This is a genomic window from Pseudomonas saponiphila (genome assembly GCF_900105185.1).
GTDB classification, from domain to species: domain Bacteria; phylum Pseudomonadota; class Gammaproteobacteria; order Pseudomonadales; family Pseudomonadaceae; genus Aquipseudomonas; species Aquipseudomonas saponiphila.
In genome coordinates this window covers 4,531,647-4,586,152 of record NZ_FNTJ01000001.1, presented here as the reverse complement: position 1 = coordinate 4,586,152, position 54,506 = coordinate 4,531,647, and the positions used below count along the sequence as shown (strand labels likewise).

Here is a 54,506-nt window from a genome sequence, read left to right as displayed (position 1 = left end):
TGCGGATCAAGTGCAACTGACGACTCGGCGGTGGATCGCTCCAGAGCAGGCTGAGCCCAGGGTGGTGCAGGCCTTGCAGGTGCTGTTCGGCTTGCAGGCGGCTGATGCGCAGGACCAGGGTGGCCGGGCCCTGGGGATCTTGCAGGCGCCAGTCGAGGCTTTGCGGATCCAGCAGAATCAGGCGTGTGGCGCTGGGCAGTTGGCCCGGCGCCGGCAGTTGCTCCAGTGGTACGAAGCGCACCTGGTCCTGGGGGCGATGGGCGGCCAGTTCTGCGCTGAAGGTGCGTACTGCCGGGTTGTCCTCGCTGGCGGTCAGCAAGACTTCGGCGGCGCGCAGCGGTGCGCACAGCAGCAAGCTCAGCAGCAACAGGCCCCAGCCGAGTCGACGACGCAAGTCCAAGGCCCCCGAGGGCCGCTGCCGGGCCACGCTAGAACTCCAGCTCGGCGCTGAAATAGACCAGGTGCCGCGAGTCGTAGCGGTTGTCGGCGAAAGTGCTGGGCTGGTGATCGAGTCGTTGCTGCAGCGTGCCCGCCAGTTCCAGGTTGGCCTTGCCCAGGGCCAGGTGCTTGGCGATGCGCGTGTCGATGCGTTCGAAGCGGTAGCCGTTGAGGGCGCTGTCGCCGTAATAGAACAGCGCGCTGGACCAGCCCCGGCCCCAATTGCGCAGCCAGCCGGCGGAGCCGCTGTTGCTGGCGGTCAGGCGCTGGTCCAGGGGGTTGCTGGCTTGGGCGTGGACATAGGCGTAGGTCAGGCGCAGGCGGTCGGCGTGGCTCAATTGCCAGTCCAGCTGGCTTTCGGTGCCGGAGAAGCGTGAGGAATTGCTGTTGCTGGCGATGTATTGGTTGTTGCGCAGCGGCTCGCTGATCATGCCGCTGATTTCGTCGTAGAACAGCTTGATGTCGAGGTTCAGCGCCTGGTCGACGAAGTAGCCGTTGTAGCCCAGCTCGCGGGAGCGCATGTGTTCCTGATCGAGGTTGCCCGGGCCCCGGGTCTTGACGAAGTACTGGGCGCTGCTCTGGCCGTAGACCGGGCTGCTCAGGCCGGTGACCCGGTAGCTCCAGTTGACGTTGTTCTCGAACATGTCCGGGGAGCGGATGGCCTCCGAATACACCGCCCGCAGCCCGTGGCGCGGGTTGATCAGGTAGTTGACGGCGATCCGTGGCGTCAGTGAGTTGCCGGTCAGCTGGGTGTCTTCGTACATAGCCCCGCCCTGGATCAGCCAGTGTTCGCTGGCTCGCCATTCCAGCTGGCCGAACAGGCGCCAGGTGGTGTCGTCGAGGGTGCCGTTGAAATAGGTTTCGGAGTCGGCCCGGTCGTAACGATAGTTCATGCCACTGACCAGCCGCAGGTTATCGCTGAGGCTCAGGGTGTCCTGAAGTTCCAGGTCGTAGCGGGTTTCGCGGGTGCTCTGGTCGATGTTGCCGCAGACGGTTTGCTTGCCGCCGGCGTTCCATTGGGTGAGGACCTGCTGGGCTATGGCCTGCTCGGCGGGAGATCCCGGGGGTGGGGCTCCGGCATCGCTGAAACCTTTGATGCCACGCGCCAGGCGCTCGGCGTAATTCGGATTGATTTGCCACAGGCGGGTCAGCTCGGGGCTGAAGGAAATCGCCGCGTCACAGGCGCGCCAGGTCTGCTGGCGATCCCAGTGCTGGGCCGAGCCCTGGACATAAAGGCTGTGCTGCGGATTGAGTTCCAGGTTCCAGCGCAGTGACCCGGCGTAGTCCTTGGCGATCACATCGGAGTCCTTGCCTTGCTGGGATACGCCGTAGAACACCGGTTTATAGGTATAAGGCCGCTGGTTGGTGCCTTCCTTGGCATTCAATTGCCAATCGATGCTCTGCTGTTCGTTGAGCATCTGGCTCACCGACAGGCTGACGCGGTTCAAGCGCTTGCTGTCGCGGTAGTCGGCGCCCAGGCGATTCTTGTCGAAGCCGTCATCTTCCTGTCCGGACAGCGAAAGGCGCAGGTCGCCGGTTTCCCAGCCCGTGCCCTGGCTGGCGTACCAGTCGCTGATGCCGCGTTGGCCCCGGGTCACCTTGACGCGGGTACCGTGGCTGTTGGCCGGTGCGCGGGTAATGATGTTGACCACCGCCATCAGCGCATTGGCGCCGTAGCTGACGGTGTTGGGGCCGCGAAACACCTCGATGCGTTCGATGTCCTCCATGGCCACCGGAATGTCGCTCCAGTCCACCGTGGCCAGGCCCGCGCGATACACCGAGCGCCCGTCGATCAGCACCTGCATGCGCCGGGCTTCGCTGGCGTTGGTGCCGTGGTAGTTGACCGTGGCCTGGTTGCCGCTGATGGCGCCGACCATCATCCCGGGCACCAGGCGCAACAGTTCGCTGATGTCCCGGGCGCCGCTGGCCCTGATCAGTTCGGTGTCGAGCACGGTCATGCTGCCCGGTACGGCGGCGGGGGATTGTTTCAGGCGTGTGGCGGTCAACACCTCGGGCAGGGCGCTGCCGTCGAGAAACAGATCGTCGGCCAGCACCGGGAGGCCGATGAGCATGCCCAGCAGCAGTGACAGACGCAGAGGTGAGGGGCCCACGGACACGGCATAGCCTTGAATCTTGAAAGATGGCGCGCATGTTAACCGAGACAGTCGAGTTTTCCAGTCGATAAGCCCGACATTCCCCGAATGACCGCGCGTGTTCCCGACAGGTTGCCTGAATGGCCGGTGGGGCTGGTGGTGGGAAAAGCGCCCCGTATAATGCCGCCATCGCCACTGCTATGGATAAACGGATTGCATATGACACAACAGCGCCCTATTGCGGTCCTGGGAGGCGGAAGTTTTGGTACCGCCGTGGCCAATCTGCTGGCCGAAAACGGTCACCCGGTGCGGCAATGGATGCGCGATCCCGAGCAGGCCGAGGCCATTCGGGTCAATCGCGAGAATCCGCGCTATCTCAAGGGCATCAAGATTCATCCGGCGGTGGAACCGGTCACCGACCTGCTGGCCACCCTGAATGACTGTGACCTGTGCTTCGTCGCCTTGCCTTCCAGCGCGCTGCGCTCGGTCCTGGCGCCCCACGCGCAGTTGTTGAGCGGCAAGCTGCTGGTCAGCCTGACCAAGGGCATCGAGGCCCAGACCTTCAAGCTGATGAGCGAGATCCTCGAAGACATTGCCCCGCAGGCGCGTATTGGCGTGCTTTCGGGCCCCAACCTGGCCCGGGAAGTGGCCGAGCATGCGCTGACCGCCACCGTGGTCGCCAGCGAAGACGAAGAGCTCTGCCAGCGGGTCCAGGCGGCGTTGCACGGGCGGACGTTCCGCGTCTATGCCAGTGCCGACCGCTTTGGCGTCGAGCTGGGCGGGGCGTTGAAGAACGTCTACGCGATCATCGCCGGCATGGCGGTGGCCCTGGGCATGGGGGAAAACACCAAGAGCATGCTGATTACCCGTGCCCTGGCGGAGATGACCCGTTTTGCCGTCAGCCAGGGCGCCAATCCCATGACCTTCCTCGGTCTGGCCGGGGTCGGCGACCTGATCGTCACCTGTTCCTCGCCCAAGAGCCGCAACTACCAGGTGGGCTTTGCCCTGGGGCAGGGCCTGAGCCTGGAGGACGCGGTGACTCGCCTGGGCGAAGTGGCGGAGGGCGTCAACACCCTCAAGGTGCTCAAGGCCAAGGCCCAGGAACTGGGCGTCTATATGCCGCTGGTAGCCGGCCTGCATGCGATTCTTTTCGAAGGGCGGACGCTGAACCAGGTGATCGAGCTGTTGATGCGTGGCGAGCCGAAAACCGACGTCGACTTTATCTCCACCAGCGGGTTCAACTGAGTAGCACAGGAGCCAGACATGAACGATACGAATTCCGAAGCCAAATACGAATCCATCCTCCTGCGCGTGCTGTGGATGCTGGTGTTCCTGCTGGTGTGGCAGGTGGCGCAGTTTCTTCTTGGCGTTTTGGTCCTGGTGCAGTTGATCTATCGCCTGATCTACGGCGCGCCGAATGCCGGCCTGATGAACTTTGGCGACAGCCTGAGCCAGTTCCTGGCGCAGATTGGCCGGTTCGGCAGCTTCCACACCGAGCAGAAACCCTGGCCGTTCGCCGATTGGCCAACCCCGCGGGCCCCTGAAGGGGAAGCTCCCCACAGTGTGCCGCCGGCGCCCCACCCGGTGCGCGACGAGGAGCCCAAGCTGTGAAGTTGTGGGTACTGCGCCATGGCCAGGCCGAACCCCATGCGGCCAGCGATGACCAGCGCAACCTTACGGCCCACGGTCGCCAGGAAGTGCTCGGCAGCGCCGCGCAGCTGATTGGCCAGCCCATCAGCGCGATCATCGCCAGTCCCTATGTACGAGCCCAGCAAACGGCGCAACTGGTGCGTCAGGCCCTGGGCTTCGAGGGTGAGATCCGCACGGTGCCCTGGTTGACGCCGGAGGCCAACCCGTTGCAGGTGCTGGAGCATCTGGACAGTGCCGACAACCTGCTGCTGGTGAGCCACCAACCCTTGGTCGGCAAGCTGATCGGCTTGTTGCAGCACGGTCATCTGCGTGATCCCCAGCCCATGAATACCGCCAGCCTGGCGGAGCTGGAAGGCGACTGGCCGCTGGCGGGGCTGATGACCCTCAATAGCGTCAAGCATCCCTAGAGCGCCTCGGCGGCCAGACAGTTCCTGGCCGCCGCAGGTCCGTCAGGGTGACCGACACCCGGTGGTACGGCGCTACATTTCTTAACTTGCAGCCCTCCTTTGTGCGTGGAATAGTCGACCGAGCAAGTGCTTGGTTGGTGTCGCGAACAGAATAAAAACAAAGGAGCGAGTCATGGCTGCTGCTTTTCGTTTGCCGCTGCAAGTGTTCTACGAGCGCGAGGCTCGTCATCCCCAGCAACGCTTTCTGGTTCAGCCCAGCGCCGGAGGGCAGGTGCAGGAGCTGAGCTGGTTCGAGGTCGGCCAGCAGGCCCGTCGCGCCGCCCAATGGCTGCGAGAGCGCCAGTTGCCCCCGGGCAGTCACATCGCAATCATCGGCAAGAATTCCGCGCACTGGATCATCAGCGACCTGGCGATCTGGATGGCCGGGCATGTGTCGGTGCCGTTGTATCCCAACCTCACCGCCGATTCGGTGGCCCAGGTACTGGAGCATTCCGAATCGCTCCTGGTGTTCATCGGCAAGCTCGATGACTGGCCGGGCATGGCCCCGGGGATCAGGCCCGGTCTGCCCACCGTGCGCCTGCCGCTGGCCCCCGAAGGCACTTTCGATTGCACCTGGGACGATCTGCAAGGCTGTCAGCCGTTGGCTGACAGTCCGAGTCCGCCGGCCGATCAGCTGGCCACCATCATCTACACCTCCGGTACCACGGGCCTGCCCAAGGGGGTGATGCACAGCTTCGGCAATCTGGGGTTTGCCGCCACTCACGGGACACAACTCTTCGGCCTGGGCCCGGGGGATCGCCTGCTGTCCTATCTGCCGCTGTGCCATGTGGCCGAGCGCATGTTTGTCGAGATGGCGGCGATCTATACCGGGCAGACGGTGTTCTTCGCCGAGAGCCTCGATACCTTCCTGGACGACCTGCGGCGGGCCCGGCCCACGGCACTGTTCGGTGTGCCGCGAATCTGGACCAAGTTCCAGATGGGGGTCTACAGCAAGGTGCCGGCCAAGCGCCTGGACTTGCTCTTGAGCCTGCCGTTGATCGGCAAGCGCGTCGGCCACAAGGTGCTGACCGGGCTTGGGCTGGACGCCTTGCGCGTGGCCTTGTCCGGGGCGGCGCCAGTGCCCCAGGCGCTGCTGCACTGGTATCGCCGGCTGGGCCTGGACGTGCTAGAGGTTTACGGCATGACCGAGAGTTGCGGCTATTCCCACATAGGGCGTTCCGGGGAGCATTTGCCGGGCTGGATCGGCCGGCCTTGTCCCGGGGTTGAAGTGCGTATCGATGACGCGGGCGAGGTCCAGGTACGCAGCGGGGCCACCATGCTGGGCTATTACAAGGACCCGCAGAAGACCGCCGAGACCATCACCGAGGACGGCTTTCTGCGCACCGGCGACAAGGGCGAGCAGGACGGGGCCGGCAATCTGCGCCTGACCGGCCGGCTCAAGGAAATCTTCAAGACCAGCAAGGGCAAGTACGTGGCCCCGGCACCCATCGAAAATCGCCTGGCCGTGCATGCCCATATCGAGCAGGTGTGTGTAGTGGGAGACGGTTTGAGCGCGCCTCTGGGGTTGTGCGTGCTTTCGGCGGCGGGCTGGCAGGCGGCTGGCGGCAGTTCCCGCGAAGGGCTGCACAGCAGCCTGGAAAACCTGCTGGCCCAGGTCAATGGCGGCCTGGACAAGCACGAGCGCCTGCACCGGCTGGTGGTGGTCAAGGACAACTGGGCCGTGGAGAACGGCTTTCTGACCCCGACCCTGAAGATCAAGCGCAATGTGATCGAGGCCACCTATGGCGCCAGTTTTCAAAGCTGGAGCGAGCGCAGCGAAGCCGTGCTGTGGCAGGATTGAGCGACAAAAAAACCACCCAGAAGGGAAGCAGCGATGAGCCTATGGCGCACCACTCCGAACATCGAGCAACTGAATGCGGCACAGAAGAACACCATCGGCGAAGTGCTGGATATTCGCTTCGAGTCATTTGATGAGGAGTCGCTGACCGCCAGCATGGTCATCGACCATCGCACTCACCAGCCCTACGGGTTGCTGCATGGCGGAGCCTCGGTGGTGCTGGCGGAAACCGTCGGCTCCATGGCCAGCTACCTGTGTATCGATGCCAGCAAGTTCTATTGCGTGGGGCTGGAGATCAACGCCAACCACCTGCGGGGCTTGCGCAGCGGCCGGGTGACGGCGGTGGCCAGGGCCATTCATATCGGGCGCACCACCCATGTCTGGGATATTCGCCTGAGCAGCGACGAAGGCAAGGCCAGTTGCATCTCGCGTCTGACCATGGCCGTGGTGCCTCTGGGGCAAACGCCGCCGGCACAGTGAGCTAGCGCGCCATAGGCTGAGCCTGGGTGTCAGTATTCCTGTCCGTTACGGTCATTGCCCTGGGGCAAGGGCCTGCGGACAATCGGTGTTGGTTTGGTGGATGGATAGGTCGGTATGTCGCAACAGGTGTTTTTCGCTCACGCCAATGGGTTTCCCTCCGGCACATACGGCAAGTTGTTTGCCGCCCTGGCGCCGGAGTTCGAGGTGGCTCATTTGCAGCAGCACGCCCACGACCCGCGATTCCCGGTGGACGATAACTGGCGCAGCCTGGTGGATGAATTGATTCACCACCTGCAACAGCAGGCGCAGCCGGTGTGGGGCGTCGGGCATTCCCTGGGAGGCGTGCTGCACCTGCACGCCGCCCTGCGTTGTCCGCAGCTGTATCGAGGCGTGGTCATGCTCGATTCGCCGGTGCTGACCCGGGCCGATCAATGGGTGATCCGTGCGGCCAAGCGTTTTGGCTTCATCGACCGCCTGACTCCGGCCGGACGCACCCTGGGTCGTCGCGAGGAGTTTGCCGATATCGAATCGGCGCGCAGCTACTTTGCGCGCAAGAGCCTGTTCCGGGCCTTCGACCCGGATTGCCTGGATGCCTACCTGCAGCACGGCCTGCAACCCTTGGGCGACAGGTTGCGCCTGCGCTTCGACCCGGCGACCGAGATCAGCATCTATCGCGGCGTACCGCACACCAGCCCCGGCAGTGCTCGCCAGCTCAAGGTGCCCCTGGCCGTGGTGCGCGGCCAGCAGAGCCGGGTGGTGATGCGGCATCACACCAGCGCCGTGGGGCGCATGCCTCTGGGCGAGTCGCTGACCATGCCCGGCGGCCACATGTTTCCTCTTGAGCGGCCCGAAGCCACCGCCACCCTGCTCAAGGAACTCTTCACCCGCTGGGAACAGCGTCGGAGCTGTGCATGAGCCAGGTCGTCGAGGAAGTTCGCCTGAACCTGCCCCACATCGAGCTGGCGGCCCATCTGTTCGGGCCCGAGGACGGCCTGCCGGTGATCGCCCTGCATGGCTGGCTGGACAACGCCAACAGCTACGCCCGGCTGGCGCCCAAGCTCAAAGGCTTGCGCATCGTGGCCCTGGACATGGCCGGTCACGGGCATTCCGGGCACCGTCCGCCGGGTGCGGGCTATGCCCTGTGGGATTACGTCTACGACGTGCTGCAGGTGGCCGAACAGCTGGGCTGGAAACGCTTTGCCCTGATGGGACACTCGTTGGGAGCGATCGTGTCGCTGGTGCTGACGGCGGCGCTGCCGGAGCGGGTCAGCCATCTGGCCCTGATCGACGGTGTGATTCCTCCGACCGCCAGCGCCGCAGGTGCCGCCGAACGGCTAGGCATGGCCTTGCAGGCGCAACTGGACCTGCAGGACAAGCGCAAGCCGGTCTACAGCACGCTGGAACGGGCCATCGAAGCGCGGATGAAGGGGCTGGTGGCGGTCAGTCGCGAGGCCGCCGAGCTGCTGGCTGTGCGTGGGCTGATGCCGGTGCCCGGTGGCTATACCTGGCGCAGCGACAGTCGCCTGACCCTGGCGTCGCCGCTGCGTCTGACCGAGGAGCAGGCCATGTCCTTCGTCGAGCGGGTCAGTTGCCCGACGCAGCTGGTGGTGGCTGCCGACGGCATGCTGGCTCGGCACGAGTCCCTGCTGCAGCGTCTACCCTTTAGCCGGGAACAGCTGCCGGGCGGCCATCATCTGCACCTAAACGATGAGGTCGGCGCAACCTCTGTCGCAGACTGTTTCAATCGGTTTTTCGCCGTTCCTTGACTTGACGGGGTCAACTGTCGAGGCTGGGCGGGTTGAAATGGGAGACAACCATGATAGATCTGTACACCGCTGCGACCCCCAATGGCCACAAGGTTTCCATCCTGCTTGAAGAGCTCGGATTGCCCTACACGGTGCATGCCCTGAGTTTCGACAAGCGCGAGCAAAAGGCGCCGGCGTTTCTGAAGATCAATCCCAATGGGCGTATTCCGGCCATCGTCGATCGAGACAATGGCGATTTTCCCGTATTCGAATCCGGCGCGATCCTGGTGTATCTGGCCGAGCGCAGTGGCCAACTGCTGCCCTCCGATGCCAAGGGCCGCTCGATCGTCATGCAGTGGCTGATGTTCCAGATGGGCGGCATCGGGCCCATGCAGGGCCAGGCCAACGTGTTCTTCCGCTATTTCCCGGAAAAGCTCCAGGGCGCCATCGATCGTTATCAGCATGAAACCCGACGCCTGTATGAAGTCCTCGACACCCGCCTGCAACAGGTCGAGTACCTGGCCGGGGACTACAGCATTGCCGACATCGCCACCTTCCCCTGGGTGCGCGGTCATGAGTGGTCCGGTGTTTCGGTAGAGGGCTTGCCGGCCCTGCAACGCTGGATGGCGGCCCTGGAGGCCCGACCTGCGGTCCAGCGTGGCTTGCAGGTTCCGCAACGCAGTGACGACGCCAGCGTCGTCAAGGGTGCCCAGGCCATGCTTATCCGATGAGAGTTTCCATGCGTTCAATCAGTGTTCTGGGCTTGTCCTTGCTAAGCACCCTGGCCCTTGCCGCCGACCTGCCCGGCAGCCATGACCTGCCCCTGGTACCGCGTCTGACTGATGCACAAATCGTCGACTACCGCCCGCAAGTGGAGCAGGAGCGTGTCTACCCCTTGGGCTCGATCCGCAGAATCAGCGGCCAATTGCGCTTCGACGGCCAGGTCAATGCCCGGGGCAAGCTCACGGCCATCACCTACCAATTGCCCGCCGAACGCACTTCCAACGAAGCCTTCACCCTGGCTCGCGAAGCCCTGCAGAAACAGGGGGCAGAGCTGTTGTTCTGGTGCCAGGCCCGGGATTGCGGCGAGAGCAGCCTGTGGGCCAATGAAGTGTTCGGCAACGCCAAGCTGTTGGGCGCCGACGAGCAGCAAGCCTATCTGCTGTTGCGCCTGGCGGCGCCCCAGGACAACTCCCTGGTGGCCTTGTACAGCATTACCCGGGGTAACCGCCGGGCCTACCTGCACGTGGAACAGTTCGACGCCAGCGCGGCCCTGGGCGACTTGCTGCCCACGTCGGCGACCCTGCTGCGGCAATTGAAGGACACCGGCAAGCTGGATCTGCCCAAGCTGACCGATCCCCAGCCCGTGTGGCTCAACCTGCTTTCCCGCGGGCTGAACCTGGACACCACGCTGCGGGTCAGCCTGTCCGGTCAGCAGGCCGAAGCCTGGCGCCAGGCCCTGATTGGCCAGGGCGTGCTGGCGACGCGCATGGAAACCGGCGACACCCAAGCGGCCGGGCTGCACTTCGAACTGCTGCGTTAAGCTGTTTCAGGCGGCCTGCACTCGCGGGTTCGCCTACTCTTCTCCGTTTACCCTTGTGCGAGACATTTCATGCCCAATAACGATCGCCTGCTGGTGCAGATTCTGCTCCTGGTGTTGTTCGGTGCCAGCTTCTGGGTGATGGCGCCTTTCTGGTCGGCGCTGTTCTGGGGGGCAGTGCTGGCCTTTGCCAGTTGGCCGCTGATGCGTTTGCTGACCCGCTGGCTCAATGGCCGTGAATCCCTGGCGGCGGCCCTGTTGACCCTGGGCTGGATGGTTCTGGTGGCGGCGCCGTTGGTCTGGCTCGGGCTCAACCTGGCGGATCACGTGCGCGATGCCACGGCCTTCATCAAGGACGTGCAGGTGGACGGCCTGCCCGAGGCTCCCGCCTGGCTGGGCAGCCTGCCATTGGTGGGGGAGCGTCTGGTCGGGCTGTGGAACAGCATCGATCAGCAGGGCGCGGCGCTGATGCTGGCCGTCAAGCCGTATCTGGGGCAGGTGGGCAACTGGTTGCTGGCCCGCAGTGCGCAGATCGGCGGCGGCATTCTCGAACTGACCCTGAGCATCGTCTTCGTGTTTTTCTTCTACCGTGACGGTCCGCGCCTGGCGTTGTTCGTACACAAACTGCTGGAGCGGCTGATCGGCGATCGGGCCGGCTACTACATCGATCTGGTCGCCGGCACCGTGCAACGGGTGGTCAACGGGGTGATCGGCACCGCTGCGGCCCAGGGCCTGCTGGCGCTGATCGGTTTTCTGATTGCCGGTGTACCAGGGGCGCTGGTGCTGGGGATCGTCACCTTCCTGCTCAGCCTGATTCCCATGGGGCCGCCCCTGGTGTGGATTCCGGCTACGGCCTGGCTGGCCTGGAAGGGCGAATACGGCATGGCGGTGTTTCTGGGAATTTGGGGCACCTTCATCATCAGTGGCGTCGACAACGTGCTCAAACCCTACCTGATCAGTCGCGGAGGCAACCTGCCCCTGGTGATTGTGTTGCTGGGAGTGTTCGGCGGTCTGATTGCCTTCGGCTTTATCGGTCTGTTTATCGGTCCGACCCTGTTGGCGGTGGCCTACAGCCTGCTGCTGGACTGGAGCGCCAGCCAGGCCCGGACCCAGGAGCCGCGCTGAGCCGCGGCTTGCCATTGGGCAAAGCCGCGGCAAGCACTCATCAGGCGGCGACGTTGACGCTGTTGCCGACGCTGCTGGCAGGGTTCTGCTGATACTGCTTGCTGAGGTTGGCGATCATCTTGCCCAGGGCTTCGGCCAGGTTGGCCTGCTGGTTCCGAGTCTCGCCGTCCTGGTTGCGCCCGGCCTGCAGGGCGCTGCTCAGTTCGTCGGCACTGATGCTGCCGTTGCCGTCGCTGTCGAGCTGGCCGAACAGTTGCTCGCTGGAGAGCTGTTGTGGGGGTGGCGGAGGCGGCGTCAGGCTGGCGGCCAGTTCGTCTGCACTGACGTTGCCATCCTGGTTCTTGTCCAGGGCCGAGAAGAGTTGCTTGCTGTCGGCGCTGCTACCGGCACTGCTCAAGCCGCTGCTCAGTTCGTCGCTGTTGATGACGCCGTCGCCGTCGCTGTCCAGGGCGCTGAGCAGGGCGTCCGCCAGTTCGGTGCCGGGCGCTTGGCCGTGATGCGCCGGTGGCGCCATGGCGGCCATTTCATCGCTGCTCAGGCTGCCGCTGCCATCGCTGTCCAGTTTGCTGAAGTTCTTGCTCAGGCTGACCAGGACACCCTGGTCGCCTTGGTTCGACAGAGCGTTGTTCAACTCGTCCTGGTTCACCGCGCCGTCGCCATTGCTATCGAGCTTGGCGAACAGTTCCTTTTGCAACTGTTGGCCGCGGCTGGTGCTGGAGGTACTGCTGCTGGAGCTGTAATAGCTCGAATAGTTGCTGCTGACGCTACCTATCATTGGACTCGCTCCTTGGGGATGGATCCGGTGCGGGCACCGGCTCATGCAGCCTCTAGGCCGGAGTTGTCCTGGGTATGGGCGCTTTGTACCCGTGGCTACACAAGGTGCTCAGGGGCGTGGCAGGCGCAGCACAGCGGTCAGGCCGCCGCCGGGCGTTTCTTCCAGCAGCAACTGGCCGCCCATGCGCTCCGCCGCTTCGCGGGCGATGGTCATGCCCAGGCCGACGCCGCCGGAGTTGCGGTTGCGCGAGCCTTCGAGGCGGAAGAAGGGTTCGAACACGGCCTCGCGCTTGTCGGCGGCGATGCCGGGGCCATGATCGATGACTCGGATCAGCAACTGATGCCGATGGTCCTCCAGGGCCAGGGTGGCGTGGCCGGCGTAGCGCAGGGCGTTGTCCAGCAGGTTGTTGATGCATGACTGCAGGGCCATGGGCTGGACCAGCAGCGGGGCGCAATGGCCCAGGGCCTGGGCATCGGCACCCTGGTCCTGGGCGTTCTCGCACAGCGACTCCACCAGCGCCTGCACGTCCATCCATTGCTCGGCCTCGCTGGTGCGCTGTTCATGCAGATAACTGAGGGTGGCATCGAGCATCTTGATCATGTCGTCCAGGTCCTGGCGCATCTGCCCCTGCAGCTTGCTGTCCTCGATTTGCTCCAGGCGCAGCTTCAGGCGTGACAGTGGCGTGCGCAGATCATGGGACACGGCGCCGAGCATGCGCCCACGTTGTTGGACCTGTTCCCGTATGCGTTTCTGCATCTGGTTGAAGGCGCTGGCGGCCTGTCGTGCTTCCCGCGGACCGACCTCTTCCAGGGGCGGGCTGTCGAGGTTTTCGCTCAGGCGTTCGGCGGCGTCGCTCAGGCGTTGGATCGGCCGCGAGAGCAGCTTGGCGCCGTACCAGGCGGCAATCACCAAGGAGATCAGCTGGAAGGTCAGGGGCACCAGCGGCCCGCCGAACCAGGGGCGCGGCGGACGACGCGGGAAGTACGGCGGCGGTCCAGGGGGGGCATTGCCGAGGGCCACCGGCGGTGGTGGTGGAGGGGGCGGTGGCGGGTGTCCGTAATGGTGGAACCAGAAAAATGCCAGAAGGTGGGCGAGCACGATCGCGATCAGCAGGAGGCCAAACAGCCGGCCGAACAGCGTATCGAAGCGCCCACGCATCAGCCGATGTCTCGTGCGTCGAACAGGTAGCCTTCGCCGCGTACGGTCTTGATCAGTTGCGGCGATTTCGGGTCGTCCCCGAGCTTCTGCCGCAGGCGCGACACCAGCAGGTCGATGCTGCGATCGAAGGCCTCGATGGAGCGACCCCGGGCCGCGTCCAGCAGTTGTTCGCGACTCAGTACCCGGCGCGGGCGCTCAATGAATACCCAGAGCAGGCGAAACTCGGCGTTGGACAGCGGCACCACCAGCCCATCGGCGGAGATCAGTTGGCGCAGCACGCTGTTCAGGCGCCAGTTGTCGAAGCGGATGCTGGCCCGCTGTTCGCTGCGGTCGTCGCGGACCCGGCGCAGGATGGTCTGGATCCGCGCCACCAGTTCCCGCGGTTCGAAGGGCTTGGCCATGTAGTCGTCGGCCCCCAGCTCCAGGCCGATGATGCGGTCGGTGGGCTCGCAGCGGGCGGTGAGCATGAGAATCGGAATGTCCGATTCGCTACGCAGCCAGCGGCACAGTGACAGGCCGTCTTCACCAGGCAGCATCAGGTCGAGCACCACCACGTCGAAGTGCTCTGCCTGCAGGGCCTGGCGCATCGCCGCGCCGTCGGTGACACCGCTGGCGTGGATGTTGAAGCGTGCCAGGTAGTCGACCAGCAGTTCGCGGATCGGCACGTCGTCATCGACGATCAGGGCCCGGGTATTCCAGCGCTTGTCGTCGCCATTGGCCACGGCTTTGGAGTCGTCGTTCAGAGGGGCTGGAGTGTTATGCATGGGTGCGTTCATCTGCCAGGTAGGCTGCCGGCCATCAGGAGGCGACGGCGAGGTTGTGGCTTCAGCATAGGCGTCCGGCCCAGAGGCAGGAAGTGCTGTTCGAGGGTGTTGCGGCTGGCGAGGGTAGCGCCGGGTATTGTTGCTGGCGTGTCGTCAGTGTATCTGCGCCGATACAAATGCCGGGGCAGCCCGCGGATTTGCCGGTGGATCGAAGATCCCTGGCACCGTTGAGGAGGATTTACCGCTGATCGGGTCCCGGATCGTCCCGGCTTGCGCTACAATCCGCGCCGATTTCGACTTGCCTGAGAGCCCCTTCATGTCCGCCTGCCAGACTCCTATCATCGTCGCCCTGGATTTTCCCACCCGTGACGCCGCACTGAAACTGGCCGATCAACTGGACCCGAAACTGTGCCGGGTCAAAGTCGGCAAGGAGCTGTTCACCAGCTGCGCCGCCGAGATTGTCGGGACCCTGCGCGATAAGGGTTTCGAAGTGTTCCTGGACCTGAAGTTCCACGACATTCCCAACACCACCGCCATGGCGGTCAAGGCCGCCGCGGAAATGGGCGTGTGGATGGTCAATGTGCACTGCTCCGGCGGCCTGCGCATGATGGCTGCCTGCCGCGACGTGCTGGACCAGCGCACTGGCCCCAAGCCGCTGCTGATCGGCGTCACCGTGCTCACCAGCATGGAGCGTGAAGACCTGGCCGGCATCGGCCTGGACATCGAGCCTCAGGAGCAGGTGCTGCGCCTGGCCGCCCTGGCGCAGAAAGCCGGGATGGACGGCCTGGTGTGCTCGGCCCTGGAAGCCCAGGCCCTGAAGAGCGCCCATCCGACCCTGCAACTGGTGACTCCGGGGATTCGTCCGGCGGGCAGTGCCCAGGATGACCAGCGGCGGATCCTCACCCCGCGCCAGGCCCTGGATGCCGGTTCTGATTACCTGGTGATCGGTCGCCCCATCAGCCAGGCGGCCGATCCGGCCAAGGCCCTGGCCGACGTGGTCGCCGAACTGGCTCTGTAACACGCCTGCTCTTGTAGGAGCCGGCTTGCCGGCGATAGCGGTTTTGCGCTTGGCGGCCCTTTCCGGCCGCCGTTGCGGATCGCCGGCCGGCTCCTGCGGATTCAGACTTTCAGCACCAGCTTGCCGAAGTTCTCGCCGCTGAACAGCTTGCCCAGCGTCTCCGGGAAAGTCTCCAGTCCTTCGACGATATCCTCCTTGCTCTTGAGCTGCCCCTTGGCCATCCAGCCGGCCATTTCCTGCCCGGCGGCGGCGAACTGCGCGGCGTAGTCCATGACCACGAATCCTTCCATGCGCGCCCGGTTGACCAGCAGCGACAGGTAGTTGGCCGGTCCCTTGACCGCTTCCTTGTTGTTGTACTGGCTGATGGCGCCGCAGATCACCACTCGCGCCTTGAGGTTCAGGCGGCTGAGCACGGCATCGAGGATGTCGCCGCCGACGTTGTCGAAATACACATCGACGCCTTTCGGGCATTCACGCTTGAGCCCGGCGTTGACGTCTTCGCTCTTGTAGTCGATGGCGCCGTCAAAACCCAGTTCGTCGATGAGGAACTTGCACTTGTCCTGGCCGCCGGCAATGCCCACCACGCGGCAGCCCTTGAGCTTGGCGATCTGCCCGGCGATGCTGCCCACCGCGCCGGCGGCGCCGGACAGCACCACGGTGTCGCCGGCCTTGGGCGCGCCGACGTCCAGCAGGGCGAAGTAGGCGGTCATGCCGGTCATGCCCAGGGCTGACAGGTAGCGTGGCAGAGGGGCCAGCTTGGGGTCGACCTTGTAGAAGCCTCGGGGCTCGCCGAGGAAGTAGTCCTGCACCCCGAGGGCGCCATTGACGTAGTCGCCGACGGCGAATCCGGGGTTGTTGGAGGCAATCACCCGGCCCACGCCCAGGGCGCGCATGACTTCGCCGATGGCCACCGGCGCAATATAGGATTTGCCCTCGTTCATCCAGCCGCGCATGGCCGGGTCCAGGGACAGGTATTCATTCTTCACCAGAATCTGCCCGGCGGCGGGCTCGCCCACGGCTACCTGCTGGTAGGTGAAGGTGTCGCGGGTAGCCGGGCCGACGGGGCGTTTGGCGAGCAGAAACTGGCGATTGGTCAGGCTGGTCATGGCAGGCACTCAAGGGGTGGATGAAGTCCTAGTTGATAGACCCTCGGGTGGGTTGCTGCAAGGTTTGCCGATTCAGCGAATGAATGTCGATCCAGTGTGGTGATGAAAGCCCCGGTATTTTCATCACCAGGATGCATAAGGCCTCAACCGGCCTTCTGATAATGCTGACGCCGACCGGGACCGCTATGGCTAGATGGGCTTCACAGCTGACCCGTATCTGATCGAGGATCTTTGCAATGAGCATGACGTTTTCCGGCCAGGTGGCCCTGGTGACTGGCGCGGCCAATGGAATCGGCCGGGCGACGGCCCTGGCGTTTGCCGCAGAAGGCTTGCAGGTGGTGGTGGCGGATCTGGATGTGGCCGGGGGCGAAGGCACTGTGGCGCTGATCCGCGCGGCGGGAGGCGAGGCGGTGTTCGTGCCCTGCGACGTCACGCTGGAAGCGGATGTGCAGCAACTGATGGCCCGTACCCTCGAGGCGTATGGCCGTCTGGACTATGCCTTCAACAACGCTGGGATCGAGATCGAGAAGGGCCGGCTGGCAGAAGGTAGCCTGGACGAGTTCGACGCCATCATGGGGGTCAACGTCAAGGGCGTCTGGCTGTGCATGAAGTATCAGTTGCCGTTGCTGCTGGCCCAGGGCGGCGGGGCGATCGTCAATACCGCCTCGGTGGCGGGCCTGGGCGCGGCGCCGAAAATGAGCATTTATGCGGCGTCCAAGCATGCGGTGATCGGCCTGACCAAATCGGCGGCCATCGAGTACGCCAAGAAAAAGATCCGGGTTAACGCGGTATGCCCGGCGGTGATCGACACCGACATGTTCCGTCGGGCCTATGAAGCGGATCCGAAGAAGGCCGAGTTCGCCGCGGCGATGCACCCGGTGGGCCGTATCGGCACGGTCGAGGAAATCGCCAGCGCCGTGCTTTACCTGTGCAGCGATGGCGCGGCCTTCACCACCGGTCATGCGCTGGCGGTGGATGGTGGTGCCACCGCGATCTGAGCCTTCGACCGGCCCCCCGACGGCAGTTGTCGCGGGGGCTGGATGGAATCGACCTCCAGTGTCCTGAAAACGACCTCGGCGTAGCTTTTTGCCATTATTCCGACGTCAGAGACTTGTGCGTCGGTGCACGCCGTTGCGACCCTTCGCACAGACGGATGGCCCTATGGCCATTGGGGATTGGAAGGGGACAGCGCACCATGACTTCGGCCGCGAGTGGACGTTTTGCCAACCTGGGCATGGCAAAGAAACTGGGTATCGGGTTTGCTCTGGTGTTGCTCTTGACGGCCCTGGTGGCCGGCATTGGCGTCTGGTCGCTGCAGACCATCAGCCAGCGCTTCGACGGCCTCAAGCAAATGTCCCAGCTCAACAGCGGCGTGCTCAAGGTGCGGCTGCTGGAGCAGGACTATGCCCTGCATGGCGACAGCAAGACCGTTGACAGCTTGCACGAGAGCCTGGAGGGTTTGCAGGGGCTGGCCCGGCAGCTCAAGGGGCAGTCGGCGGCCAACCAGACGGCGATGGCTGATGTCGAGTTGGCGCTGGCGGACTATCGCAAGGCCTTCGACGAGTTCGTCGAGCTGACCCAGGCCAAGGACCTGGCCCTTGAAATGGCCAGTTGGTCGGTGTCCAGCGTGGCCAACAACCTCGACGTACTGCAGGCCGGGCTGGCGGATGACGGCGCCTACACCCTCAAGGATTCCCAGGGCAAGGAGGGTGCGGAGTTCATCGAGCAGGCCAACCAGATCAGCCAGGTTTCACGCCTGATGCTGCAGGCCATGAACGAAGCGCGGGTGCGCCTGGACCAGAATCGCAAGGGCGATGAGCAGGCTGGCGCCGAGCAGGGCAAGATCGAACAGGCCGAGCAGGCGCTGGCTCAGGCCGAACAGCTGAAGACCGCGGTCAAGGATGCGGGTTACCAGACGGTGCTCAACGAGGTGTCGGGACACATCGGCAACTTCAGCGAAAAACTCAACGAATACACCTGCCTGCTGACTCAGGAAAAACAGGTCTATCAGAAGCTGCATGAGCGTGCGGCCCAGGTGATGGCCCGGGTCGACCAGGCCTATGTCGCCCAGGACCTGGCGATGCAGGGCGAGCTGGACAAGAACTCCTTGCTGATCATCGGCTCCTCGGCCCTGGCCCTGCTGGTGGGGCTGTTGGCGGCCCTGAGCATCACGCGCCTGATCGTGCGGCCGCTGCGCAGCGTGATGCATGTGGCCCAGCAGATCGCCGCCGGGGACCTGACGGCCAGCGTGGCCGTGACCCGGCGGGACGAGATCGGCCAGTTGATGCAGGCGATGCAGCAGATGGGCAGCGGCCTGAGCGGTATCGTCAGCGGCTTGCAGGCCGGGATCGAGCAACTGGCCAGTTCGGCCCAGTCGCTGTCCTCGGTGACCGAGCAGACCAACCTGGAAGTCAGCAGCCAGAAAGAAGAAACCGAGCAAGTGGCCACCGCCATGAACCAGATGACCGCCACGGTGCACGATGTGGCGCGTAACGCCGAGGAGGCGGCCCAGGCAGCTCAGGCCGCGGATGACAAGGTCGAGAGCGGGCAACAGGTGGTGCGCCAGAGCATGCAGCGGATCGAGCAACTGGCGGACTCCGCGACCCGGGCCAGCAGCGGCATCGAAAGCCTGAGCGCCGAGATCGACAACATCGGCAGTGTGCTGGATGTGATCAAGAGCGTGGCCGAGCAGACCAACCTCTTGGCCCTCAACGCCGCCATCGAGGCGGCCAGGGCGGGGGAGCAGGGCCGGGGCTTTGCCGTGGTGGCCGACGAAGTGCGGGCCCTGGCCAAGCGGACCCAGCAATCCACCGAGGAGATCGCACGTCTGGTAACTGCGTTGCATGCGGCCGCCGATTCTTCGGTGCAACAGATCAAGGGCAGTGGCGAGCTGGTGAAGCTGGCGGTCAGTGATGCCCTGCAGACCGAGAGCGCCCTGGGCAGCATTGCCGCGGCGGTGTCGTTGATCCAGCAGATGAACCAGCAGATCGCCGCCGCCGCCGAGCAGCAGAGTTCGGTGGCGGAAGAGATCAACCGCAGCGTCACTAGCATTCGTGCCAGTGCCGATCAGTCGTCACTGGCCATGCAGGGCAATGCCGCGTCGAGCATCGAGCTGGCGCAGTTGGGGGTGGAATTGAAAGGGATGGTGGGGCATTTCCGCTTGTAGCGGCGGGGAGGGCGCAGCGGTATCGAACCCTTGTCCGGCGCGGGTTGCGCCGGACAAGGGTTTTTATCTCAGTCGTAGATGGCTTTCTTTTTCCAGTCGGCGTCGGCTTCCACGGTCTTCAGGCCCTGGGTCAGCTCGTTGACTTCATCTTCCGCGGGCTCCAGGGTCGACAACACCATGGAGTTGGCGCGGACCAGAAGTTTATCCAGGTACTCCAGCTGTTCCTTGTAGACCGCTGGATCCGGCTGCTTGCGCAGGTATTGCACGCCGCGTTCGAAGGCCAGGCGGGCCTGTCCTGGTTGGTTCTGTTGCAGGGCGTACTGCCCCAGGTTGTTGAAGAACTCGATGTGCAGCAGCACCAGGATATGGCGGATTTCCTTGATCCAGCGCTTGGCTTCATTGGGTTGCAGGAAACCGTCGTGGGCGGCACGGGTGACCTGGCCGTGCATCGCCTCCAGCAGGAAGCGCACATCCTTGGCCTTGGCTTCGGTCTGGATCGGTGCCGGCGGGTTGTTCACCGGAATCGATTCGCCCTGGCCAATCAGGGTGTTGAGCTCGGCCTGGCGCGCCTTGAGCGAGGTGTCGGTCTTGTCCAGGCTGAGTATGCGCTGCACCACGTTGAGCTCCAGGCGGGTCAGCAGCAGTTTGAGGGCCGGGGTCATGAACTGGCCGGGGAAGGTTTCGGTGATCTCGCCGCAGCGGCGCAGGCGGTCATTGAGCTCGACCTTGGTGCGGGCCTTTTCCAGTTTGTTGTTTTCCACCACATGGTTCATGTAGCCAATGGCGATCAATAGTGCGATCCCGGCTATTACCAGCAGGGTGATCATGAGTGGTGTCACCGTTAAAACCTCGTTATAGGATTCGCGTGCGAGTGTAGTGGCTTGGCATTTAGGCGCATAGCGCCGCTCGACGAGCCGGGCATGGCGGGTGCTGCCTATATGCCTATATAGGTAGCGACGGTCCGGGGAGAACCTCGGGTTCAAATTGCCATTACCGGCTGCGGAGGACTATAACGCCTTGTCGAGTGACAGAATATAGGCGTCAAAGCCTGGACCACAGAAAACCCCGCAGCGGACCTTAAACTGCCCCGAAGTCATTGATTTAAATAAAATTATATCTGGGGGTTGACGGCCTCCCAAAGCATCCATAGAATGCGCGCCACTTTCAACGGAAAGCAAAGCGCAAAACGTTGAAAGCAGTGAATGTTGTAGTGTGTCCCCTTCGTCTAGTGGCCTAGGACACCGCCCTTTCACGGCGGTAACAGGGGTTCGAGTCCCCTAGGGGACGCCAATGCGGGAATAGCTCAGTTGGTAGAGCACGACCTTGCCAAGGTCGGGGTCGCGAGTTCGAGTCTCGTTTCCCGCTCCAATTTTAAACGGCGGCGCTTTCGGGCGAAGTCGAGTGAAACCAGAACCGAAGTCTTCGGATCAGGGTCTGGACACCGAAACACACACCATGTGTTCCGGGTAGCGTGTCCCCTTCGTCTAGTGGCCTAGGACACCGCCCTTTCACGGCGGTAACAGGGGTTCGAGTCCCCTAGGGGACGCCATTTGCGGGAATAGCTCAGTTGGTAGAGCACGACCTTGCCAAGGTCGGGGTCGCGAGTTCGAGTCTCGTTTCCCGCTCCAATTTTAAACGGCGGCGCTTTCGGGCGAAGCCGAGTGAAACCAGAGCCGAAGTCTTCGGATCAGGATCTGGACACCGAAACACACACCATGTGTTCCGGGTAGTGTGTCCCCTTCGTCTAGTGGCCTAGGACACCGCCCTTTCACGGCGGTAACAGGGGTTCGAGTCCCCTAGGGGACGCCATTTGCGGGAATAGCTCAGTTGGTAGAGCACGACCTTGCCAAGGTCGGGGTCGCGAGTTCGAGTCTCGTTTCCCGCTCCAAATTCACAAAAACGCCGCTCATCGAGCGGCGTTTTTGTTTGTCCGCGATTCAACCCCCTCGTCCTGCCATGAACAAAAAAGGCCCGCCAGTCAGACGACCGTGCGGACCTTTGTCGTGGCTCGCTTACAGCGACAGCAGTAGGCGTCCGGCGAACAGCAGCAGGATCAGTCCCATGCAGCGCTCGAACCAGTGCCCCAGGCGCATGAACAGCAGGCGCACCCTGGCGCTGGAAAAGAACAGCGCGACAATCACGAACCACAAAGCGTTGACCAGGCACATCCAGGCCCCATACAGGGCCTGAATGCCCAGCGGCGTGGTGGCGCTGACCAGGGTGGTGAAGATCGCCAGGAAAAACAGGGTCGCCTTGGGGTTGCTGGCGTTGGTCAGGAAACCGGTGGTAAAGGCCCGCAGCAGGCTCTGCGCTGGTTCATCCTGCGCTGTTTCGCCCGGGATGCTGGTCTTGGCCTTGCTGCGCAACAGGCTGACGCCCAGGTACAGGATGTAGGCGGCGCCCAGCAGTTTGGCGGCGCTCAGCAGCCAGGGCGTCGCGTGCATCAATGCGCCGACTCCCAGCAGGGTGTAGAGCACGTGCACCGAAATGCCGGCGCCGATCCCCAGGGCGGTGCAGACCCCGGTCATCCGGCCGAAGCGCACGCTCTGGCGGATGGTGACGGCAAAGTCCGGCCCCGGTGCGACCACGGCGAGGAAGTGAACCAGGGCCAGAGCGAGAAACTCGCCAAGATAATTGGACAGCATGCTGACTCCGCAAAGCAGTTAGGGGGGAAGGGGGCAGGCGTGTTCAGTCGAGGCTGTAGCTGACCGAGAGCGTGCCTTTCTTCTGCGAGATCGAGTCGATGTTCACCCGTCCCAGTTGTTGCAGGTGCTGGACGTGGGTGCCGCCGCAACCGTAGGCGGGCAGCGGGCCAAACCCGACCTGGCGGGTTCCGGCGGCCAGGGAAATGTGTCGGGGCCAATCCTCGCCAATCCATTGCTCAAGGGCGTTCTGCACCTCGGCGCAGTCGATTTCCCCAGGTTGTTCGTCCGGTTTGAACGACACCCGACCCTCTCCAGGCCAGTGATGGGCCTTGATCGGTGTCCAGCCCCGGCTTTGCACAAAGTGGCCGATCAGGTGCCCGGCGGAATGCATACGGCTGTTGAACAGGCGTTGCGGCTCATCCACGCGAGCTGCATGGCTTCCCGGCGTCAGGGGCAGGCTCAGGTAATGCACGATCTGCTCATCTTCCTGGGCGACCCGCAGCACCTGGGCCGCGCCGATCCAGCCGGTGTCGCTGGGCTGGCCGCCGCCCTGGGGGTGAAAGGGCGTGGCGTGCAAGGTTGCGGCAAACAGCCCGTCCCGGGGGATGCAGCTCAGCAGTTCGACCTGGGCGGTCAGCAGATCATGTTCGTAGTACAGGCGAAGCGTCATTTCTCAAACCCTGAATCCAGATGATTTTTTATTATGGGGCCTGGGTAATTGCGTGATAATCCGTTCAAAACTCAATGGACTATTGCGTCATGAGCATAAATCTACCGCTGCCATTACTGGCGGAAATGGCCATCTTCGTCAGGGTGGTGGAAACCGGCAGCTTCTCCGAAGCCGCGCGCCAGCTGGGCTCCTCGCCGTCTGCCGTCAGTCGCAGCATTTCGCGCCTGGAGAAGGCCCTGGCGACCCGCCTGCTGCAACGCACTACCCGCAAGTTGCGCTTGAGCGACGGCGGCGAGGAGGTGTTCAAGCGTTGCAGCGAGATGGTCAGCGCGGCCCGTTCGGTCATGGAGATCAGTGGTCAGTTCACCCATGAGGCCGAAGGCGTGGTGCGGGTCAGTGTGCCCAAGGCGGTGGGGCGCTTCGTGGTGCATCCTCATATGCCGGAGTTTCTTCGGCGCTACCCGAAGGTGGATGTCGAACTGCTGCATGAAGACCGGGATATCGATCTGATCGAAGACAATGTCGACCTGGCGATCCGCATTACCGACCGCCCGCCGCCGGGATTGATCGGGCGCCAGTTGTTGCGCATCGATCACTTGCTGTGTGCCACCCCGCAGTATCTGGCGGAGCATGGCACGCCGTTGCATCCACAGGATCTGCGTCAGCACAGTTGCATCTATCTCGGGGAAACCCCCAGCGACGCCCGCTGGAAGTTCACCCAGGGCGGCAAGGCGGTGACTGTCGGCGTGCGCGGGCGTTACGCCGCCAACCACACCGGTGTGCGCCTGGATGCGGTGTTGCAGCATCTGGGCATCGGCAGCCTGCCGTATTTCACCGCGCGTCATGCCCTGGAGCAGGGACTGATCGTCCAGGTGCTGCCGGAGTGGACCTTTCTTGCCTCCTACCACGGCGGTGCCTGGCTCCTGCATTCACCGACCCGCTACCTGCCGCCCAAGCTGCGGGTGTTCATCGACTATCTGGTGGAATGCCTGGCCAGGGAGCCGACCCTGCACCGCCCCGGCAAAGGCGAACGCAGCTTGTAGGAGCTGGCTTGCCAGCGAAAATATCTCTAAGGGCGATGCAAGACCCAAGGGCCTCTTCGCCGGCAAGCCGGCTCCTACGGAGACGATGGGGGCGGGCACAAAAAAGGCCCGCCGGACGAACCGAGCGGGCCTTGGTGGCACCAGGGCCTGCAATCAGTGCTTGCTGTCCTGGGCGGAGAGCGCCAGCAATTGTTTTTCCTGGTTCCAGTCGAAGGGCTCGTCGTTCTGCTCGGCTTCGAAGCGGCGTTCTTCCAGGGCCTGGTACAGGTCGATTTCTTCATCGGGCATGTAGTGCAGGCAGTCGCCGGCGAAGAACCACAGCAGGTCGCGAGGCACCAGGTGAGCGATCTGCGGATAGCGCTGCATGATCTGGCACAGCAGGTCCTGGCCCAGGTACTGGCTTTCGATCGGGTCGATCGGCAGCGAGGCGCGCAGTTCGTCGAAGCGCTCCAGGAACAGCGCATGGCTTTCCTCGGGAACCTGTTCGGCTTCTCCCACCGCCACCAGGATGCTGCGCAGGTGGTCCAGGAGGACGAGATGATCGGCGACGACGTTGGACATGACAGGGTCCTCAAGAGCAAAACGGGCGCGGGAGTATATAGCCCCTGCGCCCGGTTTCATAATCGACCTGCCCCGAAGGGCCTGCCTAGCGGATCTTGCCCTCGCTCAAGGTCAGTTCCTCCTTGGCGAAGTCGTCCACGTCGATGACTTTGCGTCGCGCCGCTTCGGCCTCCCGCAGGCTCTGGGCTTCGGCCGCTTGCAGCACGCCGGCCTCCAGGGCCGCATCGATGGCCGATTCGCCGGCCGCCGGTTTGACCTGGCCGCTTTTCAGCGCTTCGTGGAGTTTCTTCTGCAGTGGATGGCTCGCGCTCAGCAGGTTGCAGGCGTGCTGCAGGGCGCCGACCGGATCGTCCTTGGCTTGTGGGCGATAGCAGCCGGCGAGTACCGCTTCCAGGGCCGGGTCGCCCTGGGCGCGGCCAATGATTTCCGCCACTTCGGCATCCTGGCGGTCCGACGGCCCGGTATGGCGACGGCCGAAGGGAAACACCAGTACTCGCAGCAGGCAGCCGAAGAGGCGACTGGGGAAGTTGCCGAGCAACTCGTCCAGGGCGCGTTCGGAGTGGCCGAGGCTTTCTTCCAGGGCCCAGGCCAGCAGGGGGCGCAGGTACTCCGGTGAATCCAGATCGTGATAGCGCTTGAGTGCCGCCGAGGCCAGGTACAGGTGGCTGAGCACATCGCCCAGGCGCGCCGAGAGCCGCTCGCGCCGCTTGAGCTCGCCTCCCAGGAGCATCATGGAAAAGTCGGCCAGCAGGGCAAAGGCCGCAGCCTGGCGGTTCAGGGCACGGAAGTAGCGCTGGCTGAGCGGATCGCCCGGGGCCTGTTCGAAGTGGCCCAGGCCCAGGTTCAGCACCAGGGTGCTGGCAGCATTGCTTACGGCAAAACCAATGTGCTGGAGCAGCAGGGCATCGAACTCCTTCAGCGCCTGGTCATGGTCCTCGCGTCCGGCCAGGGCCATTTCCTTGAGCACGAACGGGTGGCAGCGGATCGCCCCCTGGCCAAAGATCATCAGGTTGCGCGAGAGGATATTGGCGCCTTCCACGGTGATGAAGATCGGTGCGCCCTGCCAGCTGCGGCCCAGGTAGTTGTTGGGCCCCATGATGATGCCCTTGCCGCCGTGCACGTCCATGGCGTGGCTGATGCACTCGCGTCCGCGCTCGGTGAGGTGGTACTTGAGGATGGCCGACAGCACCGAGGGCTTTTCCCCCAGGTCCACGGCATTGGCGGTGAGCATGCGCGCGCTGTCCATCAGCCAGGCGTTGCCGCCGAGGCGGGCCAGGGCTTCCTGGATGCCTTCGAAGGCCGCCAGTGGCACGTTGAACTGCTCACGCACCTGGGCGTACTGGCCGGTCACCAGGCTGGTGAACTTGGCGGCGCCGGTGCCGACCGCCGGCAGGGAGATCGAGCGCCCCACCGACAGGCAGTTCATCAGCATCATCCAGCCTTTGCCGAGCATTTCCCGGCCGCCGATCAGGTAGTCCAGGGGAATGAACACGTCCTTGCCGGAGTTCGGGCCGTTCATGAAAGCGGCGCCCAGGGGCAGGTGGCGGCGGCCGATTTCCACCCCCGGGGTGTCGGTGGGAATCAGCGCCAGACTGATGCCCAGGTCTTCCTGGTCACCCAGCAGGTGATCCGGGTCGTGGGCCTTGAAGGCCAGGCCCAGCAGGGTGGCGACCGGGCCCAGGGTGATGTAGCGCTTTTCCCAGTTCAGGCGCAGGCCGAGGGTTTCCTCGCCCTGCCATTGGCCCTTGCAGATGATCCCGGTGTCGGGCATCGCGCCAGCGTCGGAGCCTGCCAGCGGGCCGGTGAGGGCGAAGCAGGGAATGTCGTCGCCACGGGCCAGGCGCGGCAGGTAGTGATTGCGTTGTTCATCGGTGCCGTAGTGCAGCAGCAGTTCGGCCGGGCCCAGGGAGTTGGGGACCATGACCGTGGAGGCCAGGTCGCCGCTGCGGGTTGCCAGTTTCATCGCAACCTGGGAGTGGGCGTAGGCGGAAAAGCCTTTGCCGCCGTACTCCTTGGGAATGATCAGGGCAAAGAAGCCGTGTTCCTTGATATGGGCCCAGGCCGCGGGCGGCAGGTCCATGTGCTGGCCGATCTGCCAGTCGCTGACCATGGCGCAGAGTTCTTCGGTGGGGCCGTCGATGAACGCCTGTTCTTCAGCGGTCAGTTGGGCCTTGGGATAGGCCAGCAAGGTGTTCCAGTCGGGGCGACCGCTGAACAGCTCGCCGTCCCACCACACGGTGCCGGCATCGATGGCGTCGCGCTCGGTTTGCGACATGGGCGGCAGCACTTTCTGCATCCAGGTGAACAGCGGGGCGCTGAAGTACTTGCGGCGCAGGTCGGGCAGCAACAGCGGCGCGGCAATGGCCGCCAGCACGATCCAGAACACCAGCAGCAACCAGCCGGGAGCCCGGCTGAAGGCGCCCATGGCCAGCAGGTAGACGGCAACGGTGCCCAGGGCGGGCAGGGGAGCGGTGCGGCGGTGCGCCAGATAGGCGACCCCAACCAGCAAAACCAGTATCCACAACAACAGCATATTCAATCCTCCATGAAGCCAGGGGCCAAATCACCCTCAGAGCTTAGTCGGCCTCCGACAAAGCGGGTGATTGCGGTGGTGCGGGTGCGACGCTTGAGTTTGCCGGCCTGCGGGGGCTTTGAAGCACGGCTGGTGATACTCGGACCGACCCTGATCTTTGGCCGAAACGTCGTTATCGCCAGGGCGGTCCTCTCGATAGACTCCAGGCTTCGCTTGGAGGTTTTGCCCATGAACCAGTACTTGCGTCCCAGCCGCTTCATCGATAGTGACCACCCTGCGGTGGTGGAGTTCGCCGAATCTCATCGCGGTGCCGGCGGCGATCCGCGGCAGCAGGCGGTGAACCTTTACTACGCGGTGCGTGAGGCCGTGCGTTACAACTTCTATTCCTTCAGCCCTGATCCGCAAACCCTGCGGGGCAGTCATGCCCTGATCGCCGGCGAAAGCTACTGTGTACCCAAGGCCACTCTGCTGGCCGGTTGTGCCCGGCATTGCGGGATACCCGCGCGCATCGGTCTGGCGGACGTGCGCAATCACCTGTCGACCCCGCGTCTGCTGGAGCTGCTGCGCAGTGATGTGTTCGCCATGCACGGCTACACCGAGCTGTACCTGCAGGGGCGTTGGGTCAAGGCGACGCCGGCGTTCAACCAGAGTCTGTGCGAACTGTTCGATGTGGCGCCGCTAGAGTTTGACGGGGTGCAGGACAGTGTCTTTCACCCCTTCAACCGTCAGGGCGACCAGTCGATGGAGTACCTGGTGGATCATGGGCGCTTCGCCGATGTGCCGCAGGAGCTGTTCTTCAGTCACCTGCAGGCATGCTATCCCCATCTGTTCGGCGAGCAGGGGGGCGTACTGCCGGGGGACATGCGCAGTGATTTGAGTCGCGGCTGATCCGGCGTAGACTGCCCCGGCATTCATAACTGAGGGATGGTCATGCTGAAGATCTGGGGTCGCAAGAACTCGTCGAATGTCAGGAAGGCGTTGTGGTGTGCCGAAGAGCTGGGGCTGGCCTATGAGTCCCTGGATGCCGGTGGCGCCTTCGGTGTGGTGGACACTCCGGCCTACCGGGCGCTGAACCCCAACGGGCGCATCCCGCTGATTGAAGACGACGGCTTCGTGCTCTGGGAGTCCAACACCATCGTGCGTTACCTGGCCGCTCGGCATGCCGCCGACAGCCACTGGTATCCGGCCGATGTGCAGGCCCGGGCCAGTGCCGAGAAGTGGATGGACTGGACCACCTCGACCTTCGCCGAGCCTTTCCGCCACCTGTTCTGGGGAGTGTTGCGCACTCCGGCCGAGCAGCAGGACTGGGCGCAGATCCATGCCGCCAAGGCTACCTGTGCCGAACTGCTGGCTCGGGTCGATCAGGCGCTGGCCGACCAGCCCTACCTGTCCGGGCCGGAAATTGGCGTGGGGGATATTCCCCTGGGGAGCTTCATCTACGCCTGGTTCGAGATGCCCATCGAGCGCCCTGCAATGCCGCATCTGCACGCCTGGTACGAGCGCTTGAAGCAGCGCCCGGCCTATCGTCGGGCGGTGATGACCGCTTTGACTTAATACCCACTATCAACAAGCGTGACTGTACTTGCGTGGCTCAGGCCCGCACCATGGCGTGCGTCCGGCGTCGTTGCAATCCGGCCGGACCGCCCTTACTTATTCAATTCCCCTTCTTGGTGCATGAATCCGATATGAGTTCCGCTCTGTCCATCCGGCAGCTAACCAAAACCTACGGCAACGGTTTCCAGGCCCTGAGTGGTATCGATCTGGACGTCGCCGAAGGTGATTTTTTCGCCCTGCTTGGCCCTAACGGGGCCGGTAAATCCACCACCATCGGCATTCTTTCGACCCTGGTGAACAAGACCAGCGGCAGCGTGAATGTCTTCGGTCACGACCTAGATCGTGAGCCGGCGGCGCTCAAGCGCTGCATCGGTGTGGTGCCGCAGGAATTCAATTTCAACCAGTTCGAGAAGACTTTCGACATCGTCGTGACCCAGGCCGGCTACTACGGCATTCCGGCGAGAATCGCCAAGGAGCGGGCCGAGCAGTACCTGACCCAGCTCGGGCTTTGGGACAAGCGCGATGTGCCTTCGCGCTCCCTGTCCGGAGGCATGAAGCGGCGCCTGATGATCGCTCGGGCCCTGGTCCACGAGCCGCGCCTGCTGATCCTCGACGAACCCACGGCCGGGGTCGACATCGAGCTGCGTCGTTCGATGTGGACCTTCCTCACCGAGCTCAACCAGAAAGGCATCACCATCATCCTCACCACCCATTACCTGGAAGAGGCTGAGCAGCTGTGCCGCAACATCGGCATCATCGACCACGGCACCATCGTCGAGAACACCAGCATGCGTCAGCTGCTGAGCCAGTTGCATGTGGAAACCTTCCTGCTCGACCTCAAGCACGACCTGCGCGTGGCGCCGCAGTTGGCCGGCTATCCGACCCGGCTGGTCGACAGCCACACCCTGGAAGTCCAGGTGGACAAGGCCGTCGGCATCACCGCGCTGTTCGGTCAACTGGCCCTGCAGAACATCGAGGTCTTGAGCCTGCGTAACAAAACCAACCGACTTGAGGAGCTGTTCGTGTCCCTGGTGGAGAAAAATCTGTCGAAGGTGGCGGTATGAGTTCGGAGTTGAAACCCAACCTGGTGGCACTCAACACCATCGTCTATCGCGAGATCCGCCGCTTCACCCGGATTTGGCCGCAGACCCTGCTGCCGCCGGCCATCACCATGGTCCTGTACTTCGTCATCTTCGGTAACCTGATCGGCCGGCAGATCGGCGATATGGGTGGCTTCACCTACATGGAGTACATCGTGCCGGGGCTGATCATGATGTCGGTGATCACCAACTCCTACGGCAACGTGGTGTCGAGCTTCTTCGGCAGCAAGTTCCAGCGCTCCATCGAGGAACTGATGGTATCGCCGGTGTCGCCGCACACCATCCTGATCGGCTATACCCTCGGCGGGGTCCTGCGGGGCCTGATGGTGGGGATCATCGTGACCCTGCTGTCGCTGTTTTTCACCACGTTGCAGGTGCATCACCTGGGCGTCACCGTACTGGTGGTGGTGCTGACGGCGACCATCTTCTCGTTGCTGGGGTTCATCAACGCGGTGTTCGCGCGCAACTTCGATGACATCTCGATCATCCCGACGTTCGTGCTGACCCCCCTGACCTACCTGGGCGGGGTGTTCTACTCGATCAACCTGCTGCCGCCGTTCTGGCAGACCGTGTCCCTGGCCAACCCGGTGCTGCACATGGTCAACGCCTTCCGCTTCGGCATCCTCGGGGTGTCGGACATCCGCATCAGCGTGGCCATCACCTTCATGCTGGTGGCCACCGTGGTGCTGTACATCGGTTGCGCCCGGTTGCTGGTCAGCGGGCGCGGCATGCGTCAGTGAATGGTTTGCGCGTCTGATGAAAACGGCCTCCCTCGAGAGGCCGTTTTCGTTGTTCATGGGCGCTGCTGCTTGCGCCTGCGCCACTGGCGCGCGACCCACCAGCGCCAATAGAGCATGGTCAGGCAATAGGCCGTGGCTCCCAGCACCAGCCCGGCCACCACCGAGCCCAGGAGAAAGGGTTGCCACAGGGTGCTGAGCTGACCGCTGATCCACTCCCAGGTCAATTCGTCCGGCAGGGTGCGGGCCGGCACGTTCATCAGCCAGGCCCCCAGTTGATAGGTGCAGAAGAACACCGGCGGCATGGTGATGGGGTTGGTCAACCACACCAGGCTGACGCTGATGGGCATGTTGGCCCGCAGCCAGACCGCCAGCGCCGCGGCCAGCAGCATCTGCATCGGAATGGGGATGAAGGCGGCGAACAAACCCACCGCCATGGCACGGGCCACGGAGTGTCGATTGAGGTGCCAGAGGTTGGCGTCATGCAACAGCGTGCCAAGAAAGCGTAAGGACTTGTGTTCCCGGATGCTGGCCGGATCTGGCATGTAACGTTTGAATAAGCGCCGGGGCATAAGGCTTCTCGGTTGGATCAGGTCGCGATTATGAACGGATTCTAGTCAGGGCAAATTCAGACATTGTGACAAATGATAAAACCGCGCCGCCGATCCTCGGCTAAGCCCAGAGTAGGGACTGCCAAGGAGGGGCTGGCTGATGGGGACGGGGTTGCTGGCGCTGGCCGCGGGGCTGCTGGCGCTGGGTTTTCTGCCGGTGCTGCCGCCGGTCTGGCTGCTGCTGGCGATGTCGGTGGTGGGGCTGATGCTGCTGCCTTTTCGTACACATCCCGTGGCATTTTTTCTCTTCGGTTTCGCCTGGGCTTGCATCTCCGGGCATTGGGCCCTGGATGATCGCCTGGCTCCTGGCCTGGAAGGGCAAACCCGCTGGCTGGAGGGGCAGGTCAGTGGTTTGCCGGAGCAGGGCCAGGGCGTGGTGCGCTTTGAACTGCAGGCCGCCCAGGCCCGGCGCGAGCGACTGCCGCGGCGGATACGCCTGGCCTGGCACGACGCCCCGCCGCTGCACAGTGGCGAGCGTTGGCGCCTGGCGGTCAAGCTGCGGCGTCCTGCCGGCCTGCTCAATGTCCAGGGGTTCGATTACCAGGCCTGGCTGCTGGCGCGGCGCATCGGGGCCACCGGCACGGTCAAGGCCGGGCAGTTGCTCAGGCCCGCGCGCCTGGCCTGGCGCGAGGGGCTGCGCCAGCGCCTGCTGGATGTCGAGGCACAAGGGCGTGGCGCCGGGCTGGCGGCACTGGTGATGGGCGACGGCTCGGGTCTGACGCGCCAGGACTGGCAGGTGCTGCAGGACACCGGCACGGTTCACCTGATGGTGATTTCCGGTCAGCACATCAGCCTGCTGGCCGGGGTGATCTACCTCGCAGTGGCCGGGCTGGCCCGCTGGGGCGTCTGGCCCGAGCGCCGGCCGTGGCTGCCCTGGGCCTGTGCCCTGGCCTTTCTCGGGGCCCTGGGCTACGGCCTGCTGGCCGGGTTCGATGTGCCGGTGCAGCGGGCTTGCGTGATGGTCGCCCTGGTCCTGCTCTGGCGGCTGCGCTTTCGCCATCTGGGCGTCTGGCGACCCTGGCTGCTGGCGTTGAATGCGGTGTTGCTGTTCGAGCCCCTGGCCAGTTTGCAGCCGGGATTCTGGCTGTCGTTTGCCGCGGTGGCGATCCTGCTTCTCACCTTCGCCGGGCGCCTGGGGCGCTGGCGCTGGTGGCAGGCCTGGAGCCGGGCTCAGTGGCTGATCGCCATTGGCTTGCTGCCGCCGCTGCTGGCCCTGGGGTTGCCCATCAGCTTCAGCGGTCCCCTGGCCAATCTGCTGGCGGTGCCCTGGATCAGTCTGCTGGTGCTGCCGCCGGCGCTGCTGGGTTGTCTGCTGCTGCCGCTGCCTCATGTGGGCGAGGGCTTGCTGTGGCTGGCCGGGGGGCTGCTGGATGGGCTGTTCCGCCTATTGGGGGTGATCGCCGGTGCCTGGCCGGCCTGGGTAGCGCCGTTGCTGCCCTGGTGGCTTTGGGGGCTCAGTGCCCTGGGGGCCTTGCTGTTGCTCCTGCCCAGCGGTGTACCGCTGCGGGTGCTGGGGGGGCCGCTGCTGCTATTGGCCTTCTGGCCGCCCGAGCCGGTGCTGCACGAGGGGGAAGTGGAGGTCTGGCAACTGGACGTGGGGCAGGGGCTGTCGATGCTCCTGCGCACCCGCGATCACGCCATGCTCTACGATGCCGGCGCCCGGGTGGGGGATTTCGATCTCGGCGAGCGGGTGGTGCTGCCAACCTTGCGCAAACTGGGGGTCAGGCAACTGGACCTGATGCTGCTCAGTCATGCCGATAACGATCATGCCGGTGGCGCCCTCGCGGTCTGGCGCGGAATCGATGTGGCCCGGGTGCGCAGCGGCGAGCCCGGGGCATTGCCCGCCGCCTTGCAGGCACAGCCGTGCGAGTCAGGCCTGGGCTGGCAATGGAATGGGGTGCGCTTTCGGCTTTGGCAATGGTCGGCGGCGACCGATGGCAACCAGGCTTCCTGCGTGTTGCAGGTCGAGGCTCGAGGCGAGCGGCTGTTACTCACCGGCGACATCGACGTGCATGCCGAACGGGCCCTGCTCGCCAGTGCGCTGGCGGTGCACACCCACTGGTTGCAGGCGCCCCATCATGGCAGCCGCACTTCTTCGTCCATGGCCCTGCTGCAGCGCCTGCGACCGACAGCGGTGCTGATTTCCCGCGGGCGGGGCAACGCCTTCGGTCATCCCCATGCCGAGGTGCTGGCGCGCTATCGACGGCTGGGGCTGGCGGTTCATGACAGCGCCGATCAAGGAGCGCTGACACTGCGCCTGGGGACTTTCGGGCCCGTGCAAAGCCTGCGCGCGCAGCGGCGTTTCTGGCGCGATTGAGCATTAATGCCTTAAATAACCGTGAGTTATTAAAGCCCGTGAGCATGCGACATCACGGTCTTCGGTGCGTCCAGCCCCTATGTTAGAGTGGCGCACTTTTTCGAGGGGACTGTCACTGTGTGGGAATTGGTCAAATCCGGCGGCTGGATGATGTTGCCGATCATTCTGAGTTCCATCGCGGCTGTGGGCATCATTGCCGAGCGTTTGTGGACCCTGCGGGCCAGCCGAGTCACCCCGCCCCATCTGTTGGGTCAGGTCTGGCGCTGGATCAAGGACAAGCAACTGAACAAGGAAAAGCTCAAGGAGCTGCGTGCCGATTCGCCCCTGGGAGAGATCCTCGCCGCGGGCCTGGCCAATTCCAAGCATGGTCGCGAGATCATGAAGGAATGCATCGAAGAGGCGGCGGCCCGCGTGATCCACGAGCTGGAGCGCTACCTCAATGCCCTCGGCACCATCGCCGCCATGGCCCCGCTGCTGGGCCTCTTGGGCACGGTGCTGGGCATGATCGACATCTTCAGTTCGTTCATGGGCTCGGGCATGACCACCAACGCCCACGTGCTGGCCGGCGGTATTTCCAAGGCCTTGATCACCACCGCCGCGGGGCTGATGGTGGGGATTCCTTCGGTGTTCTTCCATCGCTTCCTGCAACGTCGGGTCGATGAGCTGGTGGTGGGCATGGAACAGGAAGCGATCAAGCTGGTGGAAGTGATCCAGGGTGACCGCGATGTCGACCTGGCCGAGGGCAAAGCGTGAAATTCCGTCGCAAACCCCGGGAAACCGTGGACATCAACCTCGCGTCATTGATTGACGTGGTGTTCATCCTGCTGCTGTTTTTCGTCGTCACCACCACCTTTACCCGGGAAACCGAGCTGCGGGTCGACCTGCCGGAAGCGGTCAGCGGCTCACCCGCCGAAGACCAGGAGGTCAAGCAGCTGGATATCGCCATCAGCGCCGACGGGGTGTTCTCGGTCAACAATCAGGTCCTGCCGAAAAATGACCTGGCCACCCTGATCGAGGCCTTGCAGAAGGAGTCGGCGGGGGACCCCCATCTGCCGCTGTCCATCAGCGCCGACGGCAAGACTCAACACCAAGCGGTGATCACTGCCATGGATGCGGCCGGCAAGCTCGGTTTCAGCCACCTGCGCATGACCACCGTCGAGGCGGCGCCGGCACCCTGATGGCATTCTCCGATCGTTTGCTCGCCGCCTGGTACAACGGCCACCCCGCGCTGAAACTGCTGCAGCCTCTGGAATGCCTGTACCGCCGAGTGGTGGTGGGCAAGCGCCGGCGCTTTCTGGCGGGCGAGGGGGCGATCTATCAGCCGCCGGTGCCGTTGATCGTAGTGGGCAACATTACCGTTGGCGGCACGGGCAAGACGCCGCTGATCTTGTGGCTGGTGGCGCACTGTCAGCGCCTCGGCCTGCGGGTCGGGGTGGTCAGTCGCGGCTATGGCGCCAAGCCGCCGCAACTGCCCTGGCGGGTGACGGCCGCGGACAGCGCCGCGGTGGCCGGTGATGAACCGCTGCTGATCGTCCAGCGCTGTGGCGTGCCGCTGATGATCGATCCGGATCGCAGCCGCGCGGTACAGGCCTTGCTGGCCGCCGAACCGCTGGACCTGATTCTCTCTGACGACGGCCTGCAGCATTACCGCCTGGCCCGTGACCTGGAGCTGGTGCTGATCGACGCTGCCCGTGGCCTGGGCAACCGGCGCTGCCTGCCGGCCGGGCCCCTGCGCGAGCCGGTGGAACGCTTGCAGAGTGTCGATGCACTGCTCTACAACGGCGCTCTTGATGATCGCGCCGACGGTTTTGCCTTCCATCTCAAGCCTTCGGCGCTGGTCAATCTGCAGAGTGGCGAGCGCCGCCCGGTGGAGCACTTCGCGCCAGGGCAGGCGGTGCACGCGGTGGCCGGCATCGGCAACCCCCAGCGTTTCTTCAATACCCTTGAAACGCTACACTGGCGGCCTGTCCCCCATGCATTTGCCGATCACGCTCAATACAGTGCGCAGGCCCTGGCCTTCACCCCGTCATTGCCGTTGGTCATGACCGAGAAAGATGCGGTCAAGTGCCGTGAATTCGCGGCGGCCGACTGGTGGTACCTGGCGGTGGATGCGGTGCCGTCCGCGGCCTTCATCACCTGGTTCGATACCCAGCTGATGCGCCTGCTGCCTGATCGTCTGTTGCCTTAATCGCTTTTATCCAGGGAAACCTCATGGACACCAAACTGCTCGACATCCTGGCCTGCCCGATCTGCAAGGGCCCGCTCAAACTCAGCGCCGACAAGACCGAGCTGATCAGCAAGGGCGCCGGCCTGGCCTATCCGATCCGCGACGGCATCCCGGTGATGCTGGAAAGCGAAGCCCGTACCCTGACCGCCGAAGAGCGTCTGGACAAATGAGCGGCGCCTTTACCGTGGTCATTCCGGCGCGTTTCGCCTCCACCCGCCTGCCGGGCAAGCCTCTGCAACTGATCGCCGGCAAGCCGATGATCCAGTGGGTCTGGGAGCAGGCCTGCAAGAGCAGCGCCGAGCGGGTGGTGGTGGCCACCGACGACCCGCGTATCGTCGAGGCGTGCCAGGGCTTTGGCGCGCAAGCGCTGCTGACCCGGGAAGATCACAACTCAGGAACCGATCGCCTGGCGGAAGTCGCCAGCCAGCTTGGCCTGGCGGCGGATGCCATCGTGGTCAACGTCCAGGGCGACGAGCCGCTGATCCCGCCTTCGGTGATCGATCAGGTGGCCGCCAACCTGGCCGCCCACACCGAGGCGCGCATGGCCACCCTGGCCGAGCCGATCGAGGATGTGCAGACGCTGTTCAATCCCAACGTGGTCAAGGTGGTCACCGACCTCAACGGTCTGGCCCTGACCTTCAGCCGTGCCACCTTGCCCTGGGCGCGGGATGCCTTCGCCAAGAGTCATGAGCACTTGCCGGAAGGCGTGCCTTACCGGCGCCACATCGGCATCTATGCCTATCGCGCCGGTTTCCTCCATGACTTCGTCAGCTGGGGCCCGTGCTGGCTGGAAAACACCGAATCCCTGGAGCAGTTGCGTGCCTTGTGGCACGGCGTGCGGATTCATGTCGCCGATGCTCTGGAGGCCCCACCCACCGGCGTCGATACCGCCGAAGACCTTGAGCGCGTTCGGCGCCTGCTGGAGGCTTGATGCGGGTTCTGTTCGTCTGCCTGGGCAATATCTGTCGCTCGCCCACTGCCGAGGGTGTGCTGCGCCACAAGTTGCGCGCGGCCGGCCTGGGCGATCAGGTGCAGGTCGCGTCGGCTGGCACCAGCGACTGGCATATCGGCAAGGCCCCTGATTCACGCAGCCAGCAGGCGGCCTTGCGCCGTGGCTACGACCTTTCGGTGCAACGGGCGCAGCAGGTCGGCAGCGCCGATTTCGCCGTGTATGACCTGATTTTCGCCATGGACCAGAGCAACCTGCGCAACCTCAAGGCCTTGCAGCCGGCCGGGGGTAAAGCCGAGCTGGACCTGTTCCTGCGTCGCTACCAGGCGCCGCTGGATGAAGTGCCGGACCCGTATTACGACGGTGAGCAGGGCTTCGAGCAGGTGCTGGACCTGATCGAGGATGCCTGTGACCGGTTGGTGATCGAATTGAAGGGACGGTTATGACCCTGCAGATTCAGTCCGATGTCTCGCTCAAGCCGTTCAACAGCTTCGGCGTCGAGGTCAAGGCCCTGCGCTTTGCCCAGGCCCACAGCGACGACGACGTGCGCGAAGCCCTGGCCTATTGCGCCGCGCAGCAGTTGCCCTTGCTGGTGATCGGTGGCGGCAGCAACCTGCTACTGACCGCGGATATCCGGGCCCTGGTGCTGCGCATGGCCAGCCGCGGCATCCGTTTGCTCAGTGACGATGGGCAGCGGGTGGTGGTGGAAGCCGAGGCCGGGGAAACCTGGCATCCCTTCGTGCTGTGGACCCTGGAGCAGGGCTTGTCCGGGCTGGAGAACCTGAGCCTGATTCCCGGTACCGTGGGCGCTGCGCCGATGCAGAACATCGGCGCCTATGGCGTGGAGATCAAGGACGTGTTCGCCGGCCTGACCGCCCTGGACCGGCACACCGGTGAATTGCGCGACTTCGACCTGGCCCAGTGCCAATTCGCTTACCGCGACAGCCTGTTCAAGCATGAGGCCGGTCGCTGGTTGATCTTGCGGGTGCGTTTTGTCCTCAATCGCGTCGATCACCTGCACCTTGAGTACGGTCCGGTGCGTCAGCGCCTGAACGAGCAGGGCATCGAGCACCCGACGGCCAGCGATGTCAGTCGGGCGATCTGCAGTATCCGCAGCGAGAAACTTCCCGACCCGGCGGTGCTTGGCAATGCCGGCAGTTTCTTCAAGAACCCGGTGGTCCCGGCGCTGCTGGCGGCGCAGATCAAGCAGGCCTATCCGGGGCTGGTGGGTTATCCCCAGGCCGATGGGCAGGTCAAGCTGGCGGCCGGCTGGCTGATCGAGCAGGCGGGCTGGAAGGGCTTTCGTGAAGCCGATGCCGGGGTCCATCGCCTGCAATCCCTGGTGCTGGTGAACTACGGCACGGCCACCGGCCTGCAACTGCTGGAGCTGGCCCGGCGGATCCAGCGCGATATCGTCGAGCGTTTCAGTGTCGAGCTGGAGATGGAGCCGAATCTGTATTGAGGCGACTCTTGAACTAAGCTCAGCGCTTGAGCCAGAGGCCTTGCACGGTGCACACCCTGCAAGGCTTTTTTATGTCCGGCGGCTTAACTTAGCTTGCTAACAATGTAAGTATTTGTCGTCCCCAAAGGCCCGGTGAAGCCCCGTCTTCACAAGAGAGCCCGATTAGCCTGAGCCGATCTGCGCGCACCTCATTCGCATTGCCGCGTGGCAGATGGCTCGACCCCATCACCTCATAGAATGCGGGCGTGCCCATGATTACCCTGAAGCTCAATGGTCAAGATCATCCCCTGGACGTCACCGAGGACATGCCGCTGTTGTGGGCCATCCGCGATGTGGCGGGTTATAGCGGCACCAAATTCGGTTGCGGCATGGGCCTGTGCGGTGCCTGCACCGTGCATGTCGACGGCGACCCGGCGCGCAGTTGCATCACCCCGGTCGGTACGGTGCTGGGCAAGAATGTCAGCACCATCGATTATCTGCACAACGACCCGGTGGGGCAGGTGGTGCAGCAAGCCTGGCTGGATACGGCGGTGGCCCAGTGCGGCTACTGCCAGGGCGGGCAGATCATGTCCGCCACGGCCCTGCTCAAGATCCATCCCAATCCCAGTGATGAACAGATCGAAGAGGCGATGCTCGGCAATATCTGCCGCTGCGGCACCTATAACCGGATCAAGACCGCGATCCGCCAGGCGGCCAACCATCTGCAGGAGGCCAAGGCATGAGCTCTTTACCCAGTGATTTTGCCCTGAGCAACCTCAGTCGCCGTGGTTTTCTCAAGGGCGTGGGCGCCACCGGAGCCCTGGTACTGGCGGCCAGTTGGGGCTGGCAGCAGGCGTTTGCCGAGGACAAGAAATTTGGTGCCGATGGCATGCCCCACGGCTGGGTCGACGATCCCAAGGTCTATGTGAGCATTGCCAGTGACGGCAGCGTGACGGTGATCTGCAACCGTTCGGAGATGGGCCAGGGGGTGCGTACCAGCCTGAGCATGGTGGTGGCCGATGAGCTGGAGGCCGATTGGGCCCAGGTCAAGGTCAGGCAGGCGCCGGGGGACGAAGCGCGCTTTGGCAATCAGGACACCGACGGCTCGCGCAGCATGCGCCATTGGTACGAACCCATGCGGCGTTGCGGCGCTGCTGCGCGGACCATGCTGGAACAGGCGGCTGCCGAGCAGTGGCGTGTAGCGCCGAGCGAGTGCCGGGCGCAGTTGCACAAGGTGGTTCACCAACCCAGCGGGCGCGAACTGGGCTATGGCGCCCTGGCCGCAGCGGCGGGGGCTCTGGCGGTACCGGCCCGGGACAGTCTGCGCCTGAAGCAGCCGTCGGAGTTTCGCTATATCGGCAAGGAAGCGACTCGCGCCATCGACGGCCAGGACATCGTCAACGGCCGCGCGGTGTACGGCGCCGATGTGCATTTTGAAGGCATGCTGTTCGCGGCGGTGGCGCGGCCCCCGGTCTATGGCGGCAAGGTCAAGTCGGTGGATGACAGTGCGGCCCTCAAGGTGCCGGGAGTGATCAGGGTGCTGCCCATCGACAGTCGTCCCGTGCCTTCCGAGTTCCAGCCCCTGGGGGGCGTGGCGGTGGTGGCGAGCAATACCTGGGCGGCAATCAAGGGTCGTGATGCCTTGAAGATCGAGTGGGACGACGGGGCCAATGCCGGCTACAACTCCGTCCAATACCGCAAGGAACTGGAGGCGGCGGCACAGCAACCGGGCAAGGTGGTGCGCAGCACCGGTAATCCGGATGAGGCCATGAGCAAAGCCGCGAGCAGCCTGGAGGCCACTTATTACCTGCCGCACCTGGCCCAGGCGCCCATGGAGCCGATGGTGGCGGTGGCGCGCTTTGTCGACGGGCGCTGTGAAGCCTGGGCGCCGAGCCAGGCACCCCAGGTGACCCGCGAGCGGATCGCCGAACGCCTGGGCATCGGCTTTGATCAGGTCACGGTCAACGTCACCCTGCTGGGCGGCGGTTTCGGGCGCAAATCCAAGCCGGACTTCATTCTGGAGGCGGCCATCCTGGCCAAGGCCTTTCCCGGCAAGGCGGTGCGGGTGCAGTGGACCCGGGAAGACGATATCCATCACTCCTACTTCCATACGGTGTCGGCGGAGTACCTCAAGGCCGGCTTGAACGATGACGGCATGCCCGCCGCATGGCTGCATCGCACCGTGGCTCCGAGCATCACCGCGCTGTTCGCCCCGGGAATGAACCATGAGGGCGCGTTCGAACTGGGCATGGGCTTCACCAACATGGCCTATGCGATTCCCAATGTGCGCCTGGAAAATCCCGAAGCGGCGGCCCATACCCGGGTGGGGTGGTATCGCTCGGTGTCGAACATTCCCCACGGCTTCGCCATTCAGAGTTTTGTCGACGAGCTGGCCCACAAGGCGGGGCAGGACCCACTGAAGTACCAGCTCAAGCTGCTGGGGCCGGACCGTCAGATCGACCCGCGAACCCTGAGCGAGGAATGGAATTACGGCGAGTCTCCGGAGCGTTACCCGATCGATACCGGGCGCATGCGTGCGGTACTGGAAACCGCAGCCAAGGCCGCCGGCTGGGGGCGCTCGCTGCCCAAGGGGCGTGGCTTGGGGCTGGCGATGCACTATAGCTTCGTGACCTATGTGGCGGCGGTGATCGAGGTGGAGGTCAAGGACGATGGCACGCTGATTGTGCACAAGGCCGACATCGCCGTGGATTGCGGCCCGCAGATCAACCCCGAGCGTATCCGCTCGCAGTTCGAGGGCGCCTGTGTCATGGGCCTGGGTAATGCGGTGCTGGGGGAAATCAGCTTCAAGGATGGCAAGGTCCAGCAGGACAACTTCCACATGTACGAGGTGGCGCGCATGTCCCTGGCGCCCAGGCAGGTGCAGGTGCACCTGGTAACGCCTGCGGGGGATGTGCCGCTGGGCGGTGTCGGTGAGCCCGGCGTGCCGCCGATTGCCCCGGCCCTGTGCAATGCGATCTTCGCTGCTACCGGCAAGCGCATCCGCAACTTGCCGGTGCGTTATCAGTTGCAGGGCTGGCAGCAGGCGGGTGCCTGATGGACAGTGTCGACCTGAATGTCCTGCGCAGCGTGCTGGAGTGGCGCCGTGCCGGGCGCGGGGTGATGCTTTACAGCGTGGTCCAGACCTGGGGCAGCGCGCCGCGCCCCCCGGGTGCCATGCTTGCCCTGCGCGACGACGGCGTGGTGATCGGCTCGGTGTCCGGCGGCTGCATCGAGGACGACCTGATCAGCCGCCTCGGGGACGGGCGTCTGGCACCGCAGGGGCCGCCGGTGCAATTGGTGACTTACGGTGTGACGGTGGAGGAGGCGGCGCGTTTCGGTCTGCCCTGTGGCGGCACCCTGCGCTTGACCGAGGAGCGGGTCGGCGATCCGTCCTGGGTTGCCGAGTTGCTGCAACGTTGCGCGGCGCATCAGATCGTGGCCCGGGAGTTGAACCTGAGCACCGGCCAGGTGTTGCTCAAGGCGGCGGGCAAGCGGGATGAACTGGCGTTTGATGGCGTCACCCTGCGGGCGATCTACGGGCCGCGCTGGCGCCTGTTGCTGATCGGCGCTGGGCAGCTGTCTCGTTATGTGGCGCAAATGGCTCGCATGCTGGATTTCGAGGTGCTGGTCTGTGATCCGCGCCAGGAGTTCGTGCATGGCTGGGAGGACCAGGATGGACGCTTGGTCGCCGGCATGCCCGACGATGCGGTGTTGAGCATCGAGCCTGATGAGCGCACGGCGGTGGTGGCCCTGACCCATGATCCGCGCCTGGACGATATGGCCCTGCTGACCGCCCTCGATTCGCCGGCGTTTTATGTCGGTGCCCTGGGTTCCCGGGTCAATAGTCAGAAGCGCCGGGACAATCTGGCCCTGCTGGGATTGTCGAGCGCGGCCATCGAGCGCTTGCATGGGCCGGTGGGGCTGCACATCGGCAGTCATACTCCGGCGGAAATTGCCCTTTCGTTGATGGCGCAGATCGTGGCGCTGAAAAATGGTGTCGAGCCCCTGTCGCAGCAGCCGTTGGTGCGCGTGGCCGAGGTGGCCGGATGAGTCCCTGGCCTTGCGCGATCATCCTGGCGGCGGGGCAGGGCAGTCGTTATCGACAGGCGCTCGCAGACGATCAGGACAAGTTGCTGGCGCCTTGCGTAGGGCGCGATGGCGTAGAGCGGCCGGTACTGGAACAGGTGCTGGTCAACCTGCCGGCCGAGGTGGTTCGGCGGGTGCTGGTCACGACGCCGGGGCGGCCGCGGGTGGCGGAGCTGGGGTGGGCCTATGGTTGTCAGGTGTTGTTGCTGGACTCCCCGGGCATGGGGCATAGCCTGGCGGCTGCGGTAGCGGCCAGTGCCGACGCCAATGGCTGGGTGGTGTTGCTGGGGGATATGCCCTTCATCCTGCCTGCCAGCATCAGGCGGGTGATCGCGGGGTTGACCGAGGAGTGCATCAGCGTGCCGCGGCTGGGGGGCGAGCTGGGGCATCCGGTGGGGTTTGGCCGGGGTTATGGTGCTGCGTTGCAGGGTTTGTCCGGTGATCGCGGGGCCAGGTGTCTGTTCGCTGCGGGCAAGGTGGTCGAAGTGCCCTTGAACGACCCGGGAGTGGTGTGGGATGTGGATCTGCCGGCGGCGCTGGTGTTTCGCGAGCGCTGAATGGCAGGCATGAAAAAGCCCCGCCCGGTGACCCGGGCGGGGCTTTTTCATTGCCGATGGAGTCAGGCGAGCGGTTTAGGCTCGTGCTGCTTTTCTTCGGCGTGAGCGACGTGCTCAACGGCGTGTTCGACGTTGTGCGGTGCCTCTTCCACCACCGGGGCAGGTTGCTCTGCCACGGCTTCGGTGACTGGCGCCGGTGCTGCTTCAGCCGCCTCGACAGGCGCTGGAGCGGCTTCGACCACCACTGGCGCTTCTACCGGAGCGGGTTCGGCAGCAGCTACCGCTTCAACCGGGGCGGTAGCGGCAGCCAGTTCGGCTTCTTTCTGCAGACGCTCGGCTTCACGCTTGCGACGGCGCACTTCGCGCGGATCGTTTGGTGCGCGACCGTTGCTGGTCAGGGCGCTCACCGGAGCCGCTTCAACCACTGGAGCCGGGGCTTCGGTGACTGCTGGGGCAACAGCCGGTGCGGGCTCTTCAGCCTGTGCAGGCTGCTGGGCAATCACTGGCTGCTCGATGGCAACAGGTTCAGCGGCCGGGGCCGGAGCTTCCTGAGCAGGCTCGATGGCTTTTTCCTCAACCACTGGCGCCTGGACTGCAGGTTCTGCAACCGGCTGCTCGGCTACCACAGGTTGTGCTTCGACAGTCACGGCGGGTTCAGCGGCGACTTCAACCTGAGGCTGCTCTGCCACAACCGGGGCAACTTCGGCCACTGGAGCCTGTTCAACCGGGGCCAATTCAACAGCTGGAGCAGCCGGCATTTCCACTTCAGTAGTGGCTTCGACTACAGGCGCTTGCGGAGCCTGCTCTGCGACAGCGGCGGTTGCGCGTTCGGCTTGCTGATGCGCTTGGGCTTCAGCGTTGGCGCTGATGGCGGTGCTGGCAACAGCGGCAGTGACCGCGACGCCGGCGGCCAGATCGGCGCTGCCTGGCTCTTCGGCGTTCTCTTCCGAACCTTCGATCACGTTGCCGTTGGCATCACGCTGGCGCTCGCGACGGTTGCTGCGACGACGCTGGCCGCGGGAGCGACGGCGTGGACGTTCGCCGTCGGCGTTGTCCTGGCCTTCTTCCTGCAGTTGCTCTTCGTTCGGCAGTGCTTCTTCTTCGCTGGCGGCAGCGGCCTGAGCCTGTTCGGCGCGTGGCTGACGCTCTTCACGCGGCGGACGCGGCTGGCGCTCTTCCCGCGGTGGACGAGCTGGGCGTTCTTCGGCAACGGCAACGGCGGCAGTAGCAACTGCTGCGGCAGGAGCGGCATCCAGGGGCTCGCGCAGTTCGCGAACACGCTCTTCACGCTCGCCGCGTGGCTTGCGGTCTTCACGTGGGGCGCGCGGTTGACGCTCTTCACGCGGAGCGCGAGGTGCGCGTTCTTCGCGGGCTACACCTTGGACTTCTTCGCGAGCTTCACGCACTTCCCGAGGTTGACGTTCTTCCCGTGGTGCGCGCTCTTCACGCGGTGCACGTTCTTCACGTGGCTTGCGCTCTTCGTCGCGGCGACCGTTACGGTTGCGGCTCTGTTGACGGCCGTTGCGACGCTGCTCTTCGTTGTTGCGGGCAGGGCGCTCGGTTGCCGGCTTCTCGACCACAACCGGAGCAGCCGGCTCTTCCTTGGAGGCGAACAGGCTGACCAGGGACTTGACCAGGCCTTTGAACAGGCTTGGCTCGGCAGCAACCGGGGCTGGAGCGGCAACCGGGGCGACGGCTTCGGTCGGCACAGGGGCGTTGGCGCGGGCCGGCGCAGTCTTCACCGCGGCTTCCTGGCGAACCAGGGTGCGGGTGGCGGCGGCTGGCTGGACTTCTTCGGCTTCGGCTGCGGCCGCGGCGATTTCGTAGCTGGACTGGTTGGTGTTGGCTTCCGGGCTGTCATCGCGCAGACGCTGGACTTCGAAGTGCGGCGTTTCCAGGTGATCGTTCGGCAGGATGACAATGCGAGCGCGGGTGCGCAGTTCGATCTTGGTGATCGAGTTGCGTTTTTCGTTGAGCAGGAAGGCAGCGACCGGAATCGGCACTTGGGCGCGAACTTCGGCGGTGCGGTCTTTCAGGGCTTCTTCTTCGATCAGGCGCAGGATCGCCAGGGACAGCGACTCGACGTCACGGATGATGCCGGTGCCGTTGCAGCGTGGGCAGACGATGCCGCTGCTTTCGCCCAGGGATGGGCGCAGGCGCTGACGGGACATTTCCAGCAGGCCGAAGCGCGAGATGCGGCCGATCTGCACGCGGGCGCGGTCGGCTTCCAGGCATTCGCGGACTTTTTCTTCCACGGCGCGCTGGTTCTTTGCTGGGGTCATGTCGATGAAGTCGATGACGATCAGGCCGCCGATATCACGCAGGCGCAGTTGGCGAGCGATTTCTTCCGCTGCTTCCAGGTTGGTCTGCAGGGCGGTTTCTTCGATGTCGCTGCCTTTGGTGGCGCGGGCCGAGTTGATGTCGATGGACACCAGGGCTTCGGTCGGGTCGATGACGATGGAGCCGCCGGAAGGCAGTTCGACCACGCGCTGGAAGGCGGTTTCGATCTGGCTTTCGATCTGGAAGCGGTTGAACAGCGGCACGCTGTCTTCGTACAGCTTGATCTTGCTGGCGTACTGCGGCATCACCTGGCGGATGAAGGTCAGGGCTTCGTCCTGGGCTTCAACGCTGTCGATCAGCACTTCGCCGATGTCCTGGCGCAGGTAGTCGCGGATCGCGCGGATGATCACGTTGCTTTCCTGATAGATCAGGAATGGCGCGGAGCGATCCAGGGAAGCTTCCTTGATGGCGGTCCAGAGTTGCAGCAGGTAGTCGAGGTCCCACTGCATCTCTTCGCTGCTGCGACCCAGGCCGGCAGTGCGCACGATCAGGCCCATGTCGGCAGGTGCCACCAGGCCGTTCAGCGCTTCACGCAGTTCGTTGCGCTCTTCGCCTTCGATACGGCGGGAGATGCCGCCGGCGCGTGGGTTGTTCGGCATCAGTACCAGGTAACGACCGGCGAGGCTGATGAAGGTGGTCAGGGCAGCGCCCTTGTTGCCACGCTCTTCTTTCTCGACCTGGACGATGACTTCCTGGCCTTCGCTCAGGACGTCCTTGATGTTGACGCGTCCTTCGGGGGCTTTCTTGAAGTATTCGCGGGAGATTTCTTTGAGGGGCAGGAAGCCGTGGCGCTCAGAGCCGAAGTCGACAAAGGCAGCCTCCAGGCTTGGTTCGATGCGAGTGATGCGGCCTTTATAGATGTTGGCCTTTTTCTGCTCGCGTGCACCGGACTCGATGTCCAGATCGTAGAGGCGCTGGCCGTCTACCAGGGCAACACGCAACTCTTCGGGTTGAGTTGCGTTAATCAGCATTCTTTTCATGTAGTACCGTCGGTTTCCGGGCTGCCGGAAACGGCGTTCGGCACACACGACTTCTCACGGTCGGTGTCAGGTGCGTCAGGAGTGGTTGACCACTCGAGTGTCTAGCGAGGTTCGTCCGAATAACTAAGAACGAAGTCGCGACTCACGCGTCCTGCTTGCTGTGGTGACTAAGGCACCGCTTAAGCAAAAGTCTGTCAGGAGGAGGAATCAACCGGCGACTGTGGACGAGATGAAGCGTCTTGAATAAAGCCTAATGCTACACAGTCCGACGGTTGTGCATCTCCACCCTACACGTATCCCTGATAATTCGGGTGCTGCCGCGCGCAGAATCCGCAGCGGGTTGGCATTTACCGTGAACTCCGAAAGGGGAGGTCACGCATCATGGCTAAAGGCGTTGTTTCCGCAACCTTCGCTTGGGGTTGTCAGGCGCTGACTGCACTTTGTGAACTGGCCGTTAATCGCTGCATAAAAGGCGAGTGATAACTCTGCTTTTTACGGGTTTCAGGCCTCATGTCACCTGCGCTTGTTACAACGTCAGACTCTTCCGGTATGTAGCGAGAGCTGCGTAGGACGGCCTTGCGTCCTTATGAATTGCGTTGGTCAGGGCCGGCTAGTTGCCGCTGTTCCGCTGTCCAGCCGCTTTTGGCGGCGTTCGCGACTATAGCAGCAATCATTAAGTGCTTCAAATCCATAAAAAATTGTTATCATTCGCGCCATGACGACTACTGCCCCCTCGACTCCAGGCGTTCAATTGCTTGAAGTCTCGCCGGAATATGCCGGCCAACGTATTGATAACTTCCTTCTCGCGCGACTCAAAGGCGTGCCCAAGACCTTGATTTATCGCATTTTGCGTAAAGGCGAAGTGCGAGTGAACAAGGGGCGGATCAAGCCCGAGTACAAGCTGCAGGCGGGTGATGTGGTACGCGTGCCGCCGGTGCGCGTACCCGAGCGCGACGAACCGGTGCCGCTGGCTCAAGGGTTGTTGCAGCGACTGGAAGCCTCGATTGTCTTTGAAGACAAGGCGCTGATCGTGATCAACAAGCCTGCCGGCATTGCCGTGCACGGCGGCAGCGGCCTGAATTTCGGAGTGATCGAAGCCTTTCGTCAGTTGCGTCCGGACGCCAAGGAGCTGGAGCTGGTGCATCGCCTCGATCGCGACACGTCCGGCCTATTGATGATTGCGAAGAAGCGCAGCATGTTGCGCCACCTGCATGCCGCGCTGCGTGGCGATGGTGTGGACAAGCGCTACATGGCGCTGGTGCGTGGTCACTGGGCAACGGCCCTGAAGCAGGTGCGCGCGCCTTTGCTCAAGAGCAATCTGCGTTCTGGCGAGCGCATGGTGGAAGTCAATGAAGAAGGCAAGGAGGCCTTGACGGTGTTCAAGGTGCTGCGCCGCTTCGGCGAGTTCGCCACCATGGTCGAGGCCAAGCCGGTGACTGGCCGCACTCACCAGATTCGAGTGCACACCCTGCATGCCGGGCACTGCATCGCCGGTGACAGCAAGTACGGTGATGATGACTTTACCCGTGAGATTCGCGAGTTGGGTGGTAAGCGCCTGTTCCTTCACGCCTATATGTTGACGGTGCCGCTGCCCGATGGCGGCGAGCTGAAGCTGCAGGCGCCGGTGGATGAAATGTGGGCCAAGACCGTGGAGCGCTTGAGTGCACCCTGATTACCAGCTGTTGATCTTCGATTGGGACGGCACTCTGGCGGATTCCATTGGTCGGATTGTCGAGTCGATGCATGTGTCTGCCGATCGCTCCGGTTTTCCCCGGCGCGACGATTTTGCCGTCAAGGGCATCATCGGCCTTGGCTTGCCGGAGGCGATTCGCACCTTGTATCCCGAAATCGACGATGGTCAGTTGGTGGCCTTTCGTCAGCATTACGCGGATCACTACATCGCGCTGGAGGCTGAGCCTTCGCCCTTGTTTGCTGGCGTGGTGCAGTCTCTGGAGGCTTTCCGGAGCGAGGGCTATCGGTTGGCGGTTGCCACGGGCAAGGCTCGGCGCGGATTGGATCGGGTGCTGAAGGCGCACGGTTGGGAAGAGTATTTCGATGTCACCCGGGCGGCCGACGAAACCGCCAGCAAGCCTCATCCGTTGATGTTGGAGGAGATTCTTGCTCATTGCGGTGTCGGGCCAAGGCAAGCATTGATGGTTGGCGATTCCTCCTTTGATCTGTTGATGGCGCGCAATGCCGGCATGGATTCGGTGGCTGTGAGCTACGGTGCTCAGTCCATCGAGGCTTTGCAGGCTTTCGAGCCGCGCTTGTCCATCGACCGTTTTCCTCAATTGCACGCCTGGCTGAGTCAGGCTGCCGAATAAGTTTTTGCTGGGGTAGTAGGCATGAGCGACGAATGGAAGGCGCCAAGCAAGGCGGGCGCTGAAGAGGGTGATGATAAGAGCTGGAAGCTGCTGGAAAAGACGCTCCTGGCCGGTGTTCAGGAGCAGCGTCGTTCGCGGCGCTGGGGGATCTTCTTCAAGCTGCTGACCTTTGTGTATCTGTTTGCGGCGTTGGCTTTGTTTACGCCGCTGATGACCATGGAAAAGAGCGCGGCTCGTGGTGGCAGCTACACCGCGGTGATCGATGTCACGGGGGTGATTGCTGATAAGGAGTCGGCCAGTGCGGACAATATCGTCGGCAGTCTGCGTACCGCCTTTGATGATCCCAAGGTCAAGGGTATTGTCCTGCGCATCAACAGCCCTGGCGGCAGTCCGGTGCAGTCTGGCTACGTCTATGACGAGATTCGTCGTCTGCGGGCTTTGCACAAGGACACCAAGGTCTATGCGGTGATTTCTGATCTGGGGGCTTCTGGTGCTTACTACATCGCCAGTGCGGCCGATGAGATCTATGCCGACAAGGCGAGTCTGGTGGGCTCCATTGGTGTTACGGCGGCCGGGTACGGGTTTGTCGGTGCCATGGAGAAGTTGGGGGTCGAGCGTCGTACCTATACCTCTGGCGAGCACAAATCGTTCCTCGATCCGTTCCAGCCGCAGAAGCCTGATGAGACTCAGTTCTGGCAGGGCGTGCTGGACACCACTCATCGTCAGTTCATCGCCAGCGTCAAGCAGGGTCGTGGCGAGCGTCTCAAGGATAAAGAGCATCCTGAGCTGTTCTCGGGGTTGGTCTGGTCCGGTGAGCAGGCGTTGCAGCTGGGCTTGATCGATGCTCTGGGTAATACCAGTTCGGTGGCGCGGGACGTGATTGGTGAGAAGGAGCTGGTGGACTTCACTGTCCAGGAGTCGCCACTCGATCGCTTTTCGAAGAGGTTGGGTGCCAGCGTGGCCGAACAGATCGCCATGTGGATGGGCTTTCAGGGGCCGGCCTTGCGCTGATTGGGTGCTGCCCAATGGAAAGCCGGCCTGAGTGCCGGCTTTTTTATTGCGGTTTCAGGGGATTTCCACGCCCTGGGCCAGCAGCATGTCCACCAGTCGGATCAGTGGCAGCCCTACAAGGCTGGTGGCGTCGCTGCCGGAGGTGCTCTGGAACAGGCTGACCCCCAATCCTTCGGCCTTGAAGCTGCCGGCGCAATCGTAAGGTTGCTCGGTGTGCAGGTAGCGTTCAATGCGGGCGCTGTCCAGGATGCGCATGTTGACCGTGAAGGGTACGCAATCGACCTGGCAATCGCCGGTCTGGCTGTTGAGCAGGGCCAGGCCGGTGAGGAAGGTGACGCTGCTGCCACTGGCGTCCAGCAGCTGCTGGCGGGCCTTGTCGAAAGTGTGGGGTTTGCCAATGATGCGTTCGCCCAGTACGGCAACCTGGTCCGAGCCAATGATCAGGTGCGCTGGATGGGTGTCTGCAAGGGTGCGAGCTTTTTCTTCGGCCAGGCGTTTCACCAGCTCCGTGGCGGACTCGCCCGGGCGATGGCTTTCGTCGATATCGGGAGAGCTGCAGGTGAAGGGCAGGTGCAGGCGGGAGAGCAATTCCCGGCGGTAGACCGAGCTTGAAGCGAGTAATAAAGGCAGCATGCGCATCTCCTGAGGCGGGCCGGGAATTCTAGCGGGGCCCGCAAGTGACGGACAGGGCTGAATTTCCTTTGACATGGCTGGGGGCATCCCTATAATGCTGCGCCTATGTTGAATGACCCGATTCCACCTCACGTTGACCCGCGCAAATTGGCTGACCGTGGCACCACCCTTCAAGGTGAACTGCTGCTGGCCGATTTGGAGAGACTCTGCGACCCGCTTTCCGACAATGTCGGTACGGTGCAGGCTAAATTCGTTTTCGAGCGTGACGAGCGTAAAGCTGTAGTTATCCACAGCTCCATCGACGTCGAAGTCAAAATGGTTTGCCAGCGTTGTCTTGAGCTGGTCACCCTGCCGATCCACAGCGAGTGCAGTTACGCCGTGGTGAAGGAGGGTGCGAATACCCAGTCGTTGCCGAAAGGTTATGACGTGCTGGAACTGGGCGAAGATCCTTTGGATCTGCAGGCGTTGATCGAGGAGGAGCTTTTGCTTGCCTTGCCCATCGTGCCTGCTCATCATCCGGAAGAATGCCAGCAGCCGGCGGGGCTCGATGAGCCCGAACCGAGCGAGGACGAGGTAACGCGGTCCAACCCGTTCAGTGTATTGGCGCAGTTAAAGCGTGACCCAAACGTTTAGGAGTTAATCAATTATGGCTGTTCAGCAGAACAAAAAATCCCGCTCTGCCCGTGATATGCGTCGCTCCCACGATGCTCTCGAGGCAAGCACTCTGTCCGTAGAAAAGACCACCGGTGAAGTTCACCTGCGTCACCACGTATCGCCAGAAGGCGTATACCGTGGTCGTAAAGTGATCGACAAGGGCGCTGACGAGTAATCCTTGTCCGCTCAAGTCATCGCGATTGACGCAATGGGCGGGGACTTCGGTCCCCGCAGCATTGTTCAGGCCAGTATTGCTTGCCTGTCTGCTACCCCCTCGCTGCATCTGACCCTGGTGGGTCAACCCTCCCTTCTTGAAGATCTGCTTTCCGGCCATTCGGCTGTGGATCGCGCGCGCCTGACAATCGCTCCTGCCAGTGAAGTGATCACCATGGACGAAAAGCCTGCCCAGGCTCTGCGCGGCAAGCCCGATTCTTCGATGCGGGTGGCGCTTGAGCTGCTGCGGGATGAAAAGGTCCAGGCCTGCGTCAGTGCCGGCAATACCGGGGCGTTGATGGCGTTGTCGCGTTACGTGCTCAAAACCCTGCCCGGCATTGATCGTCCGGCGATGGTGGCGGCGATTCCCACTCAACGTGGCTATTGCCAGTTGCTGGACCTGGGCGCCAACGTCGATTGCAGTGCCGAGCATCTGTTGCAATTCGCGATCATGGGTTCGGTTGCGGCGGAAAGTCTGGGGGTTGTCCGGCCACGGGTGGCTTTGCTGAACATTGGCACCGAAGACATCAAGGGTAACCAGCAGGTCAAGCTGGCAGCGAGTCTGCTTCAGCAGGCGCGGGGCCTGAACTACATAGGCTTCGTCGAAGGTGACGGGCTGTATCGTGGCGAGGCGGATGTGGTGGTGTGCGACGGTTTTGTCGGCAACATCCTGCTCAAGTCCAGCGAGGGTCTGGCCATTATGATCGCTGCCCGTATCGAGGCGTTGTTCAGGCGCAATCTGCTGTCCCGGGTTGTGGGGGCGCTGGCCCTGCCACTGATGCGGCGATTGCAGGCGGACCTGGCGCCGGCTCGGCACAACGGTGCGAGCTTTCTCGGGTTGCAGGGAATAGTGGTGAAAAGCCACGGTTCTGCGGGTGTTCAAGGGTTTCAGAGTGCGATTCAGCGTGCGCTGATCGAAATTCAGGAAGACCTGCCGCGACGCCTGCACGGGCGCCTTGAAGATCTGTTGCTTTAGGCGTTTATCCTGTGGAGTGCTTAAATGTGACCGCTCAGTTCAATTGGCCATCCAACTGTCAGTTTCTTGCGTCCACCGCGGTGTGACGTCAATTCTCCGACGACAAGATCATTAGGGGCTTGTTACATGTCTGCATCCCTCGCATTCGTCTTTCCAGGACAGGGCTCGCAGTCCCTCGGCATGTTGGCCGAGTTGGGCGCGCAGCACCCGCTGATCCTCGACACATTCAAAGAAGCCTCCGATGCTCTGGGCTACGACCTCTGGGCGCTGACCCAGCAAGGTCCCGAAGAGCTGCTCAATCAAACCGACAAGACTCAACCGGCCATCCTCACCGCTTCCATCGCCCTGTGGCGCGTATGGTTGGCCGAGGGTGGTGCGCGTCCGGCCTTCGTCGCGGGTCACAGCCTGGGTGAATACAGCGCCCTGGTGGCGGCTGGCAGCCTGACTCTGGCCGAAGCGGTCAAGCTGGTCGAGCGTCGTGGCCAGCTGATGCAGGAAGCTGTGCCGGCAGGTCAGGGCGGCATGGCGGCAATTCTTGGTCTGGACGACGCTGATGTCGTGGCGGCCTGTGCAGAAGCGGCGCAAGGTGAAGTGGTCAGTGCGGTGAACTACAACTCCCCGGGCCAGGTGGTCATCGCTGGTGCTAAGGCGGCTGTGGATCGCGCCATCGAGGGCTGCAAGGCCCGCGGTGCCAAGCGTGCCATGCCGCTGCCGGTCAGTGTGCCGTCCCATTGCGAGCTGATGCGTCCTGCGGCAGAGCGTTTTGCCGAGTCGATCGCAGCGATCAACTGGCAGGCGCCGCAGATTCCTCTGGTGCAGAACGTTAGTGCTGCCGTGGCGGCCGACCTCGATACTCTCAAGCGTGACTTGCTGGAGCAGTTGTACAAGCCTGTGCGCTGGGTCGAGTCGGTGCAGACCCTGGCCGCCCAAGGCGCCACCCAATTGGTGGAATGCGGCCCGGGCAAGGTCCTGGCTGGTCTCAACAAGCGCTGCGCCGAAGGCGTGTCGACCTCTAACCTGAATACCCCAGATGCCTTCGCTGCCGCCCGTGCAGCGTTGGCCTGAACTAGGAGAAGCTTGCATGAGTCTGCAAGGTAAAGTTGCACTGGTGACCGGCGCCAGCCGTGGTATCGGCCAGGCCATCGCGCTTGAGCTGGGTCGTATGGGCGCCATCGTGGTGGGTACCGCCACTTCCGCTTCCGGTGCCGAGCGCATCGCCGCTACCCTCAAGGAAAACGGCATTCAGGGCGCCGGCCTTGAGCTCAATGTCACCAGCGACGAGTCCGTGGCTGCGGTGCTGGCCAGCATCACCGAGCAGTTCGGTGCTCCGGCGATTCTGGTGAACAACGCCGGCATCACCCGCGACAATCTGATGATGCGCATGAAAGATGACGAGTGGTACGACGTGGTCGATACCAACTTGAACAGCCTGTATCGCCTGTCCAAGGGCGTTCTGCGCGGCATGACCAAGGCTCGTTGGGGTCGAATTATCAGTATTGGCTCGGTTGTGGGTGCCATGGGCAACGCCGGCCAAGTAAACTACGCCGCCGCCAAAGCCGGTCTGGAAGGTTTCAGCCGTGCCCTGGCGCGTGAAGTAGGTTCGCGGTCGATCACTGTGAACTCGGTTGCTCCAGGTTTTATCGACACCGATATGACCCGTGAGCTGCCGGAAGCACAGCGTGAAGCCCTGCTGACGCAAATTCCGCTGGGTCGTCTGGGCCAGGCTCAAGAGATCGCGCAAGTGGTCGCTTTTCTGGCATCCGACGGTGCGGCATACGTTACCGGGGCTACAATCCCGGTCAATGGCGGGATGTATATGTGAGTCAAATGTGACGGATTGCTTCAAAAAAATGTCATACGAGCTGTCTAAAATCCGTTATAAAGCTGCAATCAATTTATAGGCAGATGGCCAAAGGGTTTGAGGGACGAAGCTTTCAGTTGAAAAGCTGAAAAGCCTTTCTATACACTTACCCACTGGCCAGCTGCCTGAATTTGTCCATTAGGAGTGAAAACAAGGTATGAGCACCATCGAAGAGCGCGTCAAGAAAATCGTTGCTGAGCAACTGGGTGTTAAAGAAGAAGAAGTTGTGAACACCGCTTCCTTCGTTGAAGACCTGGGTGCCGACTCCCTTGACACCGTTGAGCTGGTGATGGCTCTGGAAGAGGAATTCGAGACCGAAATCCCTGACGAAGAAGCTGAAAAGATCACTACCGTTCAAGCAGCTATCGACTACGTTACCAGCCACCAGGCTTAATCGTTTGTAGTCGTCTTTTGCTGTCATGGAAAAACCGCACTGCCGTTACGGCGTGCGGTTTTTTCTTTAGGTCTGATACAAAGTGTCGTCATTAGAAAAAGGAGAGTGCTGTGTCGCGTAGACGCGTCGTAGTCACCGGTATGGGTATGTTGTCGCCACTGGGTACGGATGTACCGAGTAGCTGGCAGGGCATTCTGGCTGGCCAAAGTGGCATTGGTCTGATCGAACACACCGACCTTTCTGCCTATTCCACCCGTTTTGGCGGCTCGGTAAAGGGCTTCAATGTCGAGGAGTACCTGTCGGCCAAAGAGGCCCGCAAACTCGACCTGTTCATTCAGTACGGTCTGGCGGCCGGATTTCAGGCGGTGCGCAACGCCGGCCTGGAAGTCACCGATGCCAACCGTGAACGCATCGGCGTGGCCATGGGTTCGGGTATTGGTGGTTTGACCAATATCGAAGAAACCAGTCGCACCCTGCACGATTCCGGCCCACGGCGGATATCTCCGTTCTTCGTGCCGGGCTCGATCATCAATATGATCTCCGGTTTCCTGTCCATCCACTTGGGTGCCCAGGGGCCGAACTACGCCATTTCCACGGCGTGCACCACCGGCACCCACTGCATCGGCATGGCCGCACGCAACATCGCCTACGGTGAAGCCGACGTGATGATCGCCGGCGGTGCCGAGATGGCCGCCTGCGGCCTGGGCATGGGCGGCTTCGGTGCGTCCCGTGCGCTGTCGACCCGTAACGACGAACCGACCCGCGCCAGCCGTCCCTGGGACAAGGG

The 54,506-nt window shown here is 63.4% G+C and carries 54 protein-coding genes, 6 tRNA genes and 1 pseudogene (2 of these 61 cut by a window edge); 47 read left to right on the top strand and 14 right to left on the bottom strand.

From position 1 onward, the window contains the following. Together BLV47_RS21570 and BLV47_RS21565 are read right to left on the bottom strand one after the other, a co-directional pair. A protein-coding gene (locus BLV47_RS21570) for an ABC transporter substrate-binding protein (RefSeq protein WP_409259012.1) crosses the window boundary here: on the bottom strand, window positions 1–394 show its 5' end (the start). 503 nt of this gene lie to the left of the window's left edge; the window shows 394 of its 897 coding nt (coding positions 1–394); its start codon is at window positions 392–394; the stop codon falls past the left edge of the window. A 34-nt stretch (window positions 395–428) separates the two neighbouring features. Continuing rightward, window positions 429–2,555: a TonB-dependent receptor plug domain-containing protein gene (locus BLV47_RS21565; protein ID WP_092316912.1), complete on the bottom strand. Its 2,127-nt coding sequence runs from the start codon at window positions 2,553–2,555 to the stop codon at window positions 429–431. 195 nt (window positions 2,556–2,750) lie between these two features. Between BLV47_RS21565 and BLV47_RS21560 the strand changes: the two genes are divergently transcribed. The 10 genes from BLV47_RS21560 to BLV47_RS21515 all read left to right on the top strand — a co-directional run bounded on the left by BLV47_RS21560 (window position 2,751) and on the right by BLV47_RS21515 (window position 11,315). After that, the gene (locus BLV47_RS21560) at window positions 2,751–3,776 is read left to right on the top strand and encodes an NAD(P)H-dependent glycerol-3-phosphate dehydrogenase (RefSeq protein ID WP_092316909.1); all 1,026 of its coding nucleotides are present in this window, start codon (window positions 2,751–2,753) and stop codon (window positions 3,774–3,776) included. An 18-nt stretch (window positions 3,777–3,794) separates the two neighbouring features. After that, window positions 3,795–4,142 carry a DUF4389 domain-containing protein gene (locus BLV47_RS21555; protein WP_092316906.1) on the top strand — a complete coding sequence of 116 codons (348 nt, stop codon included), beginning with the start codon at window positions 3,795–3,797 and terminating at the stop codon, window positions 4,140–4,142. Then, window positions 4,139–4,588 carry a phosphohistidine phosphatase SixA gene (sixA, locus tag BLV47_RS21550; protein ID WP_092316903.1) on the top strand — a complete coding sequence of 150 codons (450 nt, stop codon included), beginning with the start codon at window positions 4,139–4,141 and terminating at the stop codon, window positions 4,586–4,588. The genes BLV47_RS21555 and sixA overlap by 4 nt, the downstream gene beginning before the upstream one ends. Before the next feature lie 172 nt (window positions 4,589–4,760). After that, on the top strand, window positions 4,761–6,428 hold the full coding sequence (locus BLV47_RS21545; protein WP_092316901.1) for an AMP-binding protein: 1,668 nt from the start codon (window positions 4,761–4,763) through the stop codon (window positions 6,426–6,428). A gap of 33 nt (window positions 6,429–6,461) precedes the next feature. Continuing rightward, window positions 6,462–6,905 carry a hotdog fold thioesterase gene (locus tag BLV47_RS21540; RefSeq protein ID WP_092316898.1) on the top strand — a complete coding sequence of 148 codons (444 nt, stop codon included), beginning with the start codon at window positions 6,462–6,464 and terminating at the stop codon, window positions 6,903–6,905. Window positions 6,906–7,019: 114 nt separating this feature from the next. Continuing rightward, window positions 7,020–7,820 carry an alpha/beta fold hydrolase gene (locus tag BLV47_RS21535; protein ID WP_092316895.1) on the top strand — a complete coding sequence of 267 codons (801 nt, stop codon included), beginning with the start codon at window positions 7,020–7,022 and terminating at the stop codon, window positions 7,818–7,820. Further along, window positions 7,817–8,671 (top strand): alpha/beta hydrolase, encoded by an 855-nt coding sequence (locus BLV47_RS21530; RefSeq protein WP_092316892.1) that lies wholly within the window; start codon window positions 7,817–7,819, stop codon window positions 8,669–8,671. The genes BLV47_RS21535 and BLV47_RS21530 overlap by 4 nt, the downstream gene beginning before the upstream one ends. Before the next feature lie 50 nt (window positions 8,672–8,721). Then, entirely contained in the window at window positions 8,722–9,381 is a 660-nt protein-coding gene (locus tag BLV47_RS21525) for a glutathione S-transferase family protein (RefSeq protein WP_092316889.1), read from the top strand. Window positions 9,382–9,389: 8 nt separating this feature from the next. After that, window positions 9,390–10,193, top strand: a complete 804-nt coding sequence (locus BLV47_RS21520; RefSeq protein WP_177431315.1) for a DUF4892 domain-containing protein — start codon at window positions 9,390–9,392, stop codon at window positions 10,191–10,193. Between the two features lie 69 nt (window positions 10,194–10,262). Further along, window positions 10,263–11,315 (top strand): AI-2E family transporter, encoded by a 1,053-nt coding sequence (locus BLV47_RS21515; RefSeq protein ID WP_060838209.1) that lies wholly within the window; start codon window positions 10,263–10,265, stop codon window positions 11,313–11,315. A gap of 40 nt (window positions 11,316–11,355) precedes the next feature. Here the strand turns inward: BLV47_RS21515 and xopAW are convergent, their stop codons facing one another. The 3 genes from xopAW to BLV47_RS21500 form a co-directional block, all read right to left on the bottom strand. After that, complete coding sequence (gene xopAW / locus BLV47_RS21510) at window positions 11,356–12,090, bottom strand: EF-hand domain-containing protein (RefSeq protein ID WP_092316884.1); 735 nt, start codon at window positions 12,088–12,090, stop codon at window positions 11,356–11,358. A gap of 108 nt (window positions 12,091–12,198) precedes the next feature. Then, window positions 12,199–13,248, bottom strand: coding sequence for a sensor histidine kinase (locus BLV47_RS21505; protein ID WP_092316881.1), 1,050 nt, complete (start codon window positions 13,246–13,248; stop codon window positions 12,199–12,201). Continuing rightward, entirely contained in the window at window positions 13,248–14,012 is a 765-nt protein-coding gene (locus BLV47_RS21500) for a response regulator (protein WP_092316878.1), read from the bottom strand. Before BLV47_RS21500 ends, BLV47_RS21505 begins: the two co-directional genes overlap by 1 nt. Window positions 14,013–14,328: 316 nt before the next feature. Between BLV47_RS21500 and pyrF the strand changes: the two genes are divergently transcribed. Then, on the top strand, window positions 14,329–15,030 hold the full coding sequence (gene pyrF, locus BLV47_RS21495; protein ID WP_167365678.1) for an orotidine-5'-phosphate decarboxylase: 702 nt from the start codon (window positions 14,329–14,331) through the stop codon (window positions 15,028–15,030). 101 nt (window positions 15,031–15,131) lie between these two features. On the opposite strand, the gene BLV47_RS21490 is transcribed toward pyrF, so the two are convergent. Continuing rightward, window positions 15,132–16,136: an NADP-dependent oxidoreductase gene (locus BLV47_RS21490; RefSeq protein ID WP_092316875.1), complete on the bottom strand. Its 1,005-nt coding sequence runs from the start codon at window positions 16,134–16,136 to the stop codon at window positions 15,132–15,134. 236 nt (window positions 16,137–16,372) lie between these two features. Here BLV47_RS21490 and BLV47_RS21485 point away from each other — a divergent pair, with 236 nt between their 5' ends. The 3 genes and pseudogenes from BLV47_RS21485 (at window position 16,373) to BLV47_RS37110 (ending at window position 19,302) form a co-directional block, all read left to right on the top strand. Then, complete coding sequence (locus BLV47_RS21485) at window positions 16,373–17,134, top strand: SDR family oxidoreductase (protein WP_092316872.1); 762 nt, start codon at window positions 16,373–16,375, stop codon at window positions 17,132–17,134. A 155-nt stretch (window positions 17,135–17,289) separates the two neighbouring features. Continuing rightward, window positions 17,290–18,441 (top strand): annotated as a pseudogene (locus BLV47_RS37115) (HAMP domain-containing protein); the annotation flags it as partial. Next, on the top strand, window positions 18,421–19,302 hold the full coding sequence (locus BLV47_RS37110; protein ID WP_409259108.1) for a methyl-accepting chemotaxis protein: 882 nt from the start codon (window positions 18,421–18,423) through the stop codon (window positions 19,300–19,302). The pseudogene BLV47_RS37115 and the gene BLV47_RS37110, both read left to right, overlap by 21 nt. 68 nt (window positions 19,303–19,370) lie before the next feature. Here BLV47_RS37110 and BLV47_RS21475 read toward each other — a convergent pair whose 3' ends face one another. Continuing rightward, window positions 19,371–20,141, bottom strand: coding sequence for a hypothetical protein (locus tag BLV47_RS21475; protein WP_092316867.1), 771 nt, complete (start codon window positions 20,139–20,141; stop codon window positions 19,371–19,373). Between the two features lie 375 nt (window positions 20,142–20,516). On the opposite strand from BLV47_RS21475, the gene BLV47_RS21470 reads away from it, so the two are divergent. The 6 genes from BLV47_RS21470 (at window position 20,517) to BLV47_RS21445 (ending at window position 21,190) form a co-directional block, all read left to right on the top strand. Beyond that, a tRNA-Glu gene (locus BLV47_RS21470) sits at window positions 20,517–20,592 on the top strand. Window positions 20,593–20,594: 2 nt separating this feature from the next. After that, window positions 20,595–20,670: transfer RNA gene (locus tag BLV47_RS21465), tRNA-Gly, on the top strand. Between the two features lie 105 nt (window positions 20,671–20,775). Further along, window positions 20,776–20,851 (top strand) — tRNA-Glu (locus BLV47_RS21460). 3 nt (window positions 20,852–20,854) lie between these two features. Further along, a tRNA-Gly gene (locus BLV47_RS21455) sits at window positions 20,855–20,930 on the top strand. A 105-nt stretch (window positions 20,931–21,035) separates the two neighbouring features. Further along, a tRNA-Glu gene (locus tag BLV47_RS21450) sits at window positions 21,036–21,111 on the top strand. Window positions 21,112–21,114: 3 nt separating this feature from the next. After that, window positions 21,115–21,190, top strand: a tRNA-Gly gene (locus BLV47_RS21445). A 124-nt stretch (window positions 21,191–21,314) separates the two neighbouring features. On the opposite strand, the gene BLV47_RS21440 is transcribed toward BLV47_RS21445, so the two are convergent. Further along, window positions 21,315–21,947, bottom strand: a complete 633-nt coding sequence (locus BLV47_RS21440; RefSeq protein WP_092316864.1) for a LysE family translocator — start codon at window positions 21,945–21,947, stop codon at window positions 21,315–21,317. A gap of 43 nt (window positions 21,948–21,990) precedes the next feature. After that, window positions 21,991–22,617 (bottom strand): alanyl-tRNA editing protein, encoded by a 627-nt coding sequence (locus BLV47_RS21435; RefSeq protein WP_092316861.1) that lies wholly within the window; start codon window positions 22,615–22,617, stop codon window positions 21,991–21,993. A gap of 89 nt (window positions 22,618–22,706) precedes the next feature. Between BLV47_RS21435 and BLV47_RS21430 the strand changes: the two genes are divergently transcribed. Continuing rightward, window positions 22,707–23,660 (top strand): LysR family transcriptional regulator, encoded by a 954-nt coding sequence (locus tag BLV47_RS21430; protein ID WP_092316858.1) that lies wholly within the window; start codon window positions 22,707–22,709, stop codon window positions 23,658–23,660. 153 nt (window positions 23,661–23,813) lie between these two features. Here the strand turns inward: BLV47_RS21430 and BLV47_RS21425 are convergent, their stop codons facing one another. Next, on the bottom strand, window positions 23,814–24,221 hold the full coding sequence (locus BLV47_RS21425; protein ID WP_016968255.1) for a PA2817 family protein: 408 nt from the start codon (window positions 24,219–24,221) through the stop codon (window positions 23,814–23,816). 85 nt (window positions 24,222–24,306) lie between these two features. Continuing rightward, window positions 24,307–26,754 (bottom strand): acyl-CoA dehydrogenase, encoded by a 2,448-nt coding sequence (locus tag BLV47_RS21420; RefSeq protein WP_092316855.1) that lies wholly within the window; start codon window positions 26,752–26,754, stop codon window positions 24,307–24,309. A 228-nt stretch (window positions 26,755–26,982) separates the two neighbouring features. Between BLV47_RS21420 and BLV47_RS21410 the strand changes: the two genes are divergently transcribed. The 4 genes from BLV47_RS21410 (at window position 26,983) to BLV47_RS21395 (ending at window position 30,148) form a co-directional block, all read left to right on the top strand. Further along, a complete protein-coding gene (locus tag BLV47_RS21410) occupies window positions 26,983–27,642 on the top strand; it encodes a transglutaminase-like domain-containing protein (RefSeq protein ID WP_092316850.1) in 660 nt (219 codons plus the stop codon). A gap of 42 nt (window positions 27,643–27,684) precedes the next feature. Beyond that, the gene (locus BLV47_RS21405; protein WP_092316847.1) at window positions 27,685–28,308 is read left to right on the top strand and encodes a glutathione S-transferase family protein; all 624 of its coding nucleotides are present in this window, start codon (window positions 27,685–27,687) and stop codon (window positions 28,306–28,308) included. A 131-nt stretch (window positions 28,309–28,439) separates the two neighbouring features. After that, on the top strand, window positions 28,440–29,372 hold the full coding sequence (locus tag BLV47_RS21400) for an ABC transporter ATP-binding protein (protein WP_092316844.1): 933 nt from the start codon (window positions 28,440–28,442) through the stop codon (window positions 29,370–29,372). Next, the gene (locus BLV47_RS21395) at window positions 29,369–30,148 is read left to right on the top strand and encodes an ABC transporter permease (RefSeq protein ID WP_060838224.1); all 780 of its coding nucleotides are present in this window, start codon (window positions 29,369–29,371) and stop codon (window positions 30,146–30,148) included. Before BLV47_RS21400 ends, BLV47_RS21395 begins: the two co-directional genes overlap by 4 nt. Before the next feature lie 53 nt (window positions 30,149–30,201). Here the strand turns inward: BLV47_RS21395 and BLV47_RS21390 are convergent, their stop codons facing one another. Beyond that, window positions 30,202–30,717, bottom strand: a complete 516-nt coding sequence (locus tag BLV47_RS21390; RefSeq protein WP_092316841.1) for a DUF2062 domain-containing protein — start codon at window positions 30,715–30,717, stop codon at window positions 30,202–30,204. Window positions 30,718–30,856: 139 nt separating this feature from the next. On the opposite strand from BLV47_RS21390, the gene BLV47_RS21385 reads away from it, so the two are divergent. The 12 genes from BLV47_RS21385 to BLV47_RS21330 all read left to right on the top strand — a co-directional run bounded on the left by BLV47_RS21385 (window position 30,857) and on the right by BLV47_RS21330 (window position 42,333). Beyond that, window positions 30,857–33,073, top strand: coding sequence for a DNA internalization-related competence protein ComEC/Rec2 (locus BLV47_RS21385; protein WP_092316838.1), 2,217 nt, complete (start codon window positions 30,857–30,859; stop codon window positions 33,071–33,073). A 117-nt stretch (window positions 33,074–33,190) separates the two neighbouring features. Continuing rightward, on the top strand, window positions 33,191–33,826 hold the full coding sequence (locus BLV47_RS21380; RefSeq protein WP_016968261.1) for a MotA/TolQ/ExbB proton channel family protein: 636 nt from the start codon (window positions 33,191–33,193) through the stop codon (window positions 33,824–33,826). Beyond that, a complete protein-coding gene (locus BLV47_RS21375) occupies window positions 33,823–34,251 on the top strand; it encodes an ExbD/TolR family protein (protein ID WP_092316835.1) in 429 nt (142 codons plus the stop codon). The genes BLV47_RS21380 and BLV47_RS21375 overlap by 4 nt, the downstream gene beginning before the upstream one ends. Next, window positions 34,251–35,261 carry a tetraacyldisaccharide 4'-kinase gene (gene lpxK / locus BLV47_RS21370; RefSeq protein ID WP_092316832.1) on the top strand — a complete coding sequence of 337 codons (1,011 nt, stop codon included), beginning with the start codon at window positions 34,251–34,253 and terminating at the stop codon, window positions 35,259–35,261. Before BLV47_RS21375 ends, lpxK begins: the two co-directional genes overlap by 1 nt. Before the next feature lie 23 nt (window positions 35,262–35,284). Further along, window positions 35,285–35,470: a Trm112 family protein gene (locus BLV47_RS21365; protein ID WP_019689343.1), complete on the top strand. Its 186-nt coding sequence runs from the start codon at window positions 35,285–35,287 to the stop codon at window positions 35,468–35,470. Further along, a complete protein-coding gene (gene kdsB / locus BLV47_RS21360) occupies window positions 35,467–36,231 on the top strand; it encodes a 3-deoxy-manno-octulosonate cytidylyltransferase (protein ID WP_092316829.1) in 765 nt (254 codons plus the stop codon). The genes BLV47_RS21365 and kdsB overlap by 4 nt, the downstream gene beginning before the upstream one ends. Next, on the top strand, window positions 36,231–36,695 hold the full coding sequence (locus tag BLV47_RS21355) for a low molecular weight protein-tyrosine-phosphatase (RefSeq protein ID WP_092316826.1): 465 nt from the start codon (window positions 36,231–36,233) through the stop codon (window positions 36,693–36,695). The genes kdsB and BLV47_RS21355 overlap by 1 nt, the downstream gene beginning before the upstream one ends. Continuing rightward, window positions 36,692–37,711, top strand: a complete 1,020-nt coding sequence (murB, locus tag BLV47_RS21350; protein ID WP_092316822.1) for a UDP-N-acetylmuramate dehydrogenase — start codon at window positions 36,692–36,694, stop codon at window positions 37,709–37,711. Before BLV47_RS21355 ends, murB begins: the two co-directional genes overlap by 4 nt. 251 nt (window positions 37,712–37,962) lie before the next feature. Continuing rightward, window positions 37,963–38,433 (top strand): (2Fe-2S)-binding protein, encoded by a 471-nt coding sequence (locus tag BLV47_RS21345; RefSeq protein WP_092316819.1) that lies wholly within the window; start codon window positions 37,963–37,965, stop codon window positions 38,431–38,433. Then, window positions 38,430–40,745, top strand: coding sequence for a xanthine dehydrogenase family protein molybdopterin-binding subunit (locus tag BLV47_RS21340; RefSeq protein WP_092316816.1), 2,316 nt, complete (start codon window positions 38,430–38,432; stop codon window positions 40,743–40,745). The genes BLV47_RS21345 and BLV47_RS21340 overlap by 4 nt, the downstream gene beginning before the upstream one ends. Continuing rightward, window positions 40,745–41,740 carry an XdhC family protein gene (locus BLV47_RS21335; RefSeq protein ID WP_092316813.1) on the top strand — a complete coding sequence of 332 codons (996 nt, stop codon included), beginning with the start codon at window positions 40,745–40,747 and terminating at the stop codon, window positions 41,738–41,740. The genes BLV47_RS21340 and BLV47_RS21335 overlap by 1 nt, the downstream gene beginning before the upstream one ends. Continuing rightward, window positions 41,737–42,333, top strand: a complete 597-nt coding sequence (locus BLV47_RS21330; RefSeq protein WP_092316810.1) for a nucleotidyltransferase family protein — start codon at window positions 41,737–41,739, stop codon at window positions 42,331–42,333. The genes BLV47_RS21335 and BLV47_RS21330 overlap by 4 nt, the downstream gene beginning before the upstream one ends. A 62-nt stretch (window positions 42,334–42,395) precedes the next feature. On the opposite strand, the gene rne is transcribed toward BLV47_RS21330, so the two are convergent. Beyond that, on the bottom strand, window positions 42,396–45,653 hold the full coding sequence (gene rne / locus BLV47_RS21325; RefSeq protein WP_092316808.1) for a ribonuclease E: 3,258 nt from the start codon (window positions 45,651–45,653) through the stop codon (window positions 42,396–42,398). Window positions 45,654–46,368: 715 nt separating this feature from the next. Here rne and rluC point away from each other — a divergent pair. Genes rluC through sppA form a run of 3 tightly spaced genes read left to right on the top strand, consistent with a single transcriptional unit; the run spans window position 46,369 to window position 48,988 of the window. Next, window positions 46,369–47,325 carry a 23S rRNA pseudouridine(955/2504/2580) synthase RluC gene (gene rluC / locus BLV47_RS21320; RefSeq protein WP_016965316.1) on the top strand — a complete coding sequence of 319 codons (957 nt, stop codon included), beginning with the start codon at window positions 46,369–46,371 and terminating at the stop codon, window positions 47,323–47,325. Then, entirely contained in the window at window positions 47,315–47,977 is a 663-nt protein-coding gene (locus BLV47_RS21315) for an HAD-IA family hydrolase (protein ID WP_092316806.1), read from the top strand. The genes rluC and BLV47_RS21315 overlap by 11 nt, the downstream gene beginning before the upstream one ends. A 21-nt stretch (window positions 47,978–47,998) precedes the next feature. Beyond that, window positions 47,999–48,988: a signal peptide peptidase SppA gene (gene sppA / locus BLV47_RS21310; RefSeq protein WP_092316805.1), complete on the top strand. Its 990-nt coding sequence runs from the start codon at window positions 47,999–48,001 to the stop codon at window positions 48,986–48,988. Window positions 48,989–49,042: 54 nt separating this feature from the next. On the opposite strand, the gene BLV47_RS21305 is transcribed toward sppA, so the two are convergent. Further along, window positions 49,043–49,621, bottom strand: coding sequence for a Maf family protein (locus tag BLV47_RS21305; protein ID WP_092316803.1), 579 nt, complete (start codon window positions 49,619–49,621; stop codon window positions 49,043–49,045). A gap of 105 nt (window positions 49,622–49,726) precedes the next feature. Here BLV47_RS21305 and BLV47_RS21300 point away from each other — a divergent pair, with 105 nt between their 5' ends. The 7 genes from BLV47_RS21300 to fabF all read left to right on the top strand — a co-directional run. Continuing rightward, window positions 49,727–50,254: a YceD family protein gene (locus tag BLV47_RS21300; RefSeq protein ID WP_009047832.1), complete on the top strand. Its 528-nt coding sequence runs from the start codon at window positions 49,727–49,729 to the stop codon at window positions 50,252–50,254. Window positions 50,255–50,267: 13 nt separating this feature from the next. After that, entirely contained in the window at window positions 50,268–50,450 is a 183-nt protein-coding gene (gene rpmF / locus BLV47_RS21295) for a 50S ribosomal protein L32 (RefSeq protein ID WP_003179396.1), read from the top strand. Between the two features lie 3 nt (window positions 50,451–50,453). Next, window positions 50,454–51,464 carry a phosphate acyltransferase PlsX gene (gene plsX, locus BLV47_RS21290; protein WP_092316801.1) on the top strand — a complete coding sequence of 337 codons (1,011 nt, stop codon included), beginning with the start codon at window positions 50,454–50,456 and terminating at the stop codon, window positions 51,462–51,464. A gap of 126 nt (window positions 51,465–51,590) precedes the next feature. Continuing rightward, the gene (gene fabD, locus BLV47_RS21285; protein ID WP_092316799.1) at window positions 51,591–52,529 is read left to right on the top strand and encodes an ACP S-malonyltransferase; all 939 of its coding nucleotides are present in this window, start codon (window positions 51,591–51,593) and stop codon (window positions 52,527–52,529) included. Between the two features lie 16 nt (window positions 52,530–52,545). Further along, window positions 52,546–53,286, top strand: a complete 741-nt coding sequence (gene fabG, locus BLV47_RS21280) for a 3-oxoacyl-ACP reductase FabG (protein ID WP_092316797.1) — start codon at window positions 52,546–52,548, stop codon at window positions 53,284–53,286. A gap of 196 nt (window positions 53,287–53,482) precedes the next feature. Continuing rightward, window positions 53,483–53,719, top strand: coding sequence for an acyl carrier protein (gene acpP / locus BLV47_RS21275; RefSeq protein WP_003175607.1), 237 nt, complete (start codon window positions 53,483–53,485; stop codon window positions 53,717–53,719). Window positions 53,720–53,829: 110 nt separating this feature from the next. Beyond that, window positions 53,830–54,506 carry the 5' portion of a beta-ketoacyl-ACP synthase II gene (gene fabF / locus BLV47_RS21270; RefSeq protein ID WP_092316795.1) on the top strand. Its footprint extends 568 nt past the window's final position, so only the first 677 of its 1,245 coding nucleotides appear in the window; the start codon lies at window positions 53,830–53,832; its stop codon lies beyond the right edge, outside the window.

What these genes read in the sequence shown, in the direction of transcription:
- BLV47_RS21560 (WP_092316909.1), top strand. Translation starts at nt 2,751, where the DNA reads ATGACACAACAGCGCCCTATTGCGGTCCTGGGAGGCGGAAGTTTTGGT.
- BLV47_RS21390 (WP_092316841.1), bottom strand. Translation starts at nt 30,717, where the DNA reads ATGCCCCGGCGCTTATTCAAACGTTACATGCCAGATCCGGCCAGCATC.
- BLV47_RS21365 (WP_019689343.1), top strand. Translation starts at nt 35,285, where the DNA reads ATGGACACCAAACTGCTCGACATCCTGGCCTGCCCGATCTGCAAGGGC.
- BLV47_RS21400 (WP_092316844.1), top strand. Translation starts at nt 28,440, where the DNA reads ATGAGTTCCGCTCTGTCCATCCGGCAGCTAACCAAAACCTACGGCAAC.
- fabG (WP_092316797.1), top strand. Translation starts at nt 52,546, where the DNA reads ATGAGTCTGCAAGGTAAAGTTGCACTGGTGACCGGCGCCAGCCGTGGT.
- BLV47_RS21435 (WP_092316861.1), bottom strand. Translation starts at nt 22,617, where the DNA reads ATGACGCTTCGCCTGTACTACGAACATGATCTGCTGACCGCCCAGGTC.
- rpmF (WP_003179396.1), top strand. Translation starts at nt 50,268, where the DNA reads ATGGCTGTTCAGCAGAACAAAAAATCCCGCTCTGCCCGTGATATGCGT.
- BLV47_RS21335 (WP_092316813.1), top strand. Translation starts at nt 40,745, where the DNA reads ATGGACAGTGTCGACCTGAATGTCCTGCGCAGCGTGCTGGAGTGGCGC.
- murB (WP_092316822.1), top strand. Translation starts at nt 36,692, where the DNA reads ATGACCCTGCAGATTCAGTCCGATGTCTCGCTCAAGCCGTTCAACAGC.
- pyrF (WP_167365678.1), top strand. Translation starts at nt 14,329, where the DNA reads ATGTCCGCCTGCCAGACTCCTATCATCGTCGCCCTGGATTTTCCCACC.
- BLV47_RS21520 (WP_177431315.1), top strand. Translation starts at nt 9,390, where the DNA reads ATGCGTTCAATCAGTGTTCTGGGCTTGTCCTTGCTAAGCACCCTGGCC.
- fabD (WP_092316799.1), top strand. Translation starts at nt 51,591, where the DNA reads ATGTCTGCATCCCTCGCATTCGTCTTTCCAGGACAGGGCTCGCAGTCC.
- BLV47_RS21395 (WP_060838224.1), top strand. Translation starts at nt 29,369, where the DNA reads ATGAGTTCGGAGTTGAAACCCAACCTGGTGGCACTCAACACCATCGTC.
- BLV47_RS21535 (WP_092316895.1), top strand. Translation starts at nt 7,020, where the DNA reads ATGTCGCAACAGGTGTTTTTCGCTCACGCCAATGGGTTTCCCTCCGGC.
- BLV47_RS21505 (WP_092316881.1), bottom strand. Translation starts at nt 13,248, where the DNA reads ATGCGTGGGCGCTTCGATACGCTGTTCGGCCGGCTGTTTGGCCTCCTG.
- BLV47_RS21340 (WP_092316816.1), top strand. Translation starts at nt 38,430, where the DNA reads ATGAGCTCTTTACCCAGTGATTTTGCCCTGAGCAACCTCAGTCGCCGT.
- xopAW (WP_092316884.1), bottom strand. Translation starts at nt 12,090, where the DNA reads ATGATAGGTAGCGTCAGCAGCAACTATTCGAGCTATTACAGCTCCAGC.
- BLV47_RS21485 (WP_092316872.1), top strand. Translation starts at nt 16,373, where the DNA reads ATGAGCATGACGTTTTCCGGCCAGGTGGCCCTGGTGACTGGCGCGGCC.
- rne (WP_092316808.1), bottom strand. Translation starts at nt 45,653, where the DNA reads ATGAAAAGAATGCTGATTAACGCAACTCAACCCGAAGAGTTGCGTGTT.
- BLV47_RS21515 (WP_060838209.1), top strand. Translation starts at nt 10,263, where the DNA reads ATGCCCAATAACGATCGCCTGCTGGTGCAGATTCTGCTCCTGGTGTTG.
- lpxK (WP_092316832.1), top strand. Translation starts at nt 34,251, where the DNA reads ATGGCATTCTCCGATCGTTTGCTCGCCGCCTGGTACAACGGCCACCCC.
- BLV47_RS21540 (WP_092316898.1), top strand. Translation starts at nt 6,462, where the DNA reads ATGAGCCTATGGCGCACCACTCCGAACATCGAGCAACTGAATGCGGCA.
- BLV47_RS21385 (WP_092316838.1), top strand. Translation starts at nt 30,857, where the DNA reads ATGGGGACGGGGTTGCTGGCGCTGGCCGCGGGGCTGCTGGCGCTGGGT.
- BLV47_RS21440 (WP_092316864.1), bottom strand. Translation starts at nt 21,947, where the DNA reads ATGCTGTCCAATTATCTTGGCGAGTTTCTCGCTCTGGCCCTGGTTCAC.
- acpP (WP_003175607.1), top strand. Translation starts at nt 53,483, where the DNA reads ATGAGCACCATCGAAGAGCGCGTCAAGAAAATCGTTGCTGAGCAACTG.
- sppA (WP_092316805.1), top strand. Translation starts at nt 47,999, where the DNA reads ATGAGCGACGAATGGAAGGCGCCAAGCAAGGCGGGCGCTGAAGAGGGT.
- kdsB (WP_092316829.1), top strand. Translation starts at nt 35,467, where the DNA reads ATGAGCGGCGCCTTTACCGTGGTCATTCCGGCGCGTTTCGCCTCCACC.
- rluC (WP_016965316.1), top strand. Translation starts at nt 46,369, where the DNA reads ATGACGACTACTGCCCCCTCGACTCCAGGCGTTCAATTGCTTGAAGTC.
- BLV47_RS21530 (WP_092316892.1), top strand. Translation starts at nt 7,817, where the DNA reads ATGAGCCAGGTCGTCGAGGAAGTTCGCCTGAACCTGCCCCACATCGAG.
- BLV47_RS21305 (WP_092316803.1), bottom strand. Translation starts at nt 49,621, where the DNA reads ATGCTGCCTTTATTACTCGCTTCAAGCTCGGTCTACCGCCGGGAATTG.
- BLV47_RS21545 (WP_092316901.1), top strand. Translation starts at nt 4,761, where the DNA reads ATGGCTGCTGCTTTTCGTTTGCCGCTGCAAGTGTTCTACGAGCGCGAG.
- BLV47_RS21430 (WP_092316858.1), top strand. Translation starts at nt 22,707, where the DNA reads ATGAGCATAAATCTACCGCTGCCATTACTGGCGGAAATGGCCATCTTC.
- BLV47_RS37110 (WP_409259108.1), top strand. Translation starts at nt 18,421, where the DNA reads ATGCAGGCGATGCAGCAGATGGGCAGCGGCCTGAGCGGTATCGTCAGC.
- BLV47_RS21490 (WP_092316875.1), bottom strand. Translation starts at nt 16,136, where the DNA reads ATGACCAGCCTGACCAATCGCCAGTTTCTGCTCGCCAAACGCCCCGTC.
- BLV47_RS21425 (WP_016968255.1), bottom strand. Translation starts at nt 24,221, where the DNA reads ATGTCCAACGTCGTCGCCGATCATCTCGTCCTCCTGGACCACCTGCGC.
- BLV47_RS21555 (WP_092316906.1), top strand. Translation starts at nt 3,795, where the DNA reads ATGAACGATACGAATTCCGAAGCCAAATACGAATCCATCCTCCTGCGC.
- BLV47_RS21420 (WP_092316855.1), bottom strand. Translation starts at nt 26,754, where the DNA reads ATGCTGTTGTTGTGGATACTGGTTTTGCTGGTTGGGGTCGCCTATCTG.
- BLV47_RS21525 (WP_092316889.1), top strand. Translation starts at nt 8,722, where the DNA reads ATGATAGATCTGTACACCGCTGCGACCCCCAATGGCCACAAGGTTTCC.
- BLV47_RS21355 (WP_092316826.1), top strand. Translation starts at nt 36,231, where the DNA reads ATGCGGGTTCTGTTCGTCTGCCTGGGCAATATCTGTCGCTCGCCCACT.
- BLV47_RS21345 (WP_092316819.1), top strand. Translation starts at nt 37,963, where the DNA reads ATGATTACCCTGAAGCTCAATGGTCAAGATCATCCCCTGGACGTCACC.
- BLV47_RS21330 (WP_092316810.1), top strand. Translation starts at nt 41,737, where the DNA reads ATGAGTCCCTGGCCTTGCGCGATCATCCTGGCGGCGGGGCAGGGCAGT.
- BLV47_RS21405 (WP_092316847.1), top strand. Translation starts at nt 27,685, where the DNA reads ATGCTGAAGATCTGGGGTCGCAAGAACTCGTCGAATGTCAGGAAGGCG.
- BLV47_RS21300 (WP_009047832.1), top strand. Translation starts at nt 49,727, where the DNA reads ATGTTGAATGACCCGATTCCACCTCACGTTGACCCGCGCAAATTGGCT.
- BLV47_RS21500 (WP_092316878.1), bottom strand. Translation starts at nt 14,012, where the DNA reads ATGCATAACACTCCAGCCCCTCTGAACGACGACTCCAAAGCCGTGGCC.
- BLV47_RS21410 (WP_092316850.1), top strand. Translation starts at nt 26,983, where the DNA reads ATGAACCAGTACTTGCGTCCCAGCCGCTTCATCGATAGTGACCACCCT.